The 55188-nt window shown below is 73.9% G+C and carries 50 protein-coding genes and 2 pseudogenes (2 of these 52 cut by a window edge); 19 read left to right on the forward strand and 33 right to left on the reverse strand.

Annotated features, from left to right (window positions below; translation table 11 throughout):
* On the forward strand, nucleotides 1-1408 hold the 3' portion of the coding sequence (locus KUM40_RS31790; protein ID WP_217169666.1) for an AarF/ABC1/UbiB kinase family protein. 170 nt of this gene lie to the left of the window's left edge; the window shows 1408 of its 1578 coding nt (coding positions 171-1578); its start codon lies off the left edge, out of view; it ends in the stop codon at nucleotides 1406-1408.
* A gap of 94 nt (nucleotides 1409-1502) precedes the next feature.
* On the forward strand, nucleotides 1503-2381 hold the full coding sequence (locus KUM40_RS31795; RefSeq protein WP_217169668.1) for an SAM-dependent methyltransferase: 879 nt from the start codon (nucleotides 1503-1505) through the stop codon (nucleotides 2379-2381).
* A gap of 72 nt (nucleotides 2382-2453) precedes the next feature.
* Here KUM40_RS31795 and KUM40_RS31800 read toward each other — a convergent pair whose 3' ends face one another.
* The 9 genes from KUM40_RS31800 to KUM40_RS31840 form a co-directional block, all read right to left on the reverse strand.
* Nucleotides 2454-3695, reverse strand: a complete 1242-nt coding sequence (locus KUM40_RS31800) for a wax ester/triacylglycerol synthase family O-acyltransferase (RefSeq protein WP_217169671.1) — start codon at nucleotides 3693-3695, stop codon at nucleotides 2454-2456.
* Between the two features lie 53 nt (nucleotides 3696-3748).
* On the reverse strand, nucleotides 3749-5071 hold the full coding sequence (locus tag KUM40_RS31805) for an FAD-binding oxidoreductase (protein ID WP_217169674.1): 1323 nt from the start codon (nucleotides 5069-5071) through the stop codon (nucleotides 3749-3751).
* The gene (locus KUM40_RS31810) at nucleotides 5068-5634 is read right to left on the reverse strand and encodes a flavin reductase family protein (RefSeq protein WP_217169676.1); all 567 of its coding nucleotides are present in this window, start codon (nucleotides 5632-5634) and stop codon (nucleotides 5068-5070) included. Before KUM40_RS31810 ends, KUM40_RS31805 begins: the two co-directional genes overlap by 4 nt.
* A complete protein-coding gene (locus tag KUM40_RS31815) occupies nucleotides 5606-6073 on the reverse strand; it encodes an aromatase/cyclase (RefSeq protein WP_217169677.1) in 468 nt (155 codons plus the stop codon). The genes KUM40_RS31810 and KUM40_RS31815 overlap by 29 nt, the downstream gene beginning before the upstream one ends.
* Nucleotides 6074-6219: 146 nt before the next feature.
* On the reverse strand, nucleotides 6220-7545 hold the full coding sequence (locus tag KUM40_RS31820) for an aspartate aminotransferase family protein (protein ID WP_217169678.1): 1326 nt from the start codon (nucleotides 7543-7545) through the stop codon (nucleotides 6220-6222).
* A complete protein-coding gene (locus KUM40_RS31825) occupies nucleotides 7545-8672 on the reverse strand; it encodes an SDR family oxidoreductase (RefSeq protein WP_217169680.1) in 1128 nt (375 codons plus the stop codon). The genes KUM40_RS31820 and KUM40_RS31825 overlap by 1 nt, the downstream gene beginning before the upstream one ends.
* A gap of 446 nt (nucleotides 8673-9118) precedes the next feature.
* On the reverse strand, nucleotides 9119-10252 hold the full coding sequence (locus KUM40_RS31830) for an acyl-CoA dehydrogenase family protein (RefSeq protein ID WP_217169681.1): 1134 nt from the start codon (nucleotides 10250-10252) through the stop codon (nucleotides 9119-9121).
* A 99-nt stretch (nucleotides 10253-10351) separates the two neighbouring features.
* A complete protein-coding gene (locus KUM40_RS31835) occupies nucleotides 10352-11314 on the reverse strand; it encodes a bifunctional lysylphosphatidylglycerol flippase/synthetase MprF (protein ID WP_217169682.1) in 963 nt (320 codons plus the stop codon).
* The gene (locus KUM40_RS31840; RefSeq protein ID WP_217169683.1) at nucleotides 11298-11813 is read right to left on the reverse strand and encodes a hypothetical protein; all 516 of its coding nucleotides are present in this window, start codon (nucleotides 11811-11813) and stop codon (nucleotides 11298-11300) included. Before KUM40_RS31840 ends, KUM40_RS31835 begins: the two co-directional genes overlap by 17 nt.
* Nucleotides 11814-11963: 150 nt before the next feature.
* On the opposite strand from KUM40_RS31840, the gene KUM40_RS31845 reads away from it, so the two are divergent.
* The 3 genes from KUM40_RS31845 (at nucleotide 11964) to KUM40_RS31855 (ending at nucleotide 16605) form a co-directional block, all read left to right on the forward strand.
* Nucleotides 11964-13364 (forward strand): PLP-dependent aminotransferase family protein, encoded by a 1401-nt coding sequence (locus KUM40_RS31845; RefSeq protein ID WP_217169685.1) that lies wholly within the window; start codon nucleotides 11964-11966, stop codon nucleotides 13362-13364.
* 171 nt (nucleotides 13365-13535) lie between these two features.
* Nucleotides 13536-15122 (forward strand): alkaline phosphatase, encoded by a 1587-nt coding sequence (locus tag KUM40_RS31850; RefSeq protein WP_217169686.1) that lies wholly within the window; start codon nucleotides 13536-13538, stop codon nucleotides 15120-15122.
* A gap of 169 nt (nucleotides 15123-15291) precedes the next feature.
* Nucleotides 15292-16605 carry a GNAT family N-acetyltransferase gene (locus KUM40_RS31855; RefSeq protein ID WP_217169688.1) on the forward strand — a complete coding sequence of 438 codons (1314 nt, stop codon included), beginning with the start codon at nucleotides 15292-15294 and terminating at the stop codon, nucleotides 16603-16605.
* Nucleotides 16606-17029: 424 nt separating this feature from the next.
* On the opposite strand, the gene KUM40_RS31860 is transcribed toward KUM40_RS31855, so the two are convergent.
* Entirely contained in the window at nucleotides 17030-18256 is a 1227-nt protein-coding gene (locus KUM40_RS31860; RefSeq protein ID WP_217169690.1) for a PLP-dependent aspartate aminotransferase family protein, read from the reverse strand.
* A gap of 59 nt (nucleotides 18257-18315) precedes the next feature.
* Between KUM40_RS31860 and KUM40_RS31865 the strand changes: the two genes are divergently transcribed.
* Together KUM40_RS31865 and KUM40_RS31870 are read left to right on the forward strand one after the other, a co-directional pair.
* Entirely contained in the window at nucleotides 18316-18807 is a 492-nt protein-coding gene (locus KUM40_RS31865; RefSeq protein ID WP_217169691.1) for an Lrp/AsnC family transcriptional regulator, read from the forward strand.
* A 78-nt stretch (nucleotides 18808-18885) separates the two neighbouring features.
* Nucleotides 18886-20574 (forward strand): DUF885 domain-containing protein, encoded by a 1689-nt coding sequence (locus KUM40_RS31870; RefSeq protein WP_217169693.1) that lies wholly within the window; start codon nucleotides 18886-18888, stop codon nucleotides 20572-20574.
* A 43-nt stretch (nucleotides 20575-20617) separates the two neighbouring features.
* Here the strand turns inward: KUM40_RS31870 and KUM40_RS31875 are convergent, their stop codons facing one another.
* The 8 genes and pseudogenes from KUM40_RS31875 to KUM40_RS31910 all read right to left on the reverse strand — a co-directional run bounded on the left by KUM40_RS31875 (nucleotide 20618) and on the right by KUM40_RS31910 (nucleotide 29347).
* The gene (locus KUM40_RS31875) at nucleotides 20618-21463 is read right to left on the reverse strand and encodes an SDR family oxidoreductase (protein ID WP_217169695.1); all 846 of its coding nucleotides are present in this window, start codon (nucleotides 21461-21463) and stop codon (nucleotides 20618-20620) included.
* Between the two features lie 53 nt (nucleotides 21464-21516).
* Nucleotides 21517-22035: an immunity 21 family protein gene (locus KUM40_RS31880; RefSeq protein WP_217169696.1), complete on the reverse strand. Its 519-nt coding sequence runs from the start codon at nucleotides 22033-22035 to the stop codon at nucleotides 21517-21519.
* Between the two features lie 34 nt (nucleotides 22036-22069).
* Nucleotides 22070-22844 (reverse strand): annotated as a pseudogene (locus KUM40_RS31885) (helix-turn-helix domain-containing protein).
* A 122-nt stretch (nucleotides 22845-22966) separates the two neighbouring features.
* The gene (locus KUM40_RS31890; protein ID WP_217169697.1) at nucleotides 22967-25963 is read right to left on the reverse strand and encodes an AAA family ATPase; all 2997 of its coding nucleotides are present in this window, start codon (nucleotides 25961-25963) and stop codon (nucleotides 22967-22969) included.
* Nucleotides 25960-27123, reverse strand: a complete 1164-nt coding sequence (locus tag KUM40_RS31895) for an exonuclease SbcCD subunit D (protein WP_217169699.1) — start codon at nucleotides 27121-27123, stop codon at nucleotides 25960-25962. Before KUM40_RS31895 ends, KUM40_RS31890 begins: the two co-directional genes overlap by 4 nt.
* Before the next feature lie 105 nt (nucleotides 27124-27228).
* Nucleotides 27229-27855 carry a YigZ family protein gene (locus KUM40_RS31900; RefSeq protein WP_217169701.1) on the reverse strand — a complete coding sequence of 209 codons (627 nt, stop codon included), beginning with the start codon at nucleotides 27853-27855 and terminating at the stop codon, nucleotides 27229-27231.
* A 17-nt stretch (nucleotides 27856-27872) separates the two neighbouring features.
* Nucleotides 27873-28316 (reverse strand): annotated as a pseudogene (locus KUM40_RS31905) (histidine phosphatase family protein); the annotation flags it as partial.
* Nucleotides 28317-28630: 314 nt separating this feature from the next.
* A complete protein-coding gene (locus tag KUM40_RS31910; RefSeq protein WP_217169702.1) occupies nucleotides 28631-29347 on the reverse strand; it encodes a hypothetical protein in 717 nt (238 codons plus the stop codon).
* Nucleotides 29348-29738: 391 nt separating this feature from the next.
* On the opposite strand from KUM40_RS31910, the gene KUM40_RS31915 reads away from it, so the two are divergent.
* Nucleotides 29739-30146: a CoA-binding protein gene (locus tag KUM40_RS31915; protein WP_217169704.1), complete on the forward strand. Its 408-nt coding sequence runs from the start codon at nucleotides 29739-29741 to the stop codon at nucleotides 30144-30146.
* Between the two features lie 12 nt (nucleotides 30147-30158).
* Here KUM40_RS31915 and KUM40_RS31920 read toward each other — a convergent pair whose 3' ends face one another.
* From KUM40_RS31920 to KUM40_RS31930, 3 genes are all read right to left on the reverse strand, one after another.
* Nucleotides 30159-31601, reverse strand: a complete 1443-nt coding sequence (locus tag KUM40_RS31920; RefSeq protein WP_254395804.1) for a VWA-like domain-containing protein — start codon at nucleotides 31599-31601, stop codon at nucleotides 30159-30161.
* A gap of 287 nt (nucleotides 31602-31888) precedes the next feature.
* Nucleotides 31889-33133 (reverse strand): MoxR family ATPase, encoded by a 1245-nt coding sequence (locus tag KUM40_RS31925; protein WP_217169705.1) that lies wholly within the window; start codon nucleotides 33131-33133, stop codon nucleotides 31889-31891.
* Between the two features lie 60 nt (nucleotides 33134-33193).
* A complete protein-coding gene (locus KUM40_RS31930) occupies nucleotides 33194-34609 on the reverse strand; it encodes a hypothetical protein (RefSeq protein ID WP_217169706.1) in 1416 nt (471 codons plus the stop codon).
* A 161-nt stretch (nucleotides 34610-34770) separates the two neighbouring features.
* Between KUM40_RS31930 and KUM40_RS31935 the strand changes: the two genes are divergently transcribed.
* Entirely contained in the window at nucleotides 34771-35997 is a 1227-nt protein-coding gene (locus tag KUM40_RS31935) for a 4-hydroxybenzoate 3-monooxygenase (RefSeq protein ID WP_217169707.1), read from the forward strand.
* A gap of 10 nt (nucleotides 35998-36007) precedes the next feature.
* Here the strand turns inward: KUM40_RS31935 and KUM40_RS31940 are convergent, their stop codons facing one another.
* A complete protein-coding gene (locus KUM40_RS31940; protein ID WP_217169709.1) occupies nucleotides 36008-36367 on the reverse strand; it encodes a metalloregulator ArsR/SmtB family transcription factor in 360 nt (119 codons plus the stop codon).
* 67 nt (nucleotides 36368-36434) lie between these two features.
* Here KUM40_RS31940 and KUM40_RS31945 point away from each other — a divergent pair, with 67 nt between their 5' ends.
* Nucleotides 36435-37532 (forward strand): cation diffusion facilitator family transporter, encoded by a 1098-nt coding sequence (locus tag KUM40_RS31945; RefSeq protein WP_217169710.1) that lies wholly within the window; start codon nucleotides 36435-36437, stop codon nucleotides 37530-37532.
* A 14-nt stretch (nucleotides 37533-37546) separates the two neighbouring features.
* Here the strand turns inward: KUM40_RS31945 and KUM40_RS31950 are convergent, their stop codons facing one another.
* Nucleotides 37547-38104, reverse strand: a complete 558-nt coding sequence (locus tag KUM40_RS31950; RefSeq protein WP_217169712.1) for a YbaK/EbsC family protein — start codon at nucleotides 38102-38104, stop codon at nucleotides 37547-37549.
* Nucleotides 38105-38147: 43 nt separating this feature from the next.
* The gene (locus KUM40_RS31955) at nucleotides 38148-38720 is read right to left on the reverse strand and encodes a helix-turn-helix domain-containing protein (protein WP_217169714.1); all 573 of its coding nucleotides are present in this window, start codon (nucleotides 38718-38720) and stop codon (nucleotides 38148-38150) included.
* A gap of 109 nt (nucleotides 38721-38829) precedes the next feature.
* Here KUM40_RS31955 and KUM40_RS31960 point away from each other — a divergent pair, with 109 nt between their 5' ends.
* Entirely contained in the window at nucleotides 38830-39687 is an 858-nt protein-coding gene (locus tag KUM40_RS31960) for a DMT family transporter (protein ID WP_217169715.1), read from the forward strand.
* Between the two features lie 287 nt (nucleotides 39688-39974).
* Here KUM40_RS31960 and KUM40_RS31965 read toward each other — a convergent pair whose 3' ends face one another.
* Complete coding sequence (locus KUM40_RS31965; protein ID WP_217169716.1) at nucleotides 39975-40811, reverse strand: acyltransferase; 837 nt, start codon at nucleotides 40809-40811, stop codon at nucleotides 39975-39977.
* Nucleotides 40812-40918: 107 nt separating this feature from the next.
* On the opposite strand from KUM40_RS31965, the gene KUM40_RS31970 reads away from it, so the two are divergent.
* Nucleotides 40919-41455, forward strand: coding sequence for a gamma carbonic anhydrase family protein (locus KUM40_RS31970; protein ID WP_217169717.1), 537 nt, complete (start codon nucleotides 40919-40921; stop codon nucleotides 41453-41455).
* A gap of 84 nt (nucleotides 41456-41539) precedes the next feature.
* Here the strand turns inward: KUM40_RS31970 and KUM40_RS31975 are convergent, their stop codons facing one another.
* Together KUM40_RS31975 and KUM40_RS31980 are read right to left on the reverse strand one after the other, a co-directional pair.
* Nucleotides 41540-42163, reverse strand: a complete 624-nt coding sequence (locus KUM40_RS31975) for a DedA family protein (RefSeq protein WP_217169718.1) — start codon at nucleotides 42161-42163, stop codon at nucleotides 41540-41542.
* Between the two features lie 90 nt (nucleotides 42164-42253).
* A complete protein-coding gene (locus KUM40_RS31980) occupies nucleotides 42254-42691 on the reverse strand; it encodes a DUF4442 domain-containing protein (protein ID WP_217169843.1) in 438 nt (145 codons plus the stop codon).
* A gap of 84 nt (nucleotides 42692-42775) precedes the next feature.
* On the opposite strand from KUM40_RS31980, the gene KUM40_RS31985 reads away from it, so the two are divergent.
* Together KUM40_RS31985 and KUM40_RS31990 are read left to right on the forward strand one after the other, a co-directional pair.
* Nucleotides 42776-43771, forward strand: a complete 996-nt coding sequence (locus tag KUM40_RS31985) for a hypothetical protein (protein ID WP_217169844.1) — start codon at nucleotides 42776-42778, stop codon at nucleotides 43769-43771.
* A gap of 104 nt (nucleotides 43772-43875) precedes the next feature.
* Nucleotides 43876-44895 carry a hypothetical protein gene (locus tag KUM40_RS31990; protein ID WP_217169719.1) on the forward strand — a complete coding sequence of 340 codons (1020 nt, stop codon included), beginning with the start codon at nucleotides 43876-43878 and terminating at the stop codon, nucleotides 44893-44895.
* A gap of 35 nt (nucleotides 44896-44930) precedes the next feature.
* Here KUM40_RS31990 and KUM40_RS31995 read toward each other — a convergent pair whose 3' ends face one another.
* The 3 genes from KUM40_RS31995 to KUM40_RS32005 all read right to left on the reverse strand — a co-directional run bounded on the left by KUM40_RS31995 (nucleotide 44931) and on the right by KUM40_RS32005 (nucleotide 48112).
* Entirely contained in the window at nucleotides 44931-45776 is an 846-nt protein-coding gene (locus KUM40_RS31995) for a spermidine synthase (RefSeq protein ID WP_217169720.1), read from the reverse strand.
* A 151-nt stretch (nucleotides 45777-45927) separates the two neighbouring features.
* Nucleotides 45928-47106, reverse strand: coding sequence for an elongation factor Tu (gene tuf, locus KUM40_RS32000; RefSeq protein ID WP_217169721.1), 1179 nt, complete (start codon nucleotides 47104-47106; stop codon nucleotides 45928-45930).
* A 283-nt stretch (nucleotides 47107-47389) separates the two neighbouring features.
* A complete protein-coding gene (locus KUM40_RS32005) occupies nucleotides 47390-48112 on the reverse strand; it encodes a DNA alkylation repair protein (RefSeq protein WP_217169723.1) in 723 nt (240 codons plus the stop codon).
* 49 nt (nucleotides 48113-48161) lie between these two features.
* On the opposite strand from KUM40_RS32005, the gene KUM40_RS32010 reads away from it, so the two are divergent.
* Nucleotides 48162-48950 carry a TVP38/TMEM64 family protein gene (locus KUM40_RS32010; RefSeq protein ID WP_217169724.1) on the forward strand — a complete coding sequence of 263 codons (789 nt, stop codon included), beginning with the start codon at nucleotides 48162-48164 and terminating at the stop codon, nucleotides 48948-48950.
* A 7-nt stretch (nucleotides 48951-48957) separates the two neighbouring features.
* On the opposite strand, the gene KUM40_RS32015 is transcribed toward KUM40_RS32010, so the two are convergent.
* Complete coding sequence (locus tag KUM40_RS32015) at nucleotides 48958-50127, reverse strand: thiolase family protein (protein WP_217169726.1); 1170 nt, start codon at nucleotides 50125-50127, stop codon at nucleotides 48958-48960.
* 113 nt (nucleotides 50128-50240) lie between these two features.
* On the opposite strand from KUM40_RS32015, the gene KUM40_RS32020 reads away from it, so the two are divergent.
* The 3 genes from KUM40_RS32020 to KUM40_RS32030 all read left to right on the forward strand — a co-directional run bounded on the left by KUM40_RS32020 (nucleotide 50241) and on the right by KUM40_RS32030 (nucleotide 51996).
* Nucleotides 50241-50714, forward strand: a complete 474-nt coding sequence (locus tag KUM40_RS32020; RefSeq protein ID WP_217169728.1) for a helix-turn-helix domain-containing protein — start codon at nucleotides 50241-50243, stop codon at nucleotides 50712-50714.
* A gap of 141 nt (nucleotides 50715-50855) precedes the next feature.
* Entirely contained in the window at nucleotides 50856-51731 is an 876-nt protein-coding gene (locus tag KUM40_RS32025; RefSeq protein WP_217169729.1) for an undecaprenyl-diphosphate phosphatase, read from the forward strand.
* Between the two features lie 85 nt (nucleotides 51732-51816).
* Nucleotides 51817-51996 (forward strand): hypothetical protein, encoded by a 180-nt coding sequence (locus KUM40_RS32030; RefSeq protein WP_052838833.1) that lies wholly within the window; start codon nucleotides 51817-51819, stop codon nucleotides 51994-51996.
* A 69-nt stretch (nucleotides 51997-52065) separates the two neighbouring features.
* Here KUM40_RS32030 and KUM40_RS32035 read toward each other — a convergent pair whose 3' ends face one another.
* Nucleotides 52066-52806, reverse strand: coding sequence for an SDR family NAD(P)-dependent oxidoreductase (locus KUM40_RS32035; protein ID WP_217169845.1), 741 nt, complete (start codon nucleotides 52804-52806; stop codon nucleotides 52066-52068).
* 142 nt (nucleotides 52807-52948) lie between these two features.
* Between KUM40_RS32035 and lnt the strand changes: the two genes are divergently transcribed.
* A complete protein-coding gene (lnt, locus tag KUM40_RS32040) occupies nucleotides 52949-54526 on the forward strand; it encodes an apolipoprotein N-acyltransferase (protein WP_217169730.1) in 1578 nt (525 codons plus the stop codon).
* On the opposite strand, the gene KUM40_RS32045 is transcribed toward lnt, so the two are convergent.
* Nucleotides 54450-55188, reverse strand: the 3' portion of a protein-coding gene (locus KUM40_RS32045) for a Gfo/Idh/MocA family protein (protein WP_217169731.1). It continues 167 nt past the right edge of the window; only the last 739 of its 906 coding nucleotides appear in the window; the start codon falls outside the window, past its right edge; it ends in the stop codon at nucleotides 54450-54452. The genes lnt and KUM40_RS32045 overlap by 77 nt on opposite strands.

Genomic DNA, 55188 nt, shown 5'->3' on the forward strand with positions numbered 1-55188 from the left:
CGGGTCGGAGCAACGCCGTGCCAAGGCGGTCCGGCAGGCACTGGAGAGCCTCGGGCCGTTCTACGTGAAGCTCGGTCAGATCCTGTCCACCCGGCCGGACATGGTCCCGCTGTCGATCCGCGAGGAGCTGCAGAACCTCCACGACCAGGTGGACGTGCAGCCGTTCTCGGTGTTCGAACCGGTGCTGGCGCGGGACCTCGGGCCGGACTGGAAACTGCGCTTCGACGACGTCGAGACCGCCGCCCCGCTCGGGGCGGCGTCCCTCGCCCAGGTCTACCGGGTGACCCTGCCCGGCGGACGCCCGGCCGTGGTCAAGATCCAGCGGCCGGGCATCCGCGAGGGTGTGCTCGCGGACATGGCCCTGATGCGCCGGGCGTCGAAGATCGTGGCCCGCGTCGCGCCCCGGTTCAACGAGGTCATCGACATCGAGGCGATGCTCGGTTCGGTCTTCGACGCGATGGAGCCGGAGCTGGACTTCAACGGCGAGGCCCGCAACATGGACGAGGCCCGCGAGCACGTCAGACCGTTCCGCTCGCTGGAGGTGCCCCGGGTGCTGCACGCCACTCCCCGGGTCCTCGTCCAGTCGCTGGCCGGCGGGAAGTCGGTGCGGCACATCGACCGCGCCCACTTCACGGACGACGAGCGCGTCGAGATCGGCAGGGACCTGCTGCGCTTCATGTACCACGGGTACTTCGTGCACCGCTTCTTCCACGCGGACCCGCACGCGGGCAACATCTTCGCCGCGCCCGGCGGGCCCGCGACGATGATCGACTGGGGCATGGTCGGCCGTCTCGACCGGCGCACCAGCCTGCAACTGCTGCCGCTGTTCATGACGTTGGCACAGAACGACGGCGCGGGGCTGGCGCAGCACTGGGCAGAGATGGGCCGGATGACGCCTTGGGCCAACATGCCGGCGTTCGCGGCCGACATGGCCGCGTTCGTGCCCAAGGTCTCCCATCTGTCGCTGGAGGACATGAACTTCGGCGTCGCACTCACCACGGTGCTGGCCAAGGCGACCAAGCGGGGCATCGGTTCGCCCCCGGCCGTCTCGCTGCTGGGCAAGTCGTTCGCCAACCTGGACGGCTCGGTGCGCTGCCTGGCCCCCGAGATCACGCTGCCGGAGGTGTTCCAGGGCGAGGTGCCGAAGATCCTCTTCTCGCTGGGCCGGGAGTTCCTCGGCCGCAACCAGTTCGCCCGCAACTCCATGGAGGTGCTGCTGGCCGCCGTCACCAGCCCCGAACAGGTCCGCGGGGTGCTGTCCGACATCGCCAACCGCCAGTTCGCGCTGAACATCCACGAGCCGCGGACACCCGCCGCGATGGGCGGCCAGCGGCCCACCCGCCCCTCCAACGGACTGCTGGCGCTGGGCGCCCTGGCGGTCCTGCTCAGCCGCCGCCGCTCCCCCTGAACGGCACCGCACGCCCGCCGAACCGACCCCACCGACCCCACCGACCCCACCGACCCCACCGACCCCACCGACTCCACCGACACGGAGGTCTCCCATGCCGGACACCGCCCGGCCCCACTCCTCGCCCCCGTCGGGCGCCCCGCTGCCGGACGGGCTGTCCCGGGTCGCCCTGTGGACGGCGTCCGCCCACGCCGCCGAGTACGGCAGGACCGCGCCGTACGTCCGCGATCCGTGGGCCGCGGACTTCCTCCACGCGGCCGGTTTCGCCGGTGGCCCACCGGGCGACGGCCCGCTCCAGCGGCTGCTGCCCGACTGGGCCGTGGTGCGTACCCGCTTCTACGACGAGCACCTGGTGGCCGCGGCCCGCTCGGGCTGCCGCCAGGTGGTGCTGCTCGGGGCCGGTCTCGACACCCGCGCCTTCCGGCTCGACTGGCCGACCGGTACCCACGTCTTCGAGGTCGAGGATCCGGCACTGCTGGCCTTCAAGGATCAGGTACTGGACTGCGCCCCGCCGTCCTGCGGGCGGCGCAGCACCGTCGGCGCCGACTTGGCCGGCTCCTGGGGCGAGGACCTGCTCGCCGCGGGGCTGGATCCGCGCCGGCCCACCGCGTGGCTGTGCGAGACACACCTGTACCACCTCCAGCCGCGCACGGTGGAGTCCGTCGTCCGTACGATGACCGGGCTCTCCGCGCCCGGCAGCACCTTCGGTGCCGAGTGCGTGAACGCGGGGGCCGCGTCCTCGTCGTTCGTGGCGCCCTTCCTGGAGGCTCTCTCGGCCACCGGGATCTCCTGGCACTGGCAACTGGCCGACCCGGAGGGCTGGTGGGCGGAGCACGGCTGGGACGCGGAGGTGGCGGACCTGTTCACCCTGCCGTACGTGGTCCAGCGGCTGGCGCCCTATCTGCCGCTGCTCAGCGAGGCCGCGGCGAAGTGCGTGTTCCTGACGACCGGGACGCTGGGCGACCGCCGCTGAGATGGCGACCGGACGACACGGCAGGAGCCTCGGTGCCCGAGGCTCCTGCCGTGTCGTCCGGTCGCGCGGCTCCTACGGCCGTTCCAGTTCCAGGAGTGCCGCGAGCCACAGGTCCGGGAGTTCGTCGGCGGTCGTCAGCGCCTCGTCGTGGATCACCGCGAGGCAGGCGGTGTCGTGCTGGCTCGTGAGTGTGGTGAGGCAGCGGATTCCGGCACCGAGCCCGGAGTAGACGACGGCCCGGCGGGCGGCGTTGCCCCGGTGGACGAGGGCGCTGCCGAAGTTCACGCTGCTCGCGGGCCCGGCGACGGACCGGCCGTTCACCATCCGGGTCCCGACCCGTGCGCCGATCCCGCGCGGCCCGGCCGTCAGCATCAGGCGCAGGGCCTCACGCTGGCGGCCGGTGCGCAGGGCGTCGGTGCGGGCCATGACGCGGTCCAGGGCGTGCCGCGGGGACGGCGCGTCGCAGGGCAGCAGGACGCGGGCGACGACGAGCCGGTTGCCGGGGGCGCACTCCTCGCCCCGGGGCCGCACCGACATCGGGACCGCCACCGGCAGCGGCGGATGGCCGGATCCGGTGCCCTTCTGGTGCCACGCGCCCACGGCGTGGGCGAGCGCGGCGAGGAAGACGTCGTTGACCGTGGCGCCGTGGGCACGGCCGACGGCGCGCAGTCGCGCCACCGGGACGACCGCCTGGCACATGTTCGTCCGTCCGCTGACCGGTACGTCGAAGGCGGGCTTGTCGGTGCGGCGGAAGGAGGCCGCCATGTCGGCGACGGCACTGGCGATGCCGCTGAGGGCGGGCCGCCCGCGGCGGTGCGCGGGCGGCCCGCCCGCGGGGTCGTCGTCGAGCAGTGCCCGTGCGGTGTGCGCGGCGCCCACACCGTCCTGGAAGGTGTGGTCGGTGCGGTAGCACAGACTGTGTCCGCCGGTCGGACCGTGCACCAGCCACACGTCCCAGGGCGGTCTGCCGTCGCCGCCCATGGGCCGGGACAGCATCAGCCGTCCCGCTCCCGAGCCGTCGTCGTCCCCGGGCAGCCAGGCCTCGTGCACGTGCCGCTCCACGTCGATCCGCTCGACGCGGGAGAACGTGCGGCTCTCGCGCGCGATGCGGTAGCGCAACGCCGGGATGCGGTGGGCGCGTTCGGCGACCCGGGCGCGTACCGACTCCAGGGAGGGGGCGCGGCCGGAGAACCCGAACAGGAGACCGGCGGGCAGCGGTCTGCCGCCCATGGCCAGGTGGTAGGCGAGGTCGGCGGTGCCCATGGGCAGGGACACCGGCAGTCCGCCGTCGGTGCCGGGGTGGGGGTGGCGCATCGGGAACCTCTCTGTCGGTTGCGAGGACATGGCTACCGCGCCGGGCCGTCCCGTCAGCACGTGTGCCGCGCGACACGCCCGAGCGTGTCCACGTAACCGCGCAGCAGGAGCCGGCCGGGTCCGCGCAGGGGCAGGCGTGGGGCCCTGGAGCGGTGCCAGGGCAGTGGCTCGCCGGATTCCGGCTCGCCCAGCAGGGCCGCGGCGACGTGCGCGCCGTGCGCCACGGACAGGGCGAGGCCGTGCCCGCAGCAGCCGCCGACGTACCAGACGTCGGGGAAGCCGGGGACCGGCCCGACCACCGGCAGGTCGTCGCCGGTCATGCCGATCCGGCCGGACCAGCGGTGGCTGACCCGGACCCGGGCGAGGTCGGCGTGCAGGGACCGCAGCCAGGCCTCCAGCCGGGCCCAGGCGCGCTCGCGCAGGGCGTCGAGCCGCGGGGCGCCGAGCCCGGCCGGGACCGTGGCGGTGCCGCCGCCCGCCACCAGGCCCCGGTCCGGGAGCAGTCGGAAGTACGGCGCCAGCGGCACGGCGTCGACGACGGCGTGCCCGGCGCGCCCGCCCAGTGCCTCGTACGCCGCGGCACCGATCGGCTCGGTGGCGACGGCGTACACCTCCAGCGGGAGGATCGTGCCCACCGGCAGGTCCAGTGCCTGTGCGGCGGAGTTGACGGCCAGCACCGCCTGGCCGGCGTAGAGCCGGCCGTGCGGGAGGACCAGTTCGGGGCCGACCAGGTCGCCGGGGCGCAGGGCCAGCAGCGGGCTGCGGCCGTAGAACCGCACGCCCTTGTCCGCGCAGGCGCGGGCCAGCGCGCAGGTCAGGGCGGCCGGGTCCAGGGTGGCCGCCGGACGGTGCAGCAGCGCCGCCCGGTAGGGCACGCCGACCCGCTCGCGGATGCCGGCCGGGGTGAGCACGGGGACGTCCAGGCCGAGTTCGCGGCATGCGCGGGCCTGCCGGGCGAGCGCCACCAGGCCCGCCGGTGAGCGCGTGGCCATGAGCTGGTCGCCGGGTCGCAGCCCGCAGGGCACGTCGAGGCGCGCGCACAGGTCGAGCACGTCCCGCACCGCCTGCTGACTGGCCCGGTGCATCCGGCGTGCCGTCGGGGCGCCGAACCGGCGCACGGCGCGGTCGAGGGCGGGTCCGGCCCGGGGACCCAGCAGACCGGTGCCCCGGCCGCTGGCCCCGGCGGCCGGGTGCTCGGCGTCCACCACGGCGATGTCGAGCCCGGGGGCGCGTTCCGCGAGGTGGTAGGCGCAGGACAGGCCGGCCAGACCGGCCCCGACGACGGCCACGTCCGCGGTGACCACGCCGTGCAACTGGGGCTGGGGCGGCAGTTCGGCCGGGCCCCAGTACGGCGTTCCGGCCGGCCGCCCGGTCATCCGGCGGCGTCCGGCAGCGGCTCGGTCAGCGAGCCGAAGCGGCGGTCGTGCCACAGCAGCGGGCGGCCGGGGCCCACGTGCACGGCGGCGAGCCGGCCGACGACGAGGTGGTGGTCGCCGTAGCGGCGTACGTCCTCGGTGAGGCACACCGACCAGGCGAGCGCGCCGGCCAGTACGGGGACGCCCAGCACCTGCCGGGTGTCGGTCCCCGCGAACCGCTCGGCCGCGGTCGTCGTCGAGGACGCGAACCGGCCGGCCAGCTCCCGCTGTTCCTCGCGCAGCAGGTGCACGGCGAAGGCTCGGCGGGCGCGGAGCGCGGCGAGGGTGCGGGAGCCGTCGCGCAGGCAGGCCAGGAGCAGCGGCGGCCGGGCGGAGAGCGAGGTGACGGCGGAGACGGTCATGCCGAGGGGGCCGTCCTGACCGCGGGCGGTCACCACGGCCACCCCGGCGGCCAGCTTGGCGTACAGGCCGAGGCAGCGGGCGGCGCCCGGTCCCGGTTCCTCGTGCAGGGGGTCGGCGGTCGCCGCCGCCCGGTCAGCGACGAGCCGCAGCCGCGCGTTCATCGATCACCTCCGCGTCCGCCAGGCCCCGCAGCACCCGGGCGATGTTGGTCCGCACCGTCGACTCGGCCACCGGGTCGAGGATCTCGGCCAGCGAGGGGATGCCCAGGTCGAAGGCGGCGGTGAACACGACGAGGGTGCCGTCGCCGCGTGCCTCGCAGCGCCAGCTTCCCTCGAAGGTCTGGAAGTCGCCGCTGAGCTGCTCGAAGGCGAGGGAGTACGTCGCGGGCGAGTAGGTGTCGCGTTCCCGCCAGCGCATCAGGCCGCCCCGGAACTCGACGGTCCAGTCCGAGACGGTGGAGCCGTCGGGCAGCGGCGGCTCGACGCGCACCTCGCGGAAGGTGTCGCTGTACTCGGGGTAGCGGCCGAAATCGCTGATGCGGCGGTAGACGTCGGCGGGTGCCAGGCCGTCGGCGAGGGCGTGCAGGACCACGTGGCGCATGGGTCGTTCGGTTCCTTCCCGGAGGGTTCGCTGGCGCTGTGTCGGCCGGCCCGGTGTCAACCGGCCCGGTGTCAGCCGGCCCGGTGTCAGCCGGCCCGGTGTCAGCCGGCCCGGTGTCAGCCGGCCCGGTGTCAGCCGGCCCGGTGTCAGCCGGCCATGCGGCCGGCCGTGCTGTGCAGGGCCTCGGTGAGCGTGGTGAGGAACAGGTCGAGCGCGGTGTCCTCGACCACGGCCGGCGGGGTGAGCCGCAGCACCCGGGTGGAGTTGAGGGAGTGGTTGACGAGCACGCCGCGGGCGATCAGCTCCAGCAGGAGTTCGCCGACGGCCTGTTCCTCGGCGAACTCGATGCCGATCAGCAGTCCCCGGCCGCGCACCTCGCGCACCAGGCCGCCCTCGTAGGGCGCACACACCTCCCGTACGGCGGTCAGGACGCGCGTGCCGAGCGTGGCGGCCCGGGCGACGGTGTTCTCCTCCTCCATCGCCCGTACGGTGGCGAGGGCGGCGGCGCAGGCGATCGGGGAGGCGCCGAAGGTGGAGGTGTGCAGGTAGGGGTCGCGGCTGAAGGGCGCGTACGCGTCCGCGGTGGCGGCCATGGCGGCGATCGGTACGACTCCGCCGCTGAGCCCCTTGCCGGCCAGCAGCACGTCCGGGCGTACCCCCTCGGCGTCGACGCCCCACCAGGTGCCGAGCCGTCCCATGCCGGTCTGGATCTCGTCGACGACGAGCAGGGCGCCGTAGGCGCTGCACAGCGCGCGGACCTGGCTCAGGTAGCCGGGGCGCGGAATACGGACGCCGCCCTCGCCCTGGACGGGTTCGACGATGACGCAGGCCCGGTCCCGGCGGGCGGCCAGCGCCTGTTCGAGGTCGGCGGGGTCGTCGTAGGCGACCTGGGTGACGTCGGGGAGCAGGGGCTGGAAGGGCGTCTGGTAGGTGGGGTTGGCGGTGACGCTCAGCGCGCCCATCGTCTTGCCGTGGAAGCCGCGGCGCGTGGTGATCACCGAGCTGCGGCCGTGGGCGCGGGCCAGTTTCAGGGCGGCCTCGGTGGCCTCGGCGCCGGAGTTGACGAAGTGGACGTAGTCGACGCCGGGCGGGGTGTGCGCGGCGAGGGCCTGGGCGGCTCGGGCGGCGACGGGTTCGAGGAAGACGCGGCTGGCCAGCGGGTGGGTGTCGATCTGGCGGTGCACCGCCTCGACGACGGCCGGGTGCCGGTGGCCGAGGATGAAGACGCCGTAGCCGCCGAAGTCCAGGAAGCGGCGGCCGTCGTCGGCGTGGATCCAGGCACCCTCGGAGCGGACCTCGGACATGCCGCCCATGACCCGGCCCATGACGGCGCGGCCGGAGCCGATGTGCTTGAGGTAGAGGTCGACGACGTCGGTGGTGGCCTCGGCGGGTCCGGCGGATCCGGCGGATCCGGTGGTCCCGGTGGGTCCGGTGGGTCCGGTGGTCTCGGTGGAGGGGGGCGACAGGGTCATCAGGCCACCTCCGTCGCGCTCGCCGCGGCCGCGTGCGCGCGGTGCCGGCTGAGCACTCCGGGCCGGTCCGCCGCCCAGCTCTCCAGGTTGCGGACGAGGGCCGCGCGCAGGTCGGCGTGGGTGAGGCGGGTGCCGCAGTGGGGAGTGCCGAGGGAGGAGTCGAACGGCAGCTCGCGCTGGAAGACCAGAAGCAGTTCGGCGTAGTGCTGGAACCGCTGCCGCACCGAGGCGGGCAGCGAGGTGCCCTCCAGCATCGGCAGCAGCAGCCGGTGGACGGCCTCGACGGGGATGAGCCGGGGGCGCAGGGGCCGCGGCAGGCCGTGGCGGACGGCGAACTCGGCGCAGGTGTCGGCGATCTCGCTCAGGGCGGGGGCCTGACCGCCCGCGGTGAGCCAGTACTCTCCGCTGCCGACGCCGCCGCGGATCAGGTCGCCGACGGCCCGGGTGACGTAGTCCTGCGGGATCATGTCGACGCGGGCCTCGGGGGCGCCCGGCAGCACCGGCACCTGGCCGAGGACCATCGCGCCGATCGTCTTGGTCAGGCCCTGCTGCCCGGCGATGTGCCCGGTGGACGAGTGGCCCATGACGACGGAGGGGCGAACGATGGCGCCGGGCAGGCCCGCGTCGCGCATCAACTGCTCGGCCCTGCTCTTGGACGCGAGGTAGGCGGCGGCGCCGGGGAAGCGCTCCTGGTCCTCCTCGCTCGGGGTGTTGGCGACGAAGGCGGTGCTGACCAGGTAGAGGGGGGCGTCGGCGCGGGCGGCGAGGTCGAGCATCGTCTCCGCGCCGAGGGTGTTGGTCCGCACGATCTCCTCGGGCGGGGTGCGCCAGTTGGTCTGGGCGGCGGAGTGCAACACCACGTCGACGCGCAGGGCCAGTTCGTACCAGGCGCCGGCGTCCAGGCCGAGGCGCGGGGCGAGGAGGTCGCCCTCGATCTCGCGCACCCGCGGGTCGTGCAGTGGCCTGGCGCGGCGCAGGCAGAGCAGGTCGTAGTCGGGCGCCAGTTCGTCGATCAGGGCCCGCCCGAGGACTCCCGAGCCGCCGGTGAGCAGCAGGGTGGGACGGTCGCGCGCAGGGCTGCGCGGTGGCGCGGGCAGGACGGTGGGGCGTGGGGCGTTTCGCGGCATGGTGGGCTCCCCTCGACGGGTTTCGACTGCCGTGGAACGTGGGGTGGCGGATCGGTGACCGACACCGCGAGGGCCGGACGGCGGCCGGCGTTGAAACGGGCGGGCGGGGCAGGACGGGTGGGACCGGCGGGACGGGCAGGACCGGCGGGACGGGCAGGACCGGCGGGACGGGTGGGACCGGCGGGACGGGTGGGACCGGCGGGACGGGCAGGACTGGCGGGACCGGCGGGACCGGCGGGACCGGCGGGACCGGCGGGGTGAGCGGGACGGGCAGGACGGGCAGGACTGGCAGGACTGGCGGGAGTGGCGGGACGGGCAGGTCGGGCAGGACGAGCAGGACCGGCGAGGTGGGCGGGATGAGCAGGACCGACAGGACCGGCAGGGTAGACGGACCGGCAGGACCGGCAGGTCGGGTGGGACCGGCGGGGTGGGCGGGGCGGTGCGTGTCAGGCGATGGCGAGGGGGCCGTCGGCCAGGTACGCGGAGAGGGGGCCGGCCATGCGGGAGCGCGACGGCGGGTGCAGGGACAGTCCGTTGGCGCAGGCGGCCAGGTGGCCCACCTCGTCGGAGGTCATGAAGTTCAGTCCGCCGAGCAGTTCGACCGCGCGGGGGACGATGCGGGCGAGGGCGTCCTGGATGCCGTAGCGCACGCACAGCGCCTGGGCGAGGGCCGACTCGTCCAGGTCCCCGGCGTCGACGCGGCGGGCGACGCCCTCGGCGGTGGCCATGGCGGCCTCGGTCTCGACGAAGAGGCGTACGCGCTCGTGCTCGGGGATCCGGTCGTTCAGCAGCACGCGTTCCACCAGGGCGGACGCCGCGCCGAGGTAGCTGCCGGTCATCAGCACCTGGAACCAGACCAGGCCGGCGGTCTGGAGCTCGTCGAGGCGCTCCCCGGAGGTGGTCGCGGTGCGCAGGACGAGTTCCGGCGGGACGAGGACGTCGGTGAGGGTGACCTGTTCGCTCTCGGCGCCCGCAAGGAAGGTACTGGACCAGAAGCCGCTGACGCTCAGGCCCTCGCTGTCGGCGGGCACCAGGGCCACGGCGAGTTCGTCGCCCTGGCCGTCCTCGCGCGGGATCACCACACCCGCGGTGAGCACGTCCATGGAGTGGGCGAGGCTGCACGGGCGTTTGACGCCGTTGATCCGGATGCCGTCCGCGGTCGCGGTGGCGGTCATCGACGGGTCCAGGATGCCGGCGCCGCTGCGGCCCTCCGCGAAGCCGGAGGCGATGACACGGTTGCTCGAGGCCACGCCTTCGATCAGCATCCACTCCAGGCCGTCGCCGAGACCGCCGAGACCGACCAGGGTGGCCATGGAGAAGTGGTGCATGGTGGTGGCCACGGCCAGGGACGGTGAGCGGCTCCCGATGGCCCGCTGCACCCGCAGGGCGTCCAGCGCGGTGGCGCCGCGCCCCTGGTGCGACTCGGGGACGAGCAGTCCGGGACCGCCGCTGTCCCGGAAGTGCCGGATGCCCGGGCTGCCCGGCCGCTCCAGTTCCATCAGGGGAATCTCGCGCAGGGCGGGGTCCAGGTCGGGCAGCAGCTTGGCGAGGGTGGTGCGTTCACGCTCGAGGAATCTCATGGGCGTGCGGTCCTCCTGGGTGGTGGGACGGGGGACGGGACATGGGGACGGGCCGGGACTGCGGCGCGGACGTGGGCGGGGCCGTGCGGGCGCCGGTTCTCACACGGCGTTGGTGGCGCGCAGCAGTTGCCACACGGCACCGGGGCGGGGCCTGCCGCGGAAGGCGATGTACTCCGGGAGGACCGCGTGCGGCGCCCACTTCTGCTTGTACTCGAGCTGGGAGGCCGCGGGGTATACCGCGTCGCCGTGCTCGGCCAGCAGCCGGGCGAACCGGGTGAACAGGCGGCTGGCGCCGGGCAGTTCATGGCACGGATCGAGACCGGTGAACGGCGTGAACCCGAAGTGCAGCCAGCCGGCTCCGTCGGCGGTCAGCCGCTCCATCACGGTCGCGTTGAGCGCCTCCATCACACCGGGCGGGGCGTCGGGGCGGCGCCGGCTGAGGTCGTGCAGCATGCCGGGGCGACTGCCGTAGACCGGCGAGTAGTTGACGTACCCGACCACCTCGCCGTCGATCCGGCCGACGAACAGGCGGCGGTGCCTCTGGAGGCCGCCGGTGCGCTGGCCGACGAGGAACCGCAGCTCCTTGACGTGCCGGCCCTTCTCCCGCAGCCAGCGCTGGTCGATCCGGTCCAGCTCGGCGCAGTCGTCGCCGTCGAGTACCTCGGCGACCTCAAGACCGGCCCGCCGGGCGCGCGAGATCTTGTTCCGCAGGCGCACGAACCGTGAGCCGCGCAGCGTGAAGCGGCTCAGGTCGACGGCGTACGACGCCCCGATCTGGTTGACCGTGAACCCGTGCGCCGCGTACAGCTCCGCGTCCGCCCGCTGCAGTTGTACGGCGACCAGGCGGCGTCCGGTGTGGGCGGCGAAGGCGTCCAGCAGCCGCGCCCGGTACTCGGGGGCCGTGAAGGGGCCGCCGAATTGCAGGACGTAGCGGCCGGAGGTGCGGTAGGCGCAGGCACCCTCGAACCGGTCGTCGTGGAAGAACGTGTTCCCGCTGTTGAGAGCGAGAAAGGAACTGGGGTTGTCGCTGTGCGCGGCGAGCGTCTCACGTACGGACGGCATCGGTGTCCTCCACGGAATTCCGCACCGCACCGCTCGCGGCGGCTTCACCGGAATGCGCCTCCGGTCGATACCGCTGCTCGAACACCCGGAACGCCGCGTTCGTTTCCGGTTCGAAGGCGACGCCGAAGGGTTTCAGGGAGTTCCCGAAGAGCGCCCGGTCGCCCATGAGGTGGATCGGAAGGGCGAGCAGTGCCCATTCCGGCCGGACGAACAGCGCCCACACCCCGGCCAGCACACCCGCGGTGACCAGGCTGTGCATCGTGTTGTAGGCCACGTAGTAGCCGCGCGGAACCCGTCTGTCCGGGCGGCGCCGGAAGGCGATCGCGCCGGGGATGTATCCGATGACGTCGATCACCGTGAACAGCAGCACGAATACGCCCCAGCGGATTTCCGTACGGTGCTGGAAGGCGAGCACGAGCGATACGGCGAGAAAGCCCAGCCATTCGAGTCGGGAGAGAGCGAAGGTGACCTTCGTCTCGAAACGGTTCTTGGCGTCCACGGGCGCTCCTGGATTGCGCGTACGATTCCGGGGCCCGGCAGCGGCCTGCCCCCTCGCTGTGGTCTGTCACTCCGGTTTACGCACCAGCGGGTCCAACCCCTCGTAAAGTGGAGGTGATTGGGACGACGTGATCCTCGGGGGACTGTTTTCGTGACATCAGCGTGGGAGTTGCTGCTGCCCGCCGCCTCGGCACCGGCACGCGCGCGTGGCCGTGCCCTCCAGGCGGCGCTGCGGGACGCGGTCCGCTCGGGCCGGCTGGCCCCCGGCACCCGACTGCCGTCGAGCCGGGACCTCGCGGGCGACCTCGGCGTGTCGCGCGGGCTGGTGACGGAGGCGTACGAGCAACTGACGGCCGAGGGGTATCTGCGTAGCGGACAGGGTGCGGGAACCTGGGTGGGCGAGGCCGTACGGGCCGCCCGTCCGCGCACGCGTGATCTCGCCCCGCGCCCGGCCGGTGACCGGGTCGACTTCGTGCCGGGGACACCGGACCTGTCGCTCTTCCCCCGTGCGGCGTGGGCCGCGGCGCAGCGGAGCGTGCTGACGGACCTGCCGCACGAGGGCCTCGGTTATCCGGACCCGCGCGGGCTGCCCCGGCTGCGGACGGCGCTGGCCGAACTGCTCTCGCGGCGCCGGGGCGTGGTGGCCGACCCCGAGCGCGTCGTGGTGGTCTCCGGAGTGGCGCAGGCGACCGCGCTGCTGGCGGGCGTGCTCCACGCGCGCGGGTGGCGCACCGCCGGCGTCGAGGACCCCGGCAGCCCTCAGCACTGCGCCCTGTACGCGTCGGCGGGCGTCGGCACCGTGCCCCTGCCTCTGGACGACGAGGGGCTCGCCCTCGGCCCGCTGCGCGCCTCGGGCGTACGGGCCGTCGTGACGACACCGGCCCACCAGTTCCCCACCGGGATCGCCTACTCGGCGCGGCGGCGTGCCGAACTGCTCGACTGGGCCCGGTCCGTGGACGGTCTCGTCCTGGAGGACGACTACGACGGCGACTTCCGCTACGACCGTGCCCCCGTGGGCGCCCTCCAGGGGCTCGATCCCGAACACGTCGCCTATACGGGGTCGGTCAGCAAGTCCCTGGCTCCCGGGCTGCGGCTGGGCTGGCTACTGGTGCCCGACTGGCTGGCGGACGACGTGGTCGAACGCAAACGCACCACCGACCTCGGCCACCCTGCCCTCGACCAGGCGCTGTTCGCGCGCTTCGTCGAGCGCGGCGACTACGACCGCCAGCTCCGTGTCTGCCAGCGCGCCTACCGCGAACGCCGCGACGCCCTGGTCGACGCGCTGGCCGAACACTTCCCCGGCTCACGTGTCACCGGCATCGCCGCCGGCCTCCACGCCATCGCCACGCTCCCCGAGCGGTACGGGCCCGAGGAACGCTTCCTCGCGCGCGTGACGGGGGCGGGCGTCGCGGTGCGCCCGCTGGCGGCGTACGGGCACGGGGTGGCCGGTGGTCCTGCGGCGGGGAAGGAGGTGCGTCTGGTGCTGGGGTACGCGCCGCTGACGCCGGGGCGGATCCGGGCGGGGGTGGAGAGGATGGCCGAGGCGGTGTGACGGCGCATGCGGCGCCTACGGCGCATGCGGCGGATTCGCTCGGGCTATTGGGGTTGTTCGGGTTGTTCGGGTTGTTCACCCGCAGTTTCCGTGAGCGCCGCGCCCGGCCAGTAGGTCTGGCTCTGCACACTGGCCGGAACCCTGGCCGGATCCCGTCCCTGGAGGCGCACCATGTCCCCTCGTCCGTTGCCCGGTCGCCGCAGCGTGCTGCGCGGTTCGCTCGCCGCCTCGGCGGCCCTGACCCTGCCCACCGCCCTGGGGGCGGCACCGGCGTTGGCCCGTTCCGGGCGGCCGGGGGCGGGCTGGGGTGTGCAGACGGGAGACGTGACCTCCCACTCCGGTCTGGTGTGGGTGCGGTCCGACCGGCCGGCCCGGATGATCGTCGAGACGTCCGCGACCGAGTCGTTCCGCAACCCGCACCGGTGGCACGGTCCGCTGCTCGGGCGCGACACCGACTTCACCGGCACCACCCGGCTGCGCGGCCTGCCGCCGGGCGAGCAGATCCACTACCGCGTGCTCCTCGCCGACCCGGACGACCCGCGCCGCACCGGCGAACCGGTGCCCGGCACCTTCCGCACGGTGCCGGTCCGCCGGCGCGACGGCGTGCGTTTCGTGTGGTCCGGCGACCTCGCGGGGCAGGGCTGGGGCATCAACCCCGACCTCGGCGGCTACCGCATCTACGACGCCATGGGCGCCCTGGACCCGGACTTCTTCCTGTGCAGCGGCGACAACATCTACGCCGACGGTCCCATCGCGGAGACGGCCGCTCTGCCCGACGGCAGTACCTGGCGGAACATCACCACCGAGGAGAAGTCCAAGGTCGCCGAGACCCTCGCCGAGTTCCGCGGCAACTTCCGCTACAACCTGCTCGACGAGAACCTGAAGCGCTTCAACGCCCGGGTCCCCTCCATCATCCAGTGGGACGACCACGAGGTCCGCAACAACTGGTACCCGGGCCAGGTGATCGCGGACACCGACAACCGCTACACCGAGAAGAGCGTGGACGTGCTGGCGGGCCGGGCCCGGCGCGCGTTCGGTGAGTACTTCCCGATCTCCACCCTGCGCCCCGGCGCGCGGGAGGGGCGCGTGCACCGGGTGCTGCGCCAGGGTCCGCTCCTCGACGTGTTCGTGCTGGACATGCGGACGTACCGCAACGCCAACACCCCCGGCGACCAGACCGTGGACCCGCAGGGCATCCTGGGCCGCGAGCAGTTGGAGTGGCTCAAGCGGGAGCTGGCGCGCTCGCGTGCGGTGTGGAAGGTGATCGCCGCCGACATGCCGATCGGGCTGGTCGTGCCCGACGCCACCGAGGGCGCCGCCAACATCGAGGCGATCGCGCAGGGCGACCCCGGCGCGCCGCTGGGGCGCGAGCTGCAGATCGCCGAGCTGCTGCGCTTCGTCAAGCACCGGCGGATCACCGGCACGGTGTGGCTGACGGCGGACGTGCACCACACCTCGGCCCAGCACTACCAGCCCTCGCGGGCGTCGTTCACCGACTTCGAGCCGTTCTGGGAGTTCGTGTCCGGGCCGCTCAACTCGGGCGCGTTCCCGGCCAGTGAGCTGGACGGCACGTTCGGTCCTGAACGGATGTTCGTGAAGGCGCCGACCGCCTCGAACGTCTCTCCCGCGGGCGGCTACCAGTTCTTCGGCGAGGTCGACATCGACGGCGACAGCGCGGAGTTGACGGTGCGCCTGCGTGAGCAGGACGGCACGGTGCTGTTCACGAAGGTCCTCCGGCCGGGACGGGTCGGCCAGTAGTCCCGTAGCCTGGGCCGTGCCGCGCATCGGCGTCATCCCCCGGTGCGCGGCGCGGGATTCCGCCGCCGCAAAGGCGAAAAATCGCCCAGAAGCCTTCTTTACCCATCGGTCACAGAGCGTTCGTGATCACGCAACACCGTTCCTTCACAGTGGGTGCATGAGTCGAGACATGTCTGATGTGACGGATGGCGTGGCACGCCTCGTCGAACACGGTCCCGCGGTGCCCGCCATGGTGCTGGCCTCGGTGGCCGCGCTGATCGCCACGGCGCGCTTCCACACCCGGTGGTCACGGCGCCACGGCCAGGCGCCGCCGGCGGACGATACCGACGCCCGGCCGTCGACCGGGCCCGAGGGCGGTGAGTGCGCGCTGTGGCGGATGCGGACGACGGTGCGGGACGCGCCGGGATCGCTGGCCGTGCTGTGCGCGGCCCTCGCCGAGCGGCGGATCGACATCCTGAGCCTGCAGACTCACCCGCTGGCCGAGGGCACGATGGACGAGTTCCTGCTCCGGGCTCCGGGCGAACTGAGCGGGGCCGGGCTGGCGGACGTGGTGACGGCGGCGGGCGGCGCCCGCACCTGGACCGAGCGGGCGGACGCCCACGACCTGGTGGACGCGCCGACCCGGGTGCTGGGCCTGGCCACCCGTACGGCTCTGGACGCGGCGGAACTGCCACTGGCGCTCAGGCAGTTGCTGGGAAGGTGCACCATCAGGTCGCTGCCCGCGGGCACGGGCACGGGCACGGGCGCAGGCGCTGATACGGATGCGACCGGCGCCGTACCGCCGGAAGGCGTCCTCGAGGACACCGTGCTGCGGCTGCACGCCCCGGACGGCGGGGTGATCAGCGTGGAGCGCGCCCATCTGCCGTTCACCCCGGCCGAGTTCGCCCGGGCGCGGGCCCTGGTCGAGCTGGACGCCCGGCTCGGACCGCGGATCCCGCACGGTCTGGACGTGCTGACGCTGCCCGAGGGAAGCGACATCACGATCCGCCGGGCCGACACGCGGGACGTTCCGGCGGCGAAGGCGATGCACGAGCGCTGCTCGGCGCGGACGCTCGGGATGCGGTACCACGGCCCGGTCGGGGACGCCGACCGGTATCTCAACCACCTGCTGAGTCCCCGTTTCGGCCGCACCCTGGCCGCGCAGACCGCCTCGGGGCGGATCGTCGGGCTCGGTCATCTGCTGTGGGACGGGGACGAGACGGAGGTCGCGCTCCTCGTCGAGGACGCCTGGCAGCGCCGGGGCATCGGCGGCGAACTCCTCGGCCGACTCGTGGCGATGGCAACGGAGACGGAGACGGGCTGCGAGAGCGTGTACGCGGTCACGCAGGCGTCCAACACCGGCATGGTCGCCGCGATGCGCGGCCTGGGCCTCCCCCTCGACTACCAGATCGAGGAGGGGACCCTGGTCGTCACGGCCCGCCTGGACCCGTCGGCCCGATCCGCGGCGCGGCTGCCGCACGGGGAGCGCATCGGCCAGGAGTAGGAACAAGTCGGCGGAGCGAGCGGGCGCGGCGAGGCCGCGGGTCTTCCGGCCCACGGCCCCGCCGTCCTGCGGGCTCCCGCAGCCACCCCGGCTCGCGGCCACTCAGCCCGCGACGGCACCCCCACAACGGAGCCGCCGGCCTTCCGGCCCGCAGCCACCCCGACCTGCCGCCACCCGGCCCGCGACAGCACCCCGCAGCGGGGTCACGGATCTTCCGGCCCGCAGCCAACCCCGACCCACAGCCACCCGGCCCGCGACAGCGCCTCCCGCAGCGGAGCCGCGGGGCTCTCAGCACGCGACAGCGCCCTCCTCCCCCGCATCGGGGCCCGCGGGTCCTTCGGTCCGCAGTCGCTCCGTGCGCGACAGCGCCCCCCGCGGCGGGGGCCGCGGGAGCTTCCATGCCGCAGTCGCCCCCGATCCGCGGTCACTCGACCCGCGACAGCGCCTCCCGCTGCGGGATCGCGTCGGAGGCCGTCCGCTCCCCCAGCGCGCGGTCCAGGTCGGCCCAGAGGTCGTCGACGTCCTCGAGGCCGACCGACAGCCTCAGCAGCCGGTCGCCGACCCCGGCGCCCCTGCGGTCGGCGGCGTCCACGATGCGGTGGCTGATGGACGCCGGGTGCTGGATGAGCGTGTCGACGCTGCCGAGGCTCACCGCCGGGGTGATCAGCCGGACGCCGCCGATGACCTCGTGCGGATCGCCGTGGACCTCGAAGGAGACCATCGCGCCACCGATGCGCGGATAGTGGACGCGGGCCACCCGCGGGTCGGCGGCGAGGCGGCCGGCGAGTTCCGCGGCGTTCGCGGAGGCGGCCCGCACCCGCACGGGCAGGGTGGACAGCCCGCGCAGCAGGAGGTAGCCGGCCAGCGGGTGCAGTACGCCGCCCGTCGCGAAGCGGACCTGCCGCAGCCGTCCCGCGAACTCCTCGTCGCAGGCCACCACCCCGGCCAGCACGTCCCCGTGCCCGCCGAGGTACTTGGTGGCACTGTGCAGGACCAGCCGGGCCCCGTGTTCGGCGGGGCGCTGGAGCACGGGTGTGGCGAAGGTGTTGTCCACGAGCAGCGGCACGGATCCGCAGGCGTGGGCGACGGCCCGCAGGTCGACCTCGGCCAGCGTGGGGTTGGCCGGTGACTCCACGAGCACCAGCCCGGTGTCGGGGCGCAGCGCGTCCGCGACGCCCGCCGGGTCGGTCCAGGTGACCTCGGAGCCGAGCAGCCCGGCGGTCAGCAGGTGGTCGCTGCAGCCGTACAGCGGCCGTACGGCGACGACGTGCCGCAGCCCCATGGAGCCGCGGACCAGCAGGACGGCGCTCAGCGCGGCCATCCCGCTGGCGAAGGCGACGGCGGCCTCGGTCCCCTCCAGCCGGGCCAGGGCCGTCTCGAAGCGGGCGACGGTCGGGTTGCCGAGGCGGCCGTAGACGGGCGGTCCCTCCGGCTCGGCGCCGGTGGCGGCGAACGCGTCGATGCGGGCGGCCTCACCTCTGCTGTCGTACGACGGGTAGGTCGTCGACAGGTCGATGGGCGGGGCGTGCAGTCCCAGGGCGGCGAGGTCGTCGCGGCCGGCGTGCACGGCTTCGGTGGCCAGTGCCCTGCCCGTGGGTGCGGTGGGGGGTACGTCGTCGGACGGTGACGTGTGCGTGCGCGCTGAGTCCATGCCCGAAGGGTGAACACCGGCCGGGTCGGTGGGGTCGTACGCCGTGCTACGTTCGGGCCATGGCCGATTCCGTCGTACTGGATCCGGTGGATCTCCATTTGCTGCGGCTGCTGCAGAACGACGCCCGGATCACCTACCGCGATCTCGCCGCGCAGGTCGGCGTCGCCCCCTCGACCTGTCTGGACCGGGTGTCCCGGCTGCGGCGGGCCGGGGTGATCCTCGGCCATCGGCTGGAACTGGACCCGGCGAAGCTGGGGCGCGGTCTCCAGGCGCTGCTGTCGGTGCAGGTGCGGCCGCACCGGCGGGAGCTGGTCGGCCCGTTCGTGGACCGGATCCGGGCGCTGCCCGAGTCGCTCACCGTCTTCCACCTCACCGGCCCGGACGACTACCTCGTGCATGTCGCGGTCGCGGACATGACGGATCTGCAGCGGCTGGTCCTGGACGAGTTCACGTCCCGGCGGGAGGTGGCCCGCGTCGAGACCCGGCTGATCTTCCAGCGGTGGGAGTGCGGGCCGCTGCTGCCGCCGACCGGGTCCGCGGCCACGCCCTGAGCGAAATCTGGCCGCACCCGCGCCCCGGCCCGGTCCACCGGGCTGACGCGGCACCGGTATCCGTATGAGGATGTTCGCATGTCAGAGACCAAGAGCCCGCTGCCCCGCGAGGTCGCCGACGCCTATGTCGACGATCTCATCGCCCTCGACCCGGTCACCGGTACCTATCTCGGTGTCGCCGAGAGTTCCAGCCGCCTGCCCGACTTCTCGCCCGCCGGGCAGGAGGCCCTCGCGGAGCTGGCCCGGACCACCCTGGCCCGGCTGGACGAGGCGGAGCGTCGGCCCGGCGGGGACAGCGACGTGGAGCGGCGCTGCGCGCGGCTGCTGCGCGAGCGTCTGACGGCCGAACTCGCGGTGCACGAGGCCCAGGAGGGCCTGCGCTCGGTCGGCAACATGGGCACCGTCGCCCATTCGGTGCGCGAGGTCTTCACGCTCACACCGACGCAGACGGACGAGGACTGGGCACGGATCGCCGAGCGGCTGCGCGCGGTGCCGGGGGCGCTGGCGGGCTACCGGGAGTCCCTGGCCCTGGGCCTGGAGCGCGAGCTGTACGCGGCGCCGCGCCCGACCGCCACCTTCGTCGAGCAGCTCGGCGAGTGGGCGGACACCGGCGAGGGGCGTGGCTGGTTCGAGGACTTCGCCGCCGACGGGCCGGACGCGCTGCGCACGGAGCTGGACGAGGCCGCGCGGGGCGCGAGTGCCGCCGTGGTGGAGCTGCGGGACTGGATGCGCGACGTGTACGCCCCGGCGATCGAGGGCGCCCCGGACACGGTGGGCCGGGAGCGCTACGCCCGCTGGTCGCGCTACTACAACGGCACGGACCTGGACCTGGACGAGGCGTACGCGTACGGCTGGGCCGAGTACCACCGGCTGCTCGCCGAGATGAAGCAGGAGGCGGAGAAGATCCTGCCGGGCGCCGACACGCCGTGGGTGGCGCTGGCGCACCTGGACGAGCACGGCCGGCACATCGAGGGCGTCGACGAGGTCCGCGACTGGCTGCAGGGCCTGATGGACCAGGCGATCGAGCAGTTGGACGGCACGCACTTCGAACTCGCCGAGCGGGTGCGGCGGGTGGAGTCGCGCATCGCCCCGCCCGGCAGCGCGGCGGCGCCCTACTACACCTCACCGTCGGAGGATTTCTCCCGCCCCGGCCGCACCTGGCTGCCGACGATGGGCCAGACCCGTTTCCCGGTGTACGACCTGGTCTCGACCTGGTACCACGAGGGCGTCCCCGGCCACCACCTCCAGCTCGCCCAGTGGACGCACGTCGCGGAGAGCCTCTCCCGCTACCAGGCGTCCGTGGGCATGGTCAGCGCCAACGCCGAGGGCTGGGCGCTGTACGCGGAGCGGCTGATGGACGAGCTGGGCTTCCTCACGGACGCCGAGCAGCGCCTCGGCTACCTGGACGCGCAGATGATGCGGGCCGCCCGCGTCATCGTGGACATCGGCATGCACCTGGAGCTGGAGATCCCGGCGGACTCCCCGTTCCACCCGGGCGAGCGCTGGACGCCGAAGCTGGCGCAGGAGTTCTTCGGCGCGCACAGCAGCCGCCCGGCGGACTTCGTGGAGAGCGAGCTGACCCGGTACCTGACGATCCCGGGTCAGGCGATCGGCTACAAGCTCGGGGAGCGGGCGTGGCTGCTGGGCCGGGAGAAGGCCCGCGAGCGGCACGGCGACGCGTTCGACCCGAAGGCGTGGCACATGGCGGCGCTCTCGCAGGGTTCGCTGGGCCTGGACGACCTGGTGGACGAGCTGTCGCGGCTGTGACGCCCGCTCACCTCACGGCTGTGACACCCGCACACCCCACGGCTCACCGCCTGAAACCGCCCTCCGAGTCGATCACCTGACCGGTGACCCACTCCGCCTCGTCCGTGGCGAGCCACGCGATGAGGCGGGCGGGGTCGTCGGGCATGCCCCACCGCCCGCCGGGGAAGCACTCGGCGACTGCCTCGTAGGCGTCGCCGGTCAGGTAACCGGTGTCCACGGGGCCGGGGTTGACCGCGTTCACGGTGATCGCGTGCTCGGCGAGGGTCGTCGACAGGGAGCGGGTGACGGATGCCAGCGCGCCCTTCTGGAGCGCGTAGGCGATCTCGCCGGGCATGCCGCCCGCGATGTCCTGGCCGGAGGTCATCATCACGACCCGGCCGCCGGGTCTGCGGGGCGGCAGTGCGGCGCGGTGCCGGGCGTAGGCCTGGATCAGCAGCAGTACGGAGCGGGTGTCGGCCTGCCAGTGCGCGTCGAGCATCGCGGCGTCGATCGTGTCGAGGGTGCCGTCGGAGCCGTTGAGGGCGTGGTTGGCGACGAGGACGTCCAGTCGTCCGCCGAGCGCTTCGGCGGCGGTGGCGAGGAGTTCGCCGGGGGCGTCGGGTCGGGTGAGGTCGCCGGGGCCCGCGTGGACGGTGGCGTCGGGGTCGCCGAGCGCGGCGCGCACGGAGGCGACCACGTCCTCGGGGCGGTCGGCGCCCCAGGGCATGGCGGCGTCGTGCGGGACGTGGTGGTGCAGGTAGACGCTCGCCCCGTAGGCGGCGAGCCGCCGGGCCACGGCGTGGCCGATGCCGCCGCGGCGGCTGGCTCCGGTGACGAGGGCGGTACGGCCGCGCAGGGGCAGCGGGTCGCGGCGCAGATCTTCGGGGGCGGGGTGCGGAAGGGGCGGCATGGGCAACCATGATGGGCGCCGGCCGCGGACCCCGCACTTCAATATCGCGCCGGTTACCGGTCGGCGAGCCGCCGCAGGTGTACGAGGCTCAGCCACGTCTCGGGCCCGGGGCGCACCTCGGCCGCGCGCACCGCGTACCGGCCGGGGTCGAGCGCGACCCGCACGTGGTCGGCGCGGTCCGAGGCGGCGCCTGGCCAGGCGGCGTCGAACAGGAGCACGGGTCCCGGCACGTGCCAGGACACCTCGGGCTCCCACTCGGCCGCGTCGAGGGCGGCGGGGACACCGGCCAGCACCTCGTCCTCGGAGTCCGCGGCGCACCAGCGGACGAAGGTGGCGTGGTCGGGGAGGTAGGCGGTGGAGGCGGGTTCGTCGCCGAGTACCAGGGCGGTGGAGTCGCCGACCGGGAGGAGTCCGACGTAGCCGTCGACCTCGCAGGCCCGGTCGTAGTCGGAGTCCGTCTCCTCGCCGTCGGCGCCGGTCCAGAACGGCAGGACCGTCTCCGGGACCGCTATGAGCGGGCCGCCGCCCGACTCGACCCACTCCACCGCGCCCGGCTCCGCGTATCGCACCATGGGCGAGAACCTACACGCCCGTCGGCACCACCTCTCACCCGCGTCCACCGGCGCGTTCAGGGAGGGGAGTTCGGTCGCGCGCACATATCTGCGTCGCCTCACAGGGCGCTGAGGTTGTCCGGCGGTTCTGTTCGCGCCAGGCCCGGGGTGAGATTCCGTAGGCGCGTTTGAACACCTTGCTGAAGTGGGTCGCGTCCACAAAGCCCCACCTGCGTCCTGTCGCCGCGATGGTCCGCAGCCGTCCGTTCGCCCCGGCCGGCTCCCGCCTGCATTCGGCCAGGCGGCGGGTACGGATCCAGTCTCCGAGGGTGATTCCCGACCGGGACAGCACCACGTAGAGGTGCCGTACGGAGATGCCGTGGGCGGCGGCTGTCCGCGCCGCCGACAGCTCCGGATCGGCCAGGTGCTCCCGGATGTACTGCTTGACCCGCAGGCCGAGCGTCGCGTCCAACGGCGCAGTGGCGAGGCCCGCAAGGGGGTTGTCGGGTCCCAGGGTGACCGTACTGGTGTCCCGCAGCAGGTGGTCCGGGAGCGCGAGTAGCGCGCGGGGGGGAAACGCAGGAAGTGGTGGTCGACTCCCTCGTCGAAGAGCAGCGTGCAGGGAGAGATCGATTCATAGACGGCCGGCTCCTCGTCCACCCGGGCCAGCCGCTCGGTCCGACGGCGTCGAGCCCTGTGCGGACGGAGATGTCCTCGGTCGCGGGACGGTGGTCGATGTCGACCGCCACCATGGAGTCCCACACCGCGTGCCGGACCACTTCCTCCCGCTCCCGCGGCGGTATGAACGCGGTGTCCAGGACCGGACCCACAAGACCCCCCAAGACCCCCCCTCGACACGGATGGTTCCCGCCACCAGTGTGTCGGGGAACCCTCTCGCCGTGCAACGGCTTCCAAACCGCTCTTGTGGTGTGCTGTGGTGTGGGCAATACAGCTAGCCCGTGCCGCGTTGTCGCAGGGTCGAGCCCGAGCGGTCCTTCACGACCTCGAGCTGGGCGTGGATCCGCCGCCGCAGGTCGGCGACGTGGCTGACGATGCCGACGCTGCGGTCCCGCTCGCGCAGTGCGTCGAGGACGTCGAGGACCTCGTCGAGGGTCTGGTCGTCGAGGCTGCCGAAGCCCTCGTCGATGAAGAGGGTGTCCAGGCGGACGCCACCGGCCTCGTCGGTGACGACGTCGGCGAGGCCGAGCGCGAGGGCGAGCGAGGCGAAGAAGGTCTCGCCGCCGGACAGCGTGGCCGTGTCGCGCTCGCGGCCGGTCCAGGCGTCGACGACGTGCAGACCGAGGCCGCTGCGGCCGCGTCCGGTGCGGTCGTCGGAGTGGACGAGGGTGTAGCGGCCGGAGGACATGCGCCCGAGCCGCGCGGTCGCCGCGGCGGCGACCTGCTCCAGGCGGGCCGCCAGCACGTACGACTCCAGGCGCATCCGGCGTTCGTTGTCCGCCGAGGTACCCGCGGCGAGCGAGGCGAGGCGGGCGACGCGGGTGTGCTCCTCGCGCAGTGGTGCCAGCCGGCGCACGGAGGTGGTGGCGTGCGCGGAGAGGCGGTCAAGGTCGGTGCAGCGCCGGGTGGCGGCGTCGCGGGCCGAGGAGGCCTCGCGCAGGCTCCGGCCCGCGTCGGCGGCCGTCCGTTCCGCCGCGGTGGGGTCGGCGGGTGGCCGCGCGGCCGCGGCGGCGGTGTCGGCCTCGGCGAGGACCGCGCGGACGGCGGCGTCCTCGGACTGCCAGGCGTCGAGCCGCCGTTGCAGCTCTCGGTGGGCGGTGTCGTCGAGCAGTGCGGCGGCCGCGTCCCCCGGCGTGTCGAAGCCGGCCCGGAAGGCGGCGTCGGCGAGCCGGGCGTCGGCGTCCTTGAGCCGCTGGGCGGTGTCCTCGGCGAGGCGGGCGGTGTCGGCGGCCTCCGTGAGCAGCGCGGCCCGGTGCTCAAGCTGCGCCGCCCGCGCCGTGACGCTCTCGGCGGTGCCGCGGGCCCGCGTCAACTCCTCCTCCAGCACGGCCTGTTCACGCTCCAGCCGGTCCCGTCCCGCGACCCGGGAGGCGGACCGGACGGCGGCCTGCTGCTGGGCGGCGACGCGCTGCTCGCGCTCGCGCTCCGCCCGCCGCAGCTCTTCCTGCGCGGCGTGCAGCCCGGAGGCGATGGCCCGCGTCCGCGCGTACTGCCGCTCGAGTTCCTCGGCCTCCTCGGCCAGCCGGACGGTGGGCGCGTCCCCGGCCTCCGCCGTGGCGGCGGCGAGCGCCTCGCGTACGGTGCCCAGGCGCCGTTCGGCTTCCGCGCGCCGTTCGTCGGCGGCCTGGTAGGCGGCGAGGGCGTGCTCCTCCGCCTCGCGGTCGACGTGCCCGGCGACCTTGCGCGCGGGGGCGGGGTGTTCGGTGGCGCCGCACACCGCGCAGGGCGTGCCGTCGGTGAGGTTCGCGGCGAGTTCGGCGGCGATGCCGTTCAGCCGCTGTTCCTTGAGGTCGAGCCAGTGGGCGCGGGCCTCGACGGCCTGTTCGGCCGAGGTGAGGGCGAGCCGCTGGGCCTCTTCGGTGTCGGCGGCGTACTGGTCGCGTTGCCGGGCGGCGCCCAGCCGCCGCTGTGCCGGGTCGCGCTGGACGGTGAGCTGTTCGGTGCGGGTCGCGGCCTCCTGTGCGCAGTCGACGCGGGTCTGGAGTGCGGTGCGGGTGGTCTCCCAGTCGGCGAGCCAGGTCTCCGCCTCGTGCAGGACGTCCTCGTCGGCGCGTTCCTGGCGGTCGAGGCCGGCGCGCTCCTCGACCAGTTCGGCGAGGCGCCGTTCGGCCCGCCGGGCGGACTCGAGGCCGCCCAGTTCCTCCGCGGAGCGTCGGGCCGCGGCGGCGAGCCCCGTGGTGTCCGCGTCGGCGAGGGCCTGTGGCAGCAGGGCACGCGCGCGTGCCTCCGAGGCCGCCGCCCGCCGGTGTTCGGTGTCGGCGGCGTCCCGCAGCTCCAGTGCGGGTGCCACCGCCTCGGCCTTGCGGCCCCGCTCCATGCGCTCCCGCTCCGCGCGGTGGGCGTCGGCCCGCTCCGCCAGCCGCGCGGCCCGCTCCTCCGCCTCGGCGAACCGGCGTTGCAGCCGGTCCAGTTCCCGGGCGTCGGCAAGGTCGCGTTCGGCGCCGGCCTGGGCGGACTCGGTGGCCGTGAGCCGGCAGTCGGCGACGGCTCGCAGCTCGCGGGCGGTGCTGCGGGCGACGGCGGCGGCGCCGAGGACGGCCTCGGCCAGGCCCGGCTCGCCGGGCGCCAGCTCCGGCAGCTCCATGGCCCGGCCGGCGGCCTGCTGCATCCGGTGGGCGTCGGCCAGCAGTGTGGCGTCGCCCTCGCGCACCTGGGCCTCGGTCGTACGCCGCCGCTCGGCGAGGCGTTTCTCGACCTCGGCGAAGCGCCGGGTGTCGAAGAGCCGGCCGAGCAGCTTGCCGCGCGCCTCCGCGTCGGCGCGCAGGAAGCGCGCGAAGTCGCCCTGGGGCAGCAGGACGACCTGGCAGAACTGCTCGCGGCTCATGCCGAGGAGCTGTGTGATCTCCTCGCCGATCTCCTGGTGGGAGCGGCTGAGGTCCTTCCAGGCACCGGCCGTCGCGTCGTACTCGCGCAGCCAGGTCTGGGCCTTGTCGACGGTCGTGCCCTTGCCGCGCAGCTTCGGCCGTTCCCGGGGCGGCTGCCGGGTGATCTCCAGCCGGCGTTCCGCGACGGTGAGTTCGAGGCGCACCTCGGTGCGGGTGCCGACGTCGGCGTGGTCGCTGCGCAGGGTCATGCCCTGGCCGCCGCCCTGCCGGGCGCCCGGCACCGAGCCGTACAGCGCGTAGCAGACGGCGTCGAGGACGGAGGTCTTGCCTGCGCCGGTGGGCCCGTGCAGCAGGAAGAGGCCGGCCGCGGACAGGTCGTCGAAGTCGACGCTCTGCGAGGCGCCGAAGGGTCCGAAGGCGGTGATGTCCAGCCGGTGCAGCCTCACCGGGCCACCTCCCGCACGGTCTCGTCCGCGCGCACCGCGTCGAACGCGTCGCGCAGCACGGCCTGTTCGTGGTCGTCGGGCCCGGCGCCGCGCACGTGGGTCACGAAGTCCTCCGCGATCTGCTGGTCGCTGCGGTCGGCGAGGCGCCGGGCGTAGGACAGGCCCGGTTCGTCCGGGGCGCGCTCGGGGTCGAAGACGAGGCTGAGTGTGTGCGGGAAGCGCTCGGTGAGCCGGGCCATGGGGTCGTCCGGGCGGACCGGGTCGGTGAGGGTCGCCTCGACCCACGCCTCCTCGTGCGGGGCCAGCTCCGGGTCGGCGAGCAGGTCCTCCAGGGTGCCGCGCAGCCGGGCCAGGGAGCGGGGGACGGGGCAGTCGACGCGTTCGGCGGTGACCGAGCCGTCGACTTCCAGGTCGACGAGCCACATGCTCTTGCGGTGCCGGTGCTCGGAGAAGGAGTACGGCAGCGGGGAGCCGGAGTAGCGGACGCGCCCGGTGAGGGTCTGGCAGCCGTGCAGGTGTCCGAGCGCCACGTAGTCGACGCCGTCGAAGACTCCGCAGGGTACGGCGGCGACTCCGCCGACGGTGATGTCCCGCTCGCTGTCGCTCTGCTCGCCGCCGGTGACGAAGGCGTGCGCGAGGACGACGGAACGCGTGCCACGCGCGCGCGTGGCGAGGTCGGCGCGGACCCGGTCCATGGCGGCGGCGAGCACGGTCTCGTGCCCCGCCTTCTCGACGCCGAACTCGGTTTTCACCAGGGCCGGTTCGAGATACGGCAGCCCGTAGAACGCCACCTCGCCGTGGGCGTCCGCCAGCACCACCGGGGTGCCGCAGCCGGCCGGGTCGGTGCGCAGGTGGATGCCGGCGCGGTCGATGAGTCCGGCACCGACGCCGAGGCGGCGGGCCGAGTCATGGTTGCCGGAGATCATCACCGTCGGCACACCGAGGTCGGCGAGCCGGTGCAGGGCCTCGTCGAACAGCTCGACGGCGGCGAGCGGGGGCACCGCCCGGTCGTACACGTCCCCCGACACGACCACGGCGTCGACGGCGCGCTCGCGCACGGTCTCGACGAGGTGGCCGATGAACCCGGCCTGGGCGCCGAGCATGTTCACCCGGTGGAACGCCCGGCCGAGATGCCAGTCGGAAGTGTGCAGCAGTCGCATGATCCCCGAGACTAACGGGAGGGTCCGACAGCCCGGGTGGTTACTCCCGTTTCGCCCCTCGCACCCACCCCGCAAACACCTGTTACGCCCTTGTTGTCCGGCTTGTCACGCGTCGCCGTAGGCCTCTCCGCCCAGTTCGAAACCGGCGGACCCGGCGGTGGCGTCGGCGAGCCAGGAGCGGAAGGTGTCCACGTCGGCCTCCGGCAGACCCACCTCGATGGTGACCGCCTCGGCGTACCGCACGTCGCGCACCGCGCGTCCGGCCGTGCGCAGGTCGTTCTGGAGCTTGCCGGCCCGCTGGTGGTCGACGGTCACCGTGGCGAGGCGGAACCGGCGGCGGGTGAGGGTGCCGAGGTCGTCCAGGGCCTCGCCGACGGCGCCGCCGTAGGCGCGGATGAGGCCGCCCGCGCCGAGCTTGACGCCGCCGTAGTAGCGGGTGACGACGGCGACGACGTACCGCATGTCGCGGCGCAGCAGCATCTGGAGCATGGGGACGCCCGCGGTGCCGCCGGGTTCGCCGTCGTCGCTCGCCCTCTGGACGGCGGCGTCGGCACCGATGACGTACGCGAAGCAGTTGTGGGCGGCGTCCGCGTGCTCCTTGCGTACGCCCGCGACGAACGCCTGGGCGTCCTGCTCGGTGGCGGCCGGGGCGAGGGCGCACAGGAAGCGCGAGCGGTTGATCTCGGTTTCGTGCACACCCGCGCGGGCGACGGTGCGGTACTCGTCCTGCATCCGGTCAGCCTATGCGCTCACCGCGGCCCGCCCCTCGGCACGGTCACCGCGGTCAGCAGGGCCGCACCGGGGGCGAGGGCCCGCCAGGAGGTGCCGCGCCACGCCAGTACGGCGAGCGCCGAGGTCGGGTACTTCACCCGGATCCGGTCCAGCGCGTCGTCCAGGGCGTCACCGGCCAGCGCGAGGATCAGCTCCTCCAGGCCGGGGTTGTGGCCCACGAGGAGCAGCGTGCCGGCCTCCGGGGGCGTCTCGCGCACCACCTCGAGCAGGGCGGGTGCACCGGCGCCGTAGAGGCGTGCGTCGAAGCGTACGGGCGGCGGCGTGCCCCACTGGGCGGAGGCCAGCTCCCAGGTCTGCCGGGCGCGTACGGCGGTGGAGACGAGGGCGAGGTCCGGCAGCCAGTCGGCCTCGGCCGGCGCGCGTCCGGCGGCGGGGGCGTCGCGCAGGCCGCGCGGGGCGAGGGTCTGTCCGGCGGATCAGGTCGCAGGAAAGTCACGGCGCCTCATCGGCGCCGGTGAGCGGGGTCTCGTGCGTGCAGTTGCAAGGCAAAGGAGGGCGGCAGCGCGGAGCGTCGGCAACCGACGACGACGCCGCTGGGGGCACCTCCCACGCCCTTCAGGCAGTGGGGGAGGGCGTGTCAGACCCCGCGTCTGCAGCATGATCCGCCGGGCAGGCCCTTGGGGACGGTCGTGATCGGCGACGCCTTCGGGGCGGGCCGACTTGGCGTGCCGCAGGACGACCAGGCGGCGCAGCGGGCCCGGCCCGGGGCGCGCGATCACGCCGGGGCTCCGAGGTCCCTGGTGAGGTGGAGGCCGAGGAACCGGTCGGCGTAGGCGCAGATCTCGAAGCGGGCTCCGTCCGGAAGGTCCGGATCGGTCTCGACCCGGCGCAGTACCCGCAGGACTCCGGGGGTGTCCAGGTCGTCCTCCCAGGCGGCCCGCAGCCGGTCGCGCACCTCGCCCGGGACCGGGCGGGACGGCTGCCGGGCCCAGTCGGCGACGGCGCGGCGCCACCGGGCGAGGGTGTCGCGGGCCTCGTCCAGCGCGGGCGTGTCGAGCCGCACGCGCGCGTGGTGGTGCCGTTCCAGCAGGGCCAGGCGCACGGCGTCGGGATCGGTGAGGTCCGGTTCGGCGGGGTGCACGGGGGCGACGGCGACCGTTGCCCCGTCCGGGGCGGCCCCGCCCTCGCGCACGACACGGACCCTCTGGCCGGTGCCCGGTCCTGAGCCGGCGGCGGCGCCGTCCTCGAAGGGCCGGATGCCGAGGGCGGCCGAGTCCTGGCGCAGCTTGTCGCGTTCCTCCTCGCCGGTCAGCAGCGCCCACGCGGGCGTGCCGTCGAGTTCCAGGGCGCGCACCAGGAGGTCCGCGACGAGCAGCACGCGCAGCGCGGTGGCGTCGTGCCCCGGCGCGTGTGCCTCGACACGCGTCGGTGCCCGTCGGGCGGGGGCGGCGAGGGCGGGTTCTCCGGTCCGGGCGTCGATGATGCGCAGCACGGGGTGAGCCTAGCCCAGGGCCTGCCCGGCGGATCATGCCGCGGACGCGGGGCCCGGCACGCCCTCCCCCACTGCCTGAAGGGCGTGGGAGGTGCCCCTAGCGGCGTTGTCGTCGGTTGTCGTCGGTTGCCGACGCTCCGCGCTGCCGCCCTCCTTTGCCTTGCAACTGCACGCACCAGACCCCGTTCACCGGCGACGACGAGGCGCCGCGGCTTTCCTGCGACCTGACCCGCCGGACAGGCCCCAGGCGGGCCGGCACGGTGACGCACAGGGGCGCTCGTCGCGCTCGTCGCGCTGTCGCGCCGCGCGGGGGAATCCCGGCACGCCGCCGTCCGTTGTCCCGGGCGGGAGGCGCGACACGCGGGTCACCCAGAGTGCGAGGAGGCCGCCGGTGTACGGCGACGAGGCAACCGTCCGCAAGATCCTCACCGGGCTGGGCGACACCTGGGCCGTGGTGGGCCTGTCGTCCAACCGGCAGCGCGCGGCGTACGGCGTCGCCGAGGTGCTGCAACGCTTCGGCAAGCGCGTCGTGCCGGTGCATCCAAAAGCGGAGACGGTGCACGGCGAGCAGGGGTACGCCTCGCTCGCGGACATCCCCTTCGACGTGGACGTCGTCGACGTCTTCGTCAACAGCGACCTGGCCGGTCAGGTCGCCGACGAGGCGGTCGCGAAGGGCGCCGGAGCCGTCTGGTTCCAGCTCGGTGTGGTCGACGAGGCGGCGTACGAGCGGACCCGGGCCGCGGGTCTGGAGATGGTGATGGACCGCTGCCCGGCGATCGAGATCCCGCGGCTGGGCTGAGCGCGCCCGGGCTCACCGGCCGGTCGCCGGGCCGGAGTCGATGACGACCACGCGTGCCCAGTCGGGCGGTGAGTCGGGGACGTACTCGGGGTCGTCCTCGTCCCAGGAGCCGCCCGCCCGCTCCCGGGGGAAGAGGCCCACCACCGTCCGGCAGGCCGGCCGCGTGTCCGGCCAGGGGGTCTGCCCGTCGGTCAGCACCACGACGGCGTCCGGCGCGGGACGCGACCTCAGCGCCTTGGCGAAGCCGGTGCGCAGGTCCGTACCGCCGCCGCCCACCAGCGGGATCCCCTCGGCCCGGCACAGGGAGTGCGCGACCCGGGCCGCCGCGTCGCACGGCACGACACTGACCAGATCGCGGCGCCCTCCGACGGCTCGGGCGATCGCGGCGACCTCCAGGAGCGCGCTGCCCAGTTCGGCGTCGCTGACCGACCCGGAGGTGTCGATGACCACGGCGACGCGGGGCGGTCTGCGCCGCAGGCTGGGCAGCACGACGCCGGGTGTTCCGGCCGAGCGCCGCGACGGCCTGCCGTACGTGTAGTCCTCGCCCGTGCCGCCCGAGGAGGTCGCCGCGCGGACCGCGGCTCCCAGCAACTGGCGCCAGGGCTGCGGCGGATGGAACACCTTCTCCGCCCAGCGCTGCCATCCCTTCGGGGCGCTTCCCGGGCGGGCGCTGATGCCCCGCGCCACCCGGAAGCGCACCGCGTCCCGTTCCTGCTCGCTGAGTCCGTCGGCGCCGTCGGGACCGAGGTCCCACTCCCGTTCGAGGCCGTCGGCGCCGCTGCCGCAGTCCAGCCAGGCCAGGCTCTCGGTGAGCGGCCCGAGCCGGAACTGGCGCAGGTAGTCCTCCATGAGCTGTCCCTCGGGCAGTTTCAGCAGCCGCGGCTCGACCGCGCCCTCGGGGCGGACCAGCCCGTCGCCGAACACGTCGTCGTTGATCTCGCAGTCCGCGGCGATGTTCATCCGCAGCCGTTCCGCCGGGCCACTCAGCCCGCGTTCGCGCGCCACGCGGTCGCCGCGCCCGTGGTGGTCGCGCAGCAGGTGCGACACCTCGTGCACCCAGACACCGGCCAGTTCCTCCACCGGCGTCCGGTCGACGAAGACCGGCGAGGCGTAACACCGCCAGTGCCGGTCGACGGCCATCGTCGGCACCCTCCGCGACGGGACGACGTGCAGGGCGAACAGCGCCGTCGCCAGGTAGGGCCGGGCCCGGGCGGCCTGCAACCGGGCGGTGAAGAGCTTGTCGCGGTCGAGGTCCACCCGGTCCGGCCCGGCCGTCACCGTGCCGGACACCGCGGCACTCGCCGCCGCGGCCGACGCCGCCGTGTCTGCCGCCGTGGCCGCCGTCGCCGTGGTCACCGTCACCGTGCCCGCCGTCGCCATGCCCGACGCCACCATGCTCGACGCCGCCGTGCCTGCCGTCGCCATGCCCGACGCCGCCGTGGTCGCCGTCGCCATGCCCGTCGCCGCCGTGGCCGACGCGGAATCGCTCGAAGCGGCCGTACCGGTTGCGGCCGGTGCCGGCGGGCCGGTGCTCGACGCCGGCTCCCCGGGCACACCAAGTCCCGCCCCAGGTCGGCCAGGTGCGCCAGAACCGGCCCTACCCGGTCCCGGCAGGCCCGCGGCCGACGTGACCCCGTCCGTCGCGCCGGCACCCGCCCTCGACACGCCGGGCACACCGGGCCCCGCCCCGGCCCCTCCCAGCACATCCGGCCCCGACGCCGCCCCGGGCGAACGATGCGGGTTCATCGGTCCGCCTTCGCGGTGCCCGCGAGCCGCGCCGCCGCTCGATCCGCCGCGCGGTCCGCGCGGCGGGACAGGGACATGGCTCCGGCCAGCCGCTCGATCGAGGCCGGGACGTCCCAGTCCTGCTGCCGCAGCGCGGCCAGTGTCGTCGCCGGGACGACCACGACGTCCGGGGCGCCGGTCTCCATCGCCCGGGCGAGGAGCGCCCACGCCGCGTCCCACCGGGACTTCTCCGGCCGCTTGCGTACGGCGGCCACCACCCCGTCCAGCACGGCCTGGCGCAGGTCGCCCCGTTCGGGCAGGACGGCACCCGCCGGGTCGGCGAGCAGCGTCTCGGGGTCCGGGAGGTCCATCCGGTCCAGGCCGGCCATCAGTTCCAGTCCGGGGCCGTCCCCCACGGTCCCCCGCACCAGCAGGGAGAGCACTTCCCTGGACGAGCCGGCCGCGGTCGCGAAGGCGATCAGGCTCAGGGTCATCTCCCAGCTCCGGGGCGAGGGCCAGGCACCGCCCCGGCGCGTCTCACCGTTGGGCAGCCGGTGCACGAGCCCGGGGCGGACGGTGAGGAACTCGCACACCGCCCGGCGCGCGTAACGCACGGCCGGCTCCAGTCCCGCCGGGTCGAGGCTAGGCAGGGTCGCCCGGGGCCAGGTCCCGCCGAGGCCCCGTACGACGACGTCGTGGTCGTGGGTCCACTGGAGGTGGACGAACCGGTTGGCCAGGGGCGGGCTCAGTTCCCAGCCGTCGGCCGCCGAGGACCGCGGGTTGGCGGCGGCGACGATCCTGACGCCGGGCGGCAGTCGCAGCGCGCCGATCCGCCGTTCGAGGACGAGGCGGAGCAGCGCGGCCTGTACGGCGGGCGGCGCGGTGGACAGCTCGTCGAGGAACAGCAGTCCCCGGCCGGCCCGTACCAGGCGCACCGCCCAGTCCGGCGGGGCCATCGGGACGCCCTGTTCGGCGGGGTCGTCGCCGACGACGGGCAGCCCGGAGAAGTCGGACGGCTCGTGCACGCTGGCGATCACGGTGGTCAGCGGGAGGTCGAGGGCGGTGGCGAGCTGGGTGAGCGCCGCGGTCTTGCCGATCCCCGGCTCTCCCCACAGCAGCACGGGGAGGTCCGCGGCCACCGCCAGGGTGAGGGCCTCCAGTTGGATGTCGGGCCGCGGTTCGGTGGTCGCGTCGCGCAGGAGCGTGAGCAGTTCACCGGCGACGTCGAGCTGCGAGGGCGCGGCGGGAGCAGAAGTCGTCATTTGTCATCACCTGAGGGTTGGTCGTGGGTGGGAGGCGGCGCGGGGAAGGGCGTCCCCGGGTCAGTCGAAGGCGCCGTGGCGCGGGCGGAAGCGGCCCGTGCGGGGCCGGTGCCGGTCCGGGCAGACGCGTCCCGGAGCGGGTTCGTCGAGGCCCGCGCGGAACATCCCGTGGGCCACCCGTCGCAGTGCGGCGGCCTCGAGGTCGTCCCGCAGGGCGCCGTCGCGCAGGCGTGCGCCGGGGCCCAGCAGGGCCTCGACGACGGCGAGGGCACCGGCGGTGTCCCCGTGGTTGAGGCGTTCGCGGATGCCGGGGAGGCACTCCGGACGCCGGTGCGCCTCGTCGATGACCTGGAGACAGGGCAGCGGGGTGCCGGTCAGCGCCGCCAGGAGCTCCTCGCGGCGGATCTCGTCCGGGTCGTGGTCCAGTGCCGCCAGCACTCCGCCGACGAGGTCGAGCCGGTGCCGGGCGCCCCGGCAGTCCACGATCCGCGGTCCTGCCGCCGGGCCCGGAGACGGCGGTGGAACGGCCGCCACCCGGCCGCCCGCGACCAGTGCCGGGGCGACCAGCGGATGCAGCCGTCCGGCCTCGATCGCACCGGCGCGGAGCAGTTCCAGGTCGGGTGGCACCCAGGTGGCCGCGTCGGGGAGCACCGGCAGCGCGGCGGCGGCGCCACCCGCCGGGGTCGCGACGTTCCGGAGCGCGGGCGGAGCGGCACCGTCGGCTTCCCCGTCCAGCTCCAGCTCCAAGGCCAGCCGCTGCCCGGCGCCGACCCGGACGACGACCGTTCGCGTGCGGGCGTCCTGGGTCCACCCGCCGGCGGCGCGGAGCAGGATCCCCGCCTCGGCCGCCCACCGGTCGACGGCCCAGTGGTGGTCCTGCGCCGACGCCCCCGGCGCGTCCGGGTGTGCGGGCGGCAGGTCGGCGCCCGACCGGACGCGCAGTTCACCGGTTCTGCGCGCGTCCCACAGGTGGCGGTGCAGGTCGAGCCGGAAGCGCCGGCTGGGCCGGGGATGCGGGTGCCGTGCGGTGCCGGCGTCGGGACCCGAACCGTCCCACAGGGCCAGGCTGATCCGCTGGCCGCCGTCCGCCCAGGCGGGCGGGGTACGGACCACGAGGTGCACCGGACGTGCGCCGCCCCGGCCCGCGGCGTCGTACCGGGCCAGGGTGAGCGTGAGGCCCGGGCGCAGCAGCCCGTCGGGCGCGATTCTCGGCATGTGCCAGCGCAGCAGGTCGGGAGCGAGCTGCCGCAGGTCGGCCCGGATCGTGGAGGCGAGGGACTGGCCGTGAGTGCGCGCCACGGAACGCAGGTCGAGGTCGACGTCGATGGCCGCGGCGGCGCACGCGCCCGCCCAGTCCCCGGCACGGCGGCGGGTGGTCGCGGTCTCGATCATGGGGGGCGGCACGGCGAACTCGCGCACGCGCTGCCAGAGGGCGAGGCGGGAGTCGGAGTCCCCGTTCGCGAAGTGAGTGGGCATCAGCACTCACCTTGCGCGGACGGGTCCCCCAATCTGCCGACAGGAGGAGTAGTCATCGCGGGGAGCTTAGCTTCGCCGGTCCGGACCCGCCAGGTGTTTTCCCGCGCCGAGGGCCGACACCACCGTTCCCGTGGGCCGCGCGCCGCCGACATAATGCTCGCGTGACCGCACCTTCCCCCCTCCATCTCAACTCCGGCTCCCCACAACGCTTTTCGGTCGTCGTGGTGGGCGCGGGACCCGCCGGGCTCACCGTCGGCAACATCCTGCGCGCCGCGGGCGTCGACTGTCTGGTCCTGGAGACCGAGACCCGTGAGTTCATCGAACAGCGGCCGCGGGCCGGGGTCATCGAGGAGTGGGCCGTGCGCGGGCTGGAACGGCGCGGACTGGCGCGGAACCTGGTGCAGCGGGCCCAGACGCACACCGAGTGCGAGTTCCGCTTCGCCGGAGAGCGGTACCGTTTCGAGTACACGGAATTGACGGGGCGTCACCACTTCATCTATCCGCAGCAGTTCCTGGTGACGGACCTGGTCCGTGAGTACGCGGACGTGCGGGGCGGGGAGATCCGGTTCGGTGTGCGGGACGTGCGCCTCAACGGGCCGGAATCCGGTCGGCCCTCGGTGTCGTACGTGTGCCCCGAATCCGGTGAACGCAGGGTCGTGGCGGCGGACTTCGTCGCGGGCTGCGACGGGGCGCGCGGCGTGACGCGGGCGTCCCTTCCTCCCGGGCGGGCCCGCCTGGCACGGCACGACTACGGCGTCGGGTGGCTGGCGCTGCTCGCCGAGGCACCGCCGTCCTCGGACTGCGTGGTGTTCGGCATGCACCCGTGCGGTTTCGCCGGGCACATGGCACGCAGCCCCGAGGTGACACGCTTCTACCTCCAGTGTCCGCCCGGCGACGACCCGGAGAACTGGTCGCACGACCGGGTCTGGGCCGAGTTGCGGGAACGGCTGGGCGCGGCCGGCGCACCACCGCTCAAGGAGGGCCGGCTGATCGAGCGGCGGGTCCTGGACATGCACGGTTACGTGGTCGAGCCGATGGCCTTCGGGCGGCTCTTCCTGGCCGGGGACGCGGCGCATCTGACCGCTCCGATCGCCGCCAAGGGCCTGAACCTCGCTCTGCACGACGCCTTCCTGCTCGGCGACGGGCTGGTCGCGTCCCTCACGAAGGGCGAGGACTCCGGGCTGTCCAGGTACTCGGCCGCGTGCCTCGCCCGGGTGTGGGACTACCAGGAGTTCTCCCAGTGGCTGGCGGAGATGTACCACGGCACGGCGTCGGGAGACCCCTACCGCGCGGGTGCCGCGCTGGCCCGGCTGCGCCGCCTGTTCGACTCCCCGGTCGCGGCGGCGTGGTTCGCCGAACAGTACCTCGGCGTCCGCACGACCGGCTGAGGGCTCCCGCTCAGTCGTGGAGCGGCCGGTCGCCGAGCCGGTGGTCGGCCACGTTCAGCGCCTCGTCGACCAGGCGGCGCAGGTGTCCGTCACGCAGCGCGTAGACGACCCGGCGCCCTTCCTTGCGGGTGCTCACCAGCCCCGCGAGCCGCAGCCTGGCCAGGTGCTGGCTGACCGCCGGCCGGGCGGCTCCGCACGCCTCGGTGAGGGTGCTGACATCGGCCTGGCCGCCGGTCAGGGCGTGCAGCAGGGTCAGGCGGGTGCGGTCGCCGAGCAGGGCGAGGACCTCGGCGGCGAGCGCGAACTGCTCCTCGCCCGGCGTGCGCGGGTGCGCATCGTCCGCAGGTGACAGGTGCATGCGTGCGCTCATACGCACATAATGGCGTCGTGGGCGGCGAACGTCCACCCACCGCACCGGGACACCGGAAGGGGCACCCATGAGCGACCCGCACCGGCACCACCACGAGCACCCCCGTGACGAGCACGCACACCACGAGCACTCCCACCAGGACCGCCCCCGGGGCCACCGCTCCCCCACCGGCCGTCGGCACCGGCTTGCGCACCGCCTCGCGCACCGGCTCACCCCGCACTCCCACGAGAGCGCCGACAAACTGGACCCGGCGCTGGAGTCATCGGCCCGCGGACTGCGCGCGCTGTGGGTGTCGCTGGCGGTGCTGGGCGCGACGGCGCTCGCGCAGGCGGCCGTGGTGGCGGTCTCGGGGTCGGTGGCACTGCTCGGCGACACGGTGCACAACACGGCGGACGCGCTGACCGCCGTGCCGCTGGGCATCGCCTTCGTCCTGGGCCGGCGCGCGGCGACCCGGCGCTTCACCTACGGCTACGGGCGGGCGGAGGACCTGGCCGGCATCGTGATCGTCCTGACGATCACGGCGTCCGCGGTCCTCGCGGCGTGGACGGCGGTGGACCGGCTGCTCGACCCGCGCCCGATCTCGCACATCCCGGCGGTCGCCGTGGCCGCGCTGGTCGGCTTCGCCGGCAACGAGTGGGTGGCCCGCCACCGGATCCGCGTGGGCCGGGAGATCGGCTCCGCCGCGCTGGTGGCCGACGGGCTGCACGCCCGTACCGACGGCTACACCTCACTGGCCGTCCTGCTGGGCGCCGGGGGCGCGGCGCTGGGCTGGCAACTCGCCGACCCGGTCGTGGGGCTGGCGATCACGGCCGCGATCGTCCTGGTCCTGCGGGACGCGGCACGCGAGGTGTTCCGACGGCTGATGGACGCCGTCGACCCGGCACTGGTGGACCGGGCCGAGCGCGTACTGGGCGAGATCCCCGGCGTGCGCGGGGTGGGCGAGCTGCGGCTGCGCTGGATCGGGCACCGGCTGCGCGCCGAGGTCGCCCTGGTCGTGGACGGTGAGGCGACCGTCCGCCAGGCCCACCGCATCGCCGTCGAGGCCGAGCACGCCCTGCTGCACGCGGTGCCGCGGCTCACCGCCGCCCTGGTCCACGCCGACCCGGCGCCGTCCCCCGGCGAGGCCGATCCGCACCTGGGGCTCGCCCACCACGCCACCGCGTGAGCGGTCAGCTCCCTTTAGGCGACGCCCAGCCCCTCCAGGACCTCAACACCGGGCAACTGCGCGAAGGCCTTGCCCGGCACCAGCAGTTTGCCGCGCCGGCGTCCGCTGCCGACGAGGACGTACGGCAGGTCGACGACGGCCGAGTCCACCAGCACGGGCCAGTCGCCGGGCAGGCCGAGCGGGGTGATGCCGCCGTACTCCATGCCGCTCTCGCCGGTGGCCGTGTCCATCGGGGCGAAGGATGCCTTGCGCGCGCCGAGGTGCCGGCGTACGACGCCGTTGACGTCGACCCGGGTGGTGGAGAGCACCACGCAGGCGGCGAGCGTCGTGCCACCGCCCCGCTTGCCGGTGACCACCACGCAGTTGGCGGACCGTTCGAGCAGCTCGCGGCCGTAGTGCTCGACGAAGGTGGCGGTGTCGGCCCATTCCGGTTCGGTGTCGACGTAGAGGATCTGGTCGGCGGGGACGCCGCCGCTCCAGTGGCGTACGGCGTCGGCGACCGGGCGGATCAGTCCGTCGAGGCAGTCCGGGGCGGGCGTGGCGCTGTCGAAGTTCCCGATGGGTGCGTGCATGGCGGCACGCTAACAACAGCGGAGGCCGCGGAGAACGGCCGTCTCAGCGGACGGGCGGCACCGACACCGCCATGATCATCTCCATCGGTCCGTCGCCCTCGTTGCCGTACGTGTGCGGGGTGTCGGACTCGAAGGAGGCGCTCGCGCCGGTCGGGACGCGGTGGGTCACCCCGTCCACGGTGAGTGTCAGCTCCCCGACCGTCACGTGCACCAGCTCGACCGTGCCGGTCGGGTGCGGGTCGGACGGGCTGCTCTCGCCCGGCATCAGCCGCCACTCCCACATCTCCAGCGGCCCCGGCGCCTCCACCCCGGCGAGCAGCCGGCTGAAGCTGCCGGCTTCGGTGTCCCAGAGCCGTACCGCCTGCTCGGCGGGGACTACGCGGACCGTGGGGCCCTGTTCCCAGTCGAGCAGGGTGGTGATGCTGACGCCGAGGGCGTCGCCGATCTTGACGACCGTGCCGAGGCTGGGGTTGGTGCGGGCCTGCTCGATCTGGATGAGCATGCCGCGGCTGACACCGGCGCGGGCGGCCAGCGTCTCCAGGGTGAAGCCGCGCTCGGTGCGCCAGCGCTTGACGTTGCGCGCCAGGGACTGGGTCAGCAGGTCGAGGTCCGCCACATTCCATCCATTGACTTGTGCATTATTTTGGATGACGCGGTGCAGTACATTGAACTATGGTCTGCTGCACCTGAAGGTCCATCGAACTGTACTGCGAGGCGACCGGATCATGACAGCGCTGTTCGCCCTGGCCACCAGCCTCCTGTGGGGCGTGGCCGACTTCGGCGGCGGGGTCCTGACCCGGCGCATACCCGCGCTCACCGTGGTCGTGGTCTCCCAGTCGATCGCGGTCGTCGTCCTCGGCACGATCGTGGCCGCGTCCGGGGCGTGGAGCGAGGCGTCCCCGCTGCTGTGGTTCGCAGTCGGCGCCGGGCTGGTCGGGCCGGTGGCGATGCTCGCCTTCTACAAGGCGCTCGCCCTGGGGCCGATGGGCGTCGTCTCGCCCCTCGGCTCGCTCGGCGTGGCCGTCCCGGTCACCGTGGGCCTGTTCCTCGGCGAGCGTCCCGGGCTGCCGCAATTCGCCGGCATCCTGGTCGCCGTCGCGGGGGTCGTGCTGGCCGGCGGTCCACAACTGCGGGGCGCGCCGGTCCAGCGGCGGGCCGTCGTCCTCACGCTGGTCGCGGCGTTCGGCTTCGGGGCGGTCATGGCCCTCATCGCGGAGGCGTCGACCACGCTCACGGGCCTCTTCCTCGCCCTCTTCGTCCAGCGCGTCACCAACGTCACCGCGGGCGGCCTGGCGCTGTGGGCGTCCGTCCGGCGCGGCGCCCCCGCGCTGCCCGAGCGGGGTCTGGCCTGGAGCACGCTGCCGGCGCTGGCCTTCGTCGGGCTCGCCGACGTCGCGGCGAACGGCACGTACTCGGTCGCCGCCCAGCACGGTCCGGTCACGGTGGCCGCCGTGCTGGCCTCCCTCTACCCGGTGGTGACCGCGCTGGCCGCGCGCGGGTTCCTCAGCGAACGGCTGCGTGCCGTACAGGCGGCGGGCGCGGGCCTCGCCCTGGTGGGCACGCTACTGCTGGCCACGGGCTGAGTCCGGGGCCGGGCCCCGGGCTGGACCCCGGGCGCTGGGTCCCGGGCTGGACCCCGGGCACTGGGGGCCCGGGCTGGACCCCGGGCACTGGGGGCCCGGGCTGGGCCCCGGGCTGGGCCCCGGGCGCTGGGTTCCGGGCTGAGGTCCCGGGCTGGGCCCCGGGCACTGGGTCCAGGGCGCTGGGTTCCGGGCTGGGCACCAGGCGCTGGGTCCAGGGCGCTGGTTCCGAGCGCTGGGTTCCGGGCTGGGCACCAGGTACTGGGACCCGGGCTGGGACTGCCGCCCGCTCAGCTCTCCGTGGCCGGTTCCGCGAGCCTGCCCGCCGCTGCCGCCGGGTCGTCCAGCACGGTCAGGCGGGCCACCGCCTCGTCGTCCAGTTCGGCCAGGCGGGCCACCGTCTCGTCGTCCAGCCGCGACAGCTCCGTCAACTGTCCCGGCGTGACCCCGTCGGGAATCGGCACCGGCGGCGGGGTCCGCAGCGGCGGCTGCCAGCCCTCCGCGGGCGTCCAGCGCCGTACGACGCGGGCGGGGGCGCCGGCGACCACCGCGTGGTCGGGGACCGTGCCCCGGACCACCGCACCGGCGGCCACAACCACGTTCCGTCCGATCCGCGCGCCGGGCAGGATCACCGCGCCGGTGCCGATCCAGCAGCCGGAGCCGATCTCCACCGGGTCCATCCGCGGCCACTGCTTGCCGATGGGCTGGTGCGGATCGTCGTAGGAGTGGTTGGTGGAGGTGACGTAGACGTACGGGCCGAAGTAGCAGTCGCTGCCGACGGTGACAGTGGTGTCCGCGATGACGTGGCTGCCGCGGCCGAGGACGACTCCGTCGCCGATGCGCAGGATCGGCTCGGGCCCGAGGTCGAGGTCGGGCATGAGCCCGGCGGTCAGGGTGACCTGCTCGCCGATGATGCAGTGGGCGCCGACGTGGATCCAGGGTTCGCCGAAGACCGTGCCGAGCGGGAAGGCCAGGCGGGTGCCCGTGCCCAGCGCGCCGAAGCGGAAGCGGCCGGGGTGCGCGGCGGTGACGGACCCGGTGCGCTGCACCCAGGCCCAGCCCGCGTGAACGGCCCGCTGCGCGAGGCGGCGCCGCCAGGACGAGAACGTGTTCTTGCGCTTGGGCACCCGCTCACGGTAGTCCGCGCGCGGTGCACCCCGGACCGCGCCATGCTGTGATCTTCACCCCACCGGGTGGCGTACGGTGCCGTACATCACCCGAGCAGGAGGCGAAGATGACGCAGAAAGCGCTGATCACGGGCATCGGCGGCAAGGCCCCGAAGGTGGACGCGGAAACGTTCGTGGCGCCGACGTCCTCGGTCATCGGAGACGTGACGCTGCACGCGGGGGCGAGCGTCTGGTACGGCGCGGTGCTGCGCGGCGACGTCGAGCGGATCTCCGTCGGGGCCGACAGCAACGTCCAGGACAACTGCACGCTCCACGCCGACCCGGGCTTCCCCGTCGCCGTCGGCGAGCGCGTCTCCATCGGGCACAACGCCGTGGTGCACGGCGCCACCGTCGAGGACGACTGCCTGATCGGCATGGGCGCCACCGTGCTCAACGGCGCGGTGATCGGCGCCGGTTCGCTGGTCGCGGCCCAGGCCCTGGTCCCGCAGGACATGCGGGTGCCGCCCGGCTCACTGGTCGCGGGGGTGCCGGCGAAGGTGAAGCGGGAGCTGACGGAGGAGGAGCGTCAGGGGGTCACGCTGAACGGCACGGTGTACGCGGCGCTGGCTGGGCAGCATCGGGAAGCGATGGGGGAGGTTCTGTGATCGATCAGCCGTCCGCGGCTGCGGGGGCTCGCGCCCACGCGGCGGAGCCGCAGATCGACACGGCCCCGCGCCCCTGCGGGGCGCTCACTCCCCGGCGGGCGCAGGCTGGGCCTTGGCCGCCTTGCGCTTGACGATCAGCATCGAGGCGATGCCGATCAGGACGGCCAGGACCAGGCCCAGCCACGAGAAGCGCTTGAGCCAGGACTCGGCGACGACGCCTACGTAGTAGATGACGGCGGTGGTGCCGCCCGCCCAGACGATGCCGCCGAGCACGTTGGCGATCAGGAACTTCCAGTACGGCATCCGCAGCACACCGGCCAGCGGGCCCGCGAAGATGCGCAGCAGGGCGACGAAGCGGCCGAAGAACACGGCCCACATGCCCCACTTCTGGAAGGACCGCTCGGCGGTGGCGACGTGCCCCTCGCTGAAGTGTCTGGGGAACTTCCTGCCCAGCCAGTCCAGCAGGGGCCGACCGCCCTTGCGGCCGATGGCGTAGCCGATGGAGTCGCCGACCACCGCACCCGCGGTGGCGCACACGCCGAGGACCACCGGGTCGATTCCGCCGTGCTGGGACGACAGCAGGGCCGCCGACACCAGGATGATCTCGCCCGGCAGCGGGATGCCCAGGCTCTCCAGACCGATGACCAGCGCGACAACGGCGTAGACGGCCGCCGCGGGCACCGTGTCGAGCCATTCCTGGACGTGCAACGCCCCATCCTCCGCTTCGCGTACCTGTTCCCGGTGTTCCCGGTGCGCCTCGTTCGAGGCGCACCGGAAAGCGTACCGGGTCGGTGGAGGTCAGCCGCCCGGGCGCAGGGTCCATATGACGGTCATCTCACCGGTCACGGCACCGTCCTCGCGCCGGATGGCGACGCTGACCGGGAACTCGGGGCGGCTGCCCGCGTCCAGTTCGGCGACGACCTCGGCGGCGGGGCGGCCGAGCGTCGCGGTGGCGGTGACCGGGCCGAGGGCGATCTTCTTGAAGGCGATCTCGGCGGTGACCGGCAGCGGCACCGCCCTGGAGAGCTGGTCGCCGAAGGCGGCCAGCACGATCGCGCCGCTGGCCGACTCGCCCAGCGTGAACATGGCTCCGGCGTGCGGTCCGCCGACGTGGTTGCGGTACTCGCTCTGGTCCGGCAGGGCCAGGACGGCCTTCTCCGGAGTGGTCTCCAGGTACTCGAGGTTCAGGGTCCGGACCATCGGCACCGTGGCGGCGAGCAACTCGCCGATCGACATCTGATCTGCGCTCATGGAGGCAGGTTACCCGTGAGTAGCATCCAGGGCCAGGCACCCGGGAAGATCGCCGTATGCTGTGCGCCCATGTGGCCAGGAGAGCAGTCGCCCACCGGCGGACCGGACCCGCGGCAGCCCAACCCGTACCAGCAGCCCGGCTATCAGCAGCCCGGGTACCAGCAGCAGCCGTACGCGGACCAGCGGCAACCCGCGCCCTGGAACGCGCCCACGGTCACGTCCAGCGGACCGGACGGATCGGGCGGACCGGGCGGACCGGGCGGCGGGGGGCCCGGAAACGGCCGCACGAAGGTGGTGGCGATCGTCGCCTCCGCCGTCGTGGTGGTCGCCGCCGCAGTGACCGGCGCCGTCCTCCTGGGCGGCGGCGAGGACGACGGGGCCCGGCCCGGCCCCACCGCCTCGTCCCCGGCCTCCTCCCCGACCGCCTCCACCGCCGACGACCCGCGCGGCGGTGACGGCTCCCCGGAACCGACCGTCGAGGGCTGGACCGTCGTGGCCAACCCCGATCGCGGCATCGCCTTCGACGTACCGGCCTCCTGGGTACCGCGGTCGCGCGACTGGGTCACCTACGTCGCCGAGGACGACGACCCCGACGAGAAGCCCCTGGTCGCCATGAAGGCCCCGGCCGTCCTGAAGGAGAAGTGGTGCGGGTCGGACGGCGACCGGAACGGCTCGGTGGACTACACGCCCCTGGCCAGCGCGGGCACCCGCGGCAACAACGGGGCGCGGAGCACCGAGGAGATCGCCCGGGCGGACTCGGCGGCCTGGGTCTACGGGTCCTTCACCCAGCCGGACCACGACAAAGTCCGGACCGGGCCGGTGACCTCCTTCACCACCGCCTCCGGCATCGAGGGCAGTGTCGCCGCCTCCCAGTCGTCCGGGGTGGCGAGGAAGGGCAAGTGCGACGTGAACGGCAAGGCGACCACCTTCGCCTTCAAGTCCGCCGACGGCGACTTCGTCTCGTGGTCGTTCTTCGGCGCCGCGGGCGTCGGCGACGAGGTGCCGGACACCACCGTCCAAAAGATCCTGGCCACCGTCAGGGAGTACACGCCGGCGGACTCCTGAGGAGGTGATGTGCCGTCGGAGCGACGAACCTTCCCCACTTCGGTACGTCCCTGACAAGGCCCGGTGACCGAATCGTGTCCTGGGCGGCATTAGGGTGACTGCTCATGTGGCCAGGACAGCAGCCGCCCGGGGGCGAGCAGAACCCGCAGGACAATCCGTACCAGCAGCCGGGGTACCAGCAGCCGAATCCGTATCAGCAGCCCGGCTACCAGCAGCAGCCCGGCACGCACGGGCAGCAGCAGTGGGGTGCTCCGCAGCCCGCCGGGGCTCCACAGCCCCCGCCGGGCCAGGGGGGCGGGGGCAACCGGACGAAGCTGGTCGCGATCATCGCGTCCCTCGCCGTGGTGGTGGCCGCCGGTGTCACCGGGTTCCTGGTGCTCGGGGGTGACAAGGACGACACGGCGGACGACGGCAAGGACAAGAAGCCGTCCGCGAGCGCGCCCGCGAAGAAGTCCGAAACTCCGTCCACCGACCCGAGCGCGTCCGGCTCCGACGACAACCCGCGCGGCGGCGAGGGGGCGAAGGCCACCATCGACGGCTGGAAGGTCGTCGCCAACCCGCGCTTCGGCACGATCTTCGACGTGCCCGCGGACTGGGAGCTCGACAGCACCGACACCAGCGTCGGTTTCGAGTGGGAAGAGGACGGCAAGACCGACCGCACCACCGTCACCGCCCCGGCCTACCTGAAGTCCGAGTGGTGCACGACCGACGAGAACAAGGACGGCCGCAAGGAGAGCACCGCCCTCGCCACCACGGGTACCCGCGGTGAGAGCGGCGCCAAGACCACCGACCAGGCGGCCGAGACGCGGGTGCCGTGGTGGATCTACGGCGGTTTCACCGAGCCGGACAAGAAGGCCGTCAAGTACGGCAAGCCGAAGGCGTACACCACCGCGTCGGGCATCAAGGGCAGCGTCATCACGGCGCACTCTGAGGGCGCGGCGAAGAAGGGGAAGTGCGACACCGAGGGCAAGGCGATCACCTTCGCGTTCAAGAACGGCGCGGGCGACTTCGTCACCTGGAACCTGTACGGCGCCAAGGGTGTCGACGAGGAGGTCCCGGAGGCGACGATCCAGAAGATCCTGAGCACCGTGCGTCTCACCGAGGCACCGCCGACCGAGTCGTAGGCGCCGCCCGGACGGACGGTGCCCGCCGGCGCCGCTCAGCCGATGCCGAACGCCCCGGCGGGCGGCTCGGGCGACGGCACGGCGTCCTCGTCGCGCACCGGCCGCGCGCCGCCGACGAAGTCCCGCAGGGCCGACCCGTGTTCGACCCTGGCCGGGAAGGCGTCGGCGGCGGTGCGCCGGGCCAGCGCGGCCGTGTCCAGGGGCCGGTGCGCGGCGACGAGGAGCGCGTTGCCGAAGCGGCGCCCGCGCAGCACCCCCGGTTCGGCGATCAGCGCCAGCTCCTCGAAGCACGTGGCGAATCCGGCCAGTTGTCCGCGCAGGAAGCCGAACGGCGCCGTGTCGGCCAGGTTGGCCACGTACACGCCGTCGGTGCGCAGGACCCGTGCGGTCTCGCGCACATAGGCGACGGAGGTCAGGTGCGCGGGCACTCGTGAGCCCCCGAAGACATCGGCGACCAGTACGTCGACCGAGTCGGCGGGGGCATTCTCCAGCCAGGCGCGGGCATCGGCAGCGTGTGCGGTGATGCCCGCGCCCGGGGGCAGCGGCAGGTGCTCGGCGACCAGGTCGAGCAGCCCCCGGTCGGCCTCCACGACGTCCTGCCGCGAGCCGGGCCGGGTGGCCGCCAGGTACCGGGGCAGGGTGAACGCGCCGCCGCCCAGGTGCAGGACGTCCAGCGCCCGCCCCGGCTCGGCGACGGTGTCCAGGACGTGGCCGAGCCGGCGCGTGTACTCGAACTCCAGGTGCGCGGGCTCGTCCAGGTCGACGTACGACTGCGGGGCCCCGTCGACGGTGAGCAGCCAGGCCCGCCGCCGGTCGACGTCGGGCATGAGCTTGGCGGTGCCGTGGTCGGTGTCACGGCTGACGGGTATGGCTTCGTTCACCCGCCCCATTGTGCCAAGCGCCCGGTGGCGAGCGCTTTGTGCCGAGCACCTTGTGCCAAGCGCCCGGTGCCAAGCGCCCTGTGCCCGGCACCCTCTTGCCCGCACCCGGCACCCGGCACCCAGCACCCTCTGCCCAGCACCGGCACCGGCCTCACCCGACGGTGGTCACGGTCCCCGCGCCCACGGTGCGCCCGCCCTCGCGAATGGCGAACCCGAGTCCCGTCTCCAGCGGCATGTCCCGGCCCAGCTCCACGGTCATCGTGACCGTGTCCCCGGGCCGGGCGACGGCCGTCTCGCCGAGGTCCACGTCGCCGACCACGTCCGCGGTCCGGATGTAGAACTGCGGCCGGTATCCGCTGGCGACCGGCGTCGAGCGTCCGCCCTCGCGCGTCGACAGCACGTACACCCGCGCCGTGAAGCGCCGCGCGGGCACGACGCTGCCGGGCGCGGCGACCACGTGCCCCCGGCGCACCGTGTCGCGGGCGACCCCGCGCAGCAGCAGCGCCACGTTGTCCCCGGCCTGCGCCTCCTCCATCGGCTTGCCGAAGGTCTCCAGACCGGTGACGACCGTGTCGACGGACGCCCCGAGCACCTCGACCCGGTCGCCGACGCGGACGGTGCCGCGCTCGACGGCCCCGGTGACGACGGTGCCGCGGCCGGTGATGGTGAGCACGTTCTCCACCGACAGCAGGAACGGAGCGTCCAGGTACCGCTCGGGCATGGGCACGTAGGTGTCCACGGCGTCGAGCAGCGCCTCCACGGACGCCGTCCACCTCGGGTCGCCCTCCAGGGCCTTCAGCCCCGAGACCCGTACGACGGGCACGGCGTCGCCGCCGTAGCCGTGCGCGGTGAGCAGCTCGCGGACCTCCAGCTCCACGAGGTCGGTCAGTTCCTCGTCCCCCGCGTCGGCCTTGTTGAGGGCGACCACGATGTGGTCGACGCCCACCTGCCGGGCGAGCAGCACGTGCTCGGCGGTCTGCGGCATGATCCCGTCCAGCGCGGAGACGACGAGGATCGCCCCGTCGAGCTGGGCGGCGCCGGTGACCATGTTCTTGACGTAGTCGGCGTGACCCGGCATGTCGACGTGGGCGTAGTGCCGGGTGTCGGTCTCGTACTCGACGTGCGCGATGTTGATGGTGATGCCGCGCGCCGCCTCCTCCGGGGCGCGGTCGATGCGGTCGAACGAGACGTACTGGGTGGCGCTGCCGGCCCCGCGCTCGGCGAGGACCTTGGTGATGGCGGCGGTCAGGGTGGTCTTGCCGTGGTCGACATGGCCCATCGTGCCGATGTTCAGATGCGGTTTGGTGCGGACGTACGCCGTCTTGGACATGGCGGTACCTCGAAGCCTGGTGGCGGTGGTGGGAACCCCTGGGGCCGGCCGACCCTCCCCCTGCGGGGTCCGCCGGACGATCCGGGGAGGGTCAGCTTCGGGCGCCGTCGGCTGCGGCCGTCGCGGCCTTGAAAAAGGGAACGGCAGCCTTCGGGGCATCCGCGACCGCGGATGCTGCGAGGTGGAAGGCGTACCGGAACATGACGCCGATCATTGCCGACGCGTCGTCCCACGTCGAATGGTTTTTGAGGGAACGGGAGTTCGAGCGCGATGCGGTCCCGCGCTACGGGCCGATGGTCCGCAGTGCCTCCCGCACGGACAGCGGGGCGAGGCGTGTCCGGTGCTCGGCCACGAAGGCGCGTACGGCGTCCGGGTCGGTCTTGGCGTACTCGCGCAGGCACCAGCCGATGGCCTTGCGGACGAAGAAGTCGCCGTGGTCCGACCGGCGCAGGCAGTAGCCGAAGAGTCGGTCGGTGTCGGTGCGTTCCTTGTAGCGCAGTTGGTGCAGCAGCGCCGCGCGGGCCAGCCAGTGGTCGTCGTCCCCGATCCAGGCGTCCATGTCGGCCGTGAGGTCGCGGTCGGCCGTGACCAGCCCGCCGACGACGTGCGCGGCGAGCAGGTCGACGGTGTCCCACCAGGGCACCGTGGTGAGCAGGTGGCGGACCACGGGCAGGAATCCGGAGGAGCAATGCGTCACATGCCGGCGCAGGAAATCGACGGCGAAGTAGTGGTACTCGCGCTCGGGCAGCCGCCAGCAACGCAGCGCGATCGCCGTGCAGTCCGACTCCCGGGGGCGGGGCAGGCCCTCCAGCACGGTGCGGGACAGGGCGCGGCGAACGGGCGAGGTCAGACCCAGGAAGGGCGCCACGTCCCGCATGTACGCCCGCATGTCGACAGCGCGCTCGGGATCGGCCGCGGCGGCGTACACGACGGTGAGCCGCTCCAGCACGGTGTCGGCGAGCGGGCTGTGCGGCACGTCCGGAATTCCCCTGGCTGTGACGCTCATGAGACGCACCATACGGCGATCACACACATGTGTCGGTTAGTGTCACCGGATGTCCGATGCCACCACCCGCTCTGGGGGCACCGCCACGGTCTCTCCCCGGACCGCCGCGACGGAGCTCGCCGTCGCCACCGCCGCCGGGCCGGTCCCGCCGGTCGCGCCGACCGGCTTCGCCGCCCGCGTGACGAGAGTGCTGCTCTCTCCGTGGTCGCGGCTCTCGCTGCTCGTCGCCCTGCTGGCCTCGGCCGCGACGACGGTGCTGCTCTTCCAGCCGCAGCAGTTGCTGACGAACGGGTGGCCACCCCAGCTCGGCGGAGCCGCGGCAGCCCTCGCCTACGCGGTGGCGTACGGGTTGTGCACGGTCGCCTTCGTGCCGCGTCCGCTGCTCAACCTGGCCGCGGGCGCCCTGTTCGGCTCGCAGCTCGGGCTCGCCTCCGCGCTGGCGGGGACGGTGCTCGGCGCCGGGATCGCCTTCTGCCTGGGCCGGGTGCTGGGCCAGGAGGCGTTGCGTCCGCTGCTGCGGGGCAAGTGGCTGACGGCCGCGGACGGGCAGCTCAGCAGGCACGGTTTCCGCTCGATGCTGGCCGCGCGGCTGTTCCCCGGGGTGCCGTTCGCCGCCTCCAACTACTGCGCCGCCGTCTCCCGCATGGGCCTGTTCCCCTTCCTGCTGGCGACGGGTCTCGGGTCGATCCCCAACACCGCCGCCTATGTCGTCGCCGGTGCCCGCGCCTCGACGCCGACCTCGCCTGCCTTCCTGATCGCGCTGGCCTGCATCGCCCTGCCGGGGCTTGCGGGAGCCGTGGTGGCCTGGCGCAAGCGGCACCGGCTGCACGGACTCTGACGGAGCGTCATACCGCTTCCAGGATCATGGCGTTGGCGAGTCCGCCCGCCTCGCACATGGTCTGCAGGGCGTAGCGGGCACCGCGTTCGTGCAGGGCGTGGACGAGGGTGGTGGTCAGCCGGGTGCCGCTCGCGCCGAGCGGATGGCCCAGGGCTATGGCCCCGCCGTGCACGTTGACCTTGTCCAGGTCGGCGCCGGTCTCCTGCTGCCAGGCCAGCACGACGCTCGCGAAGGCCTCGTTGACCTCGAACAGGTCGATGTCGCCGAGGGAGAGCGACGCCCTGCGCAGCACCTTCTCGGTGGCCGGGACGACGCCGGTCAGCATCAGCAGCGGGTCGGAGCCGGTGACGGCGAAGCTGTGGAGCCGGGCGAGCGGACGCAGGCCGAGGCGGGCCGCGGTCTCGCTCGAGGTGATCAGCACGGCCGAGGCACCGTCGTTGACCGGGCTCGCGTTGCCCGCGGTGACGTTCCACTCGATCTGCGGGAAGCGCTGCGCGAAGTCCGGGTCGTGGTACGCGGACCCGAGGCCGGCGAGGATCTCGACGCTGCTGCCCGGACGTACGCACTCGTCGCGGGCCACGCCGTCCAGGGGTGCGATCTCCGCGTCGAAGCGCCCGGTGTCCCAGGCGGTGGCGGCCTTGTGGTGGGAGGAGACGGCGAAGGCGTCCATCCGCTCCCGGGTGAGCGACCACTTGGCGGCGATCAGTTCGGCGCTGATGCCCTGCGGGACGAGCCCCTCCGGGTAGCGGGCGGCGACGCCCGGCCCGAAGGGGTCCTTGCCGGGCGGCACGTTCGACCACATCGGTACGCGGCTCATCGACTCGACCCCGCAGGCGACGACGAGGTCGTACGCCCCGGCCAGGACGCCCTGCGCCGCGAAGTGGACGGCCTGCTGGGAGGAGCCGCACTGGCGGTCCACGGTGGTCGCGGGGACGGACTCCGGGAAGCCCGCCGACAGCAGGGCGTAGCGGGTGGTGTTCATGGCCTGCTCGCCGACCTGGTCGACGGTGCCGCCGATGACGTCGTCGATGAGCGCCGGGTCGACGCCGGACCGCTCGACGAGGGTGCGCAGCGTGTGCGCGAGGAGTTCCACGGGGTGGACGTGGGCGAGGGATCCGTTCGGTTTGCCCTTGCCCATGGGGGTGCGTACGGCTTCGACGACGACTGCGTCACGCATGGTGGGGCCCTCCGACCGCCGGCGACTACCAGTGAGTAGGAAATCTGGACTCACCATAGCCCGGTAAGTAGGAAAATCAAACCCTCTCTGAATCCTCACCTAGACTGGGCGCCATGGCCGCCGCCCCCAAGAACCCGCGTCCCTGCTCGATCGCCGACACCCTGGCGCTCGTCGGCGAGAAGTACTCACTGCTCGTCCTGCGCGAGGTCTGCCTCGGCAACGGCCGTTTCGACCGGCTGGTGCGCAACACCGGCGCCCCGCGCGACATCCTCGCCACCCGGCTGCGGCGGCTCGTCGAGGCGGGGATCCTGGTCAAGCAGCCGTACAGCGAGCGCCCGCAGCGCTTCGAGTACCGGCCGACCCCGGCGGGACTGGAGCTGGAACCGGTCCTGATGACCCTCATGGCCTGGGGCGACCGGCACCTGCGCGCGGAGGACGACCGCCCCATGGTGATCGAGCACGTCTGCGGCCACGAACTGGTCCCACAGGTCACCTGCCCGGCCTGCGGCGACACCGTCCGGCACGAGGACCTGACCGCTCATCCGCAGTCCCCCGGCTGGACGGTGACGGGCCCCGCGGCGGCCTAGGAGCCCGCTCCACCCCTGTCACCCGGACTTCATTTAAGGGCGCTACGCTGCCCCTCGGCACGCCTGGTCCTGATCACCGCACACGGCGGTTCGGCGTGCCCGTCGCCCCTTTCTCGATCGGCACTTGGACTCCGTAACCTCATGTCTTGGTTTGAATCCCTCATCCTCGGACTCGTCCAGGGGCTGACCGAGTTCCTCCCCGTGTCGTCCAGCGCGCACCTGCGTCTGACCGCGGCGTTCGCCGGCTGGCACGACCCGGGCGCGGCCTTCACCGCGATCACGCAGATCGGCACCGAGGCGGCCGTCCTCATCTATTTCCGCCAGGACATCGGGCGGATCATCTCGGCGTGGACGCGCTCGCTGACCGACAGGTCCATGCGCCACGACTCCGACGCGCGCATGGGCTGGCTGGTGATCGTCGGCTCGATCCCGATCGGGGTGCTCGGCCTGACGCTGAAGGACCAGATCGAGGGTCCCTTCCGTGACCTGCGCATCACCGCGACGATGCTGATCGTCGTCGGCGTGATCATCGGCATCGCCGACCGGATGGCCGCCCGGGACGAGAAGGGCGGCCGGCACCGCACGCCCAAGCAGCGCAAGGAGCTGGAGAACCTGAACGTGCGGGACGGCCTGATCTACGGCCTGTGCCAGGCGGCGGCCCTCGTCCCCGGCGTCTCCCGCTCCGGCGCGACCATCAGCGGCGGCCTCTTCATGGGCTACCGGCGCGAGGCCGCCGCCCGCTACTCGTTCCTGCTCGCGGTCCCGGCGGTGCTCGCGTCCGGCGCGTTCGAGCTGAAGGACGCGATGGAGAGCGACCACGTCTCCTGGGGACCGACGCTCTTCGCGACGGTCATCGCCTTCGCCGTTGGATACGTGGTCATCGCCTGGTTCATGAAGTTCATCTCCACCAAGAGCTTCATGCCGTTCGTCTGGTACCGCATCGCGCTCGGCATCGTCATCATCGCCCTGGTCGCGACGGGTGCCCTCAGCCCGCACGCCGCGGAGTCGTCCGGCTGACCGCACGCCGACCGCACGCCGACCGCATCCGCTCGGGTAGCCGTCCGGTAGCGCAGTGTCAGTGCTTGCCCCTAGGCTTGTCCGCATGTCCCCCGATTACGTGACTCCTGGTTCCGTGCGGTCCGCCGCGGAACTGAACGATCAGATCCGTGCCCTGTGGCGGCGCGCGGGCGGGACCCTGTCGGCGCAGGAGCGTGTGGAGTACGAGTTGCTGGTGGTCGAGTGGGCGACCGCGATCCGCGGCGAGGTCATCGAGGCGGCCTGAGCGAGAGGCGCCGCCCGCGCACCCTACCGGCTCAGCGCGCCCGCCCGGCTCAGCGCCCGACCGCCCGGCTCAGCGCCCGCCCGCCACCCGGAGCACGGTCCCCGTCGTGTACGACGCGTCGGGCGACATCAGCCAGGAGATCGCCGCGGCGATCTCCTCCGCCCGGCCCGCACGGCCCATCGGCACCGCCGCCCCCATCCGCCGCGCCCGGTGCGCGTCGCCCGCCGCCGCGTGCATCTCGGTGTCGATCACCCCGGGCGCGACGGCGTTGACCCGGATCCCGTCCGGGCCGAGCTCCTTGGCCAGACCCAGCGTCAGGGCGTCGACACCCGCCTTGGCCGCCGCGTAGTGGACGTACTCCCCCGGGCTGCCGAGGGTCGCGGCGCCCGACGACACGTTCACGATCACGCCGCTCCCCCGCTCGGTCATCAGCCGCGCGGCCAGCCGGGTGCACAGCAGCACGCCCAGCAGGTTGACGTCGAGCACTCGGCGCAGGTCCGCGGTGTCGCTGTCGGCGAGCCGCCCCAGCGGTCCGGTCACGGCCGCGTTGTTCACCAGCCCCGTCACCGCACCGAGCCGCTCCCCGGCCAGGTCGAAGAGCCGCTCGACATCGGCCTCGACGGAGGTGTCCGCCCGCACCGCCACACCGCGGCCGCCCGCCTCGCGCACCCCCGCCACGACCGTCTCGGCGGCCGCCGCGTCACGCGCGTAGCCCACGACGACGTCGTGTCCGTCCGCCGCGAGCCGCAGAGAGGTCGCCGCACCGATCCCCCGGCTGCCGCCGGTGACCACCGTGATCGGACGTGCCATGAGTACCTCCAGCGTCATTTGATCGATCATCGATCACCATACTCGGGTGGCGCCGACGGACCCTGAACCCGCCGATGTGATCAACTGAATTTGCCCTCGTCGCGGGCGCACACTGTAGGCAGCACGGGGTAGGGAGGCGCCCATGAAGAAGCTCGACCACTGGCTCGCCTCCCCGTGGCGGCGCTCGGCCGTCGCCGTGCTCGCCGGCGCGCTGCCGGTGCTCGCCTTTCCGGGTCCGGCCCTGTGGTGGTGGGCCTGGTTCGCGCTGGTCCCCTGGATCCTGCTGGCCCGTACCGCGCCGAACGGGAAGCGGGCGGCGTACGACGGGTGGTGCGGCGGGTTCGGGTTCGTGCTGGCCATGCACCACTGGCTGCTGCCGAACCTGCACGTGTTCACGTTCGTCATCGCCGCGCTGCTCGGCGCCCTGTGGGTTCCGTGGGGCTGGCTGGTGCGGCGGCTGCTGGGCGGTGCGCCGTCCGTCGGGAGGGTCGCCGCGTCGCTCGTGGTGCTGCCGTCGGGCTGGCTGCTGGCGGAGCTGGTCCGGTCCTGGCAGGGCCTTGGCGGCCCCTGGGGGATGCTCGGCGCCAGCCAGTGGCAGGTGTCCCCGGCGCTGCGGCTCGCCTCGGTGGGCGGGGTGTGGCTGCTCAGCTTCCTGGTGGTGGCCGTCAACGTCGCCGTCGCCGTTCTCGTCGGCGTGCGCCGGGCCCGGGTGCCCGCCCTGGCCGGGCTGGTCGCCACCGCCGCGGCCACCTCGGCGGCCTGGGTCTGGTCGCCGCGCCCCGACGCCGACGGCGAGCGGGTCGCGATCGGCGTGGTGCAGCCCGGCGTCGTCGCCGGGGCGGACAGCGCCGACCGGCGCTTCGACCGCGAGGAGCGGCTGACCCGCCGGCTCGCCGACCGGGACCTCGACCTGGTCGTGTGGGGCGAGAGCAGCGTCGGCTTCGACCTGGACGACCGGCCCGACCTGGCCCGGCGGCTCGCGGCACTGTCGCGGGAGACCGGCGCGGACATCCTGGTCAACGTGGACGCGCGGCGCGCCGACCGGCCCGGCATCTACAAGAGCTCCGTGCTCGTCGGCCCCGAGGGCCCGACCGGCGACCGGTACGACAAGATGCGGCTGGTCCCCTTCGGGGAGTACGTGCCGGCCCGCTCACTGCTCGGCTGGGCCACCTCCGTCGGCGAGGCGGCGGGCGAGGACCGCATGCGGGGCACCCGGCAGGTGGTGATGGACGTCGGCGGCGGGCTGCGCATCGGGCCGATGGTCTGCTTCGAGAGCGCGTTTCCCGACATGAGCCGCCAACTGGCCGCCGACGGCGCCGAAGTCCTGCTCGCCCAGTCGTCGACGTCGACCTTCCAGCACACCTGGGCTCCCGAGCAGCACGCCTCGCTCGCCGCGCTGCGCGCCGCCGAGACCGGCCGGCCGATGGTGCACGCGACGCTGACCGGCGTCTCCGCCGTCTACGACGCGAACGGCGAGCGGATCGGCTCCTGGCTCGGCACCGACGCCAGTACCTCGCGGGTGTACGAGATCCCCCTCACCCACGGCACCACACCGTATGTCCGCTACGGCGACTGGACGGTGCGCGGGGCGCTGGTGATCCTCGCGGCCTGGGCCGCCGCCGAGGGGGTAACGACGGTGCGGCTCAGGCGGAGCGGTCCAGCACGGTCCGGACCACCCGCTCGCACAGCTCATGGGTCTCCAACGCGTCCCGGGCACTGAGCACCCGGCCGGCCCGCACCGCGTCGAGGAAGCCGAGTACGGCCTGCTCGATGCCGCGCTGGCGGGCGACGGGAACCCAGTCGCCGCGCCGCCGCACGGTCGTCTGGCCCTTGTGGTCGATCACCTCGGCGAGGTTGACCACCTGGCGTTTGGTGTCCTGGCCGGAGACCTCCAGGATCTCCTCCGCCGAGCCGCTGAGCCGGTTCATGACGCCGAGTGCGGTGAAGCCGTCCCCGGCGAGCTGGAGCACGACGTGGTGGAGCAGGCCGTCCTCGACCCGGGCGCGCACGGTCACGCCGTCGACCGGGCCGGGCACCAGGAACCTCAGTGTGTCGACGACGTGGATGAAGTCGTCGAGGATCATCGTGCGCGGGTCCTCGGGCAGCCCGGTGCGGTTCTTCTGCATGAGGATCAGTTCGCGCGGGTGATCGGCGCACTGCGCGTACCCGGGGGCGTGACGCCGGTTGAAGCCCACGGCGAGGCTGGTGCGCCGCTCCTCGGCGAGGGTCACCAGGCGCTCGGAGTCGGCGAGTTCGTAGGCGAGCGGCTTGTCGACGTAGGTCGGGACGCCGGCTTCCAGCAGCCGGGCCACGATCTGCGGGTGGACGGCCGTCGGCGCGTGCACGAAGGCGGCGTCGAGGCCCTGGGCGAGGAGCGCGTCG

This window comes from Streptomyces sp. AC512_CC834 (assembly GCF_019049325.1).
Lineage (GTDB): Bacteria > Actinomycetota > Actinomycetes > Streptomycetales > Streptomycetaceae > Streptomyces.

What these genes read in the sequence shown, in the direction of transcription:
- KUM40_RS32030 (WP_052838833.1), top strand. Translation starts at nt 51,817, where the DNA reads ATGTCCCCCGATTACGTGACTCCTGGTTCCGTGCGGTCCGCCGCGGAA.
- KUM40_RS31825 (WP_217169680.1), bottom strand. Translation starts at nt 8,672, where the DNA reads ATGCCGCGAAACGCCCCACGCCCCACCGTCCTGCCCGCGCCACCGCGC.
- KUM40_RS32020 (WP_217169728.1), top strand. Translation starts at nt 50,241, where the DNA reads ATGGCCGCCGCCCCCAAGAACCCGCGTCCCTGCTCGATCGCCGACACC.
- KUM40_RS31800 (WP_217169671.1), bottom strand. Translation starts at nt 3,695, where the DNA reads ATGCGCCACCCCCACCCCGGCACCGACGGCGGACTGCCGGTGTCCCTG.
- KUM40_RS31960 (WP_217169715.1), top strand. Translation starts at nt 38,830, where the DNA reads ATGACAGCGCTGTTCGCCCTGGCCACCAGCCTCCTGTGGGGCGTGGCC.
- KUM40_RS31795 (WP_217169668.1), top strand. Translation starts at nt 1,503, where the DNA reads ATGCCGGACACCGCCCGGCCCCACTCCTCGCCCCCGTCGGGCGCCCCG.
- KUM40_RS32005 (WP_217169723.1), bottom strand. Translation starts at nt 48,112, where the DNA reads ATGAGCGTCACAGCCAGGGGAATTCCGGACGTGCCGCACAGCCCGCTC.
- KUM40_RS31990 (WP_217169719.1), top strand. Translation starts at nt 43,876, where the DNA reads ATGTGGCCAGGACAGCAGCCGCCCGGGGGCGAGCAGAACCCGCAGGAC.
- KUM40_RS31850 (WP_217169686.1), top strand. Translation starts at nt 13,536, where the DNA reads ATGTCCCCTCGTCCGTTGCCCGGTCGCCGCAGCGTGCTGCGCGGTTCG.
- KUM40_RS31900 (WP_217169701.1), bottom strand. Translation starts at nt 27,855, where the DNA reads ATGCAGGACGAGTACCGCACCGTCGCCCGCGCGGGTGTGCACGAAACC.
- KUM40_RS31880 (WP_217169696.1), bottom strand. Translation starts at nt 22,035, where the DNA reads ATGGTGCGATACGCGGAGCCGGGCGCGGTGGAGTGGGTCGAGTCGGGC.
- KUM40_RS31875 (WP_217169695.1), bottom strand. Translation starts at nt 21,463, where the DNA reads ATGCCGCCCCTTCCGCACCCCGCCCCCGAAGATCTGCGCCGCGACCCG.
- KUM40_RS31870 (WP_217169693.1), top strand. Translation starts at nt 18,886, where the DNA reads ATGTCAGAGACCAAGAGCCCGCTGCCCCGCGAGGTCGCCGACGCCTAT.
- KUM40_RS31820 (WP_217169678.1), bottom strand. Translation starts at nt 7,545, where the DNA reads ATGACCCTGTCGCCCCCCTCCACCGAGACCACCGGACCCACCGGACCC.
- KUM40_RS31970 (WP_217169717.1), top strand. Translation starts at nt 40,919, where the DNA reads ATGACGCAGAAAGCGCTGATCACGGGCATCGGCGGCAAGGCCCCGAAG.
- KUM40_RS31865 (WP_217169691.1), top strand. Translation starts at nt 18,316, where the DNA reads ATGGCCGATTCCGTCGTACTGGATCCGGTGGATCTCCATTTGCTGCGG.
- KUM40_RS31950 (WP_217169712.1), bottom strand. Translation starts at nt 38,104, where the DNA reads ATGCACGCACCCATCGGGAACTTCGACAGCGCCACGCCCGCCCCGGAC.
- KUM40_RS32025 (WP_217169729.1), top strand. Translation starts at nt 50,856, where the DNA reads ATGTCTTGGTTTGAATCCCTCATCCTCGGACTCGTCCAGGGGCTGACC.
- tuf (WP_217169721.1), bottom strand. Translation starts at nt 47,106, where the DNA reads ATGTCCAAGACGGCGTACGTCCGCACCAAACCGCATCTGAACATCGGC.
- KUM40_RS32035 (WP_217169845.1), bottom strand. Translation starts at nt 52,806, where the DNA reads ATGGCACGTCCGATCACGGTGGTCACCGGCGGCAGCCGGGGGATCGGT.
- KUM40_RS31855 (WP_217169688.1), top strand. Translation starts at nt 15,292, where the DNA reads ATGTCTGATGTGACGGATGGCGTGGCACGCCTCGTCGAACACGGTCCC.
- KUM40_RS31980 (WP_217169843.1), bottom strand. Translation starts at nt 42,691, where the DNA reads ATGTCGATCGGCGAGTTGCTCGCCGCCACGGTGCCGATGGTCCGGACC.
- KUM40_RS31940 (WP_217169709.1), bottom strand. Translation starts at nt 36,367, where the DNA reads ATGAGCGCACGCATGCACCTGTCACCTGCGGACGATGCGCACCCGCGC.
- KUM40_RS31895 (WP_217169699.1), bottom strand. Translation starts at nt 27,123, where the DNA reads ATGCGACTGCTGCACACTTCCGACTGGCATCTCGGCCGGGCGTTCCAC.
- KUM40_RS31925 (WP_217169705.1), bottom strand. Translation starts at nt 33,133, where the DNA reads ATGACGACTTCTGCTCCCGCCGCGCCCTCGCAGCTCGACGTCGCCGGT.
- KUM40_RS31860 (WP_217169690.1), bottom strand. Translation starts at nt 18,256, where the DNA reads ATGGACTCAGCGCGCACGCACACGTCACCGTCCGACGACGTACCCCCC.
- KUM40_RS32010 (WP_217169724.1), top strand. Translation starts at nt 48,162, where the DNA reads ATGTCCGATGCCACCACCCGCTCTGGGGGCACCGCCACGGTCTCTCCC.
- KUM40_RS31805 (WP_217169674.1), bottom strand. Translation starts at nt 5,071, where the DNA reads ATGACCGGGCGGCCGGCCGGAACGCCGTACTGGGGCCCGGCCGAACTG.
- KUM40_RS31920 (WP_254395804.1), bottom strand. Translation starts at nt 31,601, where the DNA reads ATGGCGACGGCGACCACGGCGGCGTCGGGCATGGCGACGGCAGGCACG.
- lnt (WP_217169730.1), top strand. Translation starts at nt 52,949, where the DNA reads ATGAAGAAGCTCGACCACTGGCTCGCCTCCCCGTGGCGGCGCTCGGCC.
- KUM40_RS31815 (WP_217169677.1), bottom strand. Translation starts at nt 6,073, where the DNA reads ATGCGCCACGTGGTCCTGCACGCCCTCGCCGACGGCCTGGCACCCGCC.
- KUM40_RS31985 (WP_217169844.1), top strand. Translation starts at nt 42,776, where the DNA reads ATGTGGCCAGGAGAGCAGTCGCCCACCGGCGGACCGGACCCGCGGCAG.
- KUM40_RS31930 (WP_217169706.1), bottom strand. Translation starts at nt 34,609, where the DNA reads ATGCCCACTCACTTCGCGAACGGGGACTCCGACTCCCGCCTCGCCCTC.
- KUM40_RS32015 (WP_217169726.1), bottom strand. Translation starts at nt 50,127, where the DNA reads ATGCGTGACGCAGTCGTCGTCGAAGCCGTACGCACCCCCATGGGCAAG.
- KUM40_RS31830 (WP_217169681.1), bottom strand. Translation starts at nt 10,252, where the DNA reads ATGAGATTCCTCGAGCGTGAACGCACCACCCTCGCCAAGCTGCTGCCC.
- KUM40_RS31945 (WP_217169710.1), top strand. Translation starts at nt 36,435, where the DNA reads ATGAGCGACCCGCACCGGCACCACCACGAGCACCCCCGTGACGAGCAC.
- KUM40_RS31810 (WP_217169676.1), bottom strand. Translation starts at nt 5,634, where the DNA reads ATGAACGCGCGGCTGCGGCTCGTCGCTGACCGGGCGGCGGCGACCGCC.
- KUM40_RS31835 (WP_217169682.1), bottom strand. Translation starts at nt 11,314, where the DNA reads ATGCCGTCCGTACGTGAGACGCTCGCCGCGCACAGCGACAACCCCAGT.